Below are 45998 nucleotides of genomic sequence, written 5' to 3' on the forward strand. Positions count from 1 at the left end.
CGTTCGGGTTTCATAAAACAAAGGTAAGCAAAGATAGCTAATTTTAAAACTTACCAACCAGAAATTTCCGCTGAGCCGAAATTTACAGTTCGAATGCCGGATGGAAGTGAAAAGACAGTGCTTTATAAAGGGAAAAAAATAAATGTGAAATTTTAGTATGCCACATGATTTTTGAGAACTAGTTTCTTCTAGTAAAGAAAGCCCTCGAAATCGGATAATTTCGAGGGCTTTTGTCTGTTTCTATACGGAAACTTGTGCGCGTGATAGGACTCGAACCTACACGTCTCACGACACCAGATCCTAAGTCTGGCGCGGCTACCAATTACGCCACACGCGCGACATTGCTTTTGGTAAGCGGGTGCAAAGATAAGCAATATTTCTTAAGTACCAAAGATTTTTAGAAAATTATTCTTTGTGGCTATGTAAATATTCACGTGCAGCCTCAATAATGGTATCTACATTGCGTTGCATATCCTCTGAACTCATATTGACTTTGATGTCCGGATCTATACCGAATTCCAGATGTTGCATATCCGCATCGTACATGGGGCTGGCCGAGAAGCGGACAGACCAGCCGTTGGGCAGTTCGGAGGAGAAGGGCAGGCCGGAACCGCCACCTGTTTTGTCACCGATGATGGTCACTTTGGGAAGTATTTTCATTCTGTTCACAAAATCATTAGTGGCGCTGAAAGAGCGGCGGTTAGTCAGCACTACCGCCTGTTTTTGCCAGCGTACACGGTCTAGTGACGGTTCCAGCCAAACTGCTTTGGGAGTGGAGAAGTCATTGTGCCCCGGTCCGGTTTTATGGGACATATAGCCTACCAGCACTTTTTCATTCGTGAAACGTGCGGCTAATTTCTCGGCTGTGGTAAGATTACCACCCGAATTATTTCGCACATCAATAATCAACCCATCACAAATAGCCAGTTTGTTTAGAACCTCGTCCAGATTTCCTTCACCGATGCCCGATTGGAAACTGCCACAATAAATATAGGCTATATTGTCCTCGAATATCTGATACTTCATACCCGAGGATTGGGCATAATCCTTACCTAGATAAACACGTTGGATGCTGTCGCTGAAATTGGCCGGATAGCTGTCAAACCATTCACGATATTGGGAGTACTCCAGTTTGGAAGACAGATTTACGTGTCCGTCACGCAACTCGTTCAGCATATCTGCCAGAACTTCGAATAACTGTTCATTATTCATGCCTTTGGATATTCTCTGTTTATACTGGCTGTATATTTCATTCCAGTCCAATCCGTATTCCTGCTTTTTATAGTCAAGGAAACAATACTGGCGGTCGATAGTCTGCCATAATGCTTCGAAGTTGCCTTCGGGGGAGTTGTCGTATTCGTCCTCCGTGATGCACGAAGTAAATAATACAACAGACAATAACAGACTGATAAAAATATAACTATTTCTTTTCATCCTCTATATTAATAAGGGCTGACCCGGCTGGGCATCGCCACTTTGTTCTTACCTTTTAATAAATAAAAGTTTTTCACGAAACCTATCATAAAGGCGTGTGACCATATATGACTTTTCAGATTATTGACTTTCGCCTGCTGGATATCACATAGGTATCCGAAACGCATATTGACCGACCGGATAGGAAAATCCAATGTAACCAGCTGTCGCAAGGAAGGTTGGTTATGCAGGGAAGTGAACAGCACATTCTTGCCGCCATTCTTTAAACTGAATATCTCATAATAAGATTGTCCGTATTCCGGGGAAAACATAACCCCCATGACAGGCAGATTGGCTTGATAACGGGCTATCAGCGGATAGTTACCGATATGAAACCGATAGATGACCATACCCGATGCCGCCAGATTGACATATGCTTTAGCTTGGGCGGGATTATTGGAATTTCGCATGTTATAGATGAACCCGCCGTTCAAGTCCAGCATGGGACCCGCCAGTATCTTCAAGTTTTCTGTCAGCCGGAACTGGTAATGCAGTGCATAATTCCAATTGACCATACCTGCCATTTCATTACTTGTTTCTGCTTTATTCTCTGTCAGGGACAGATTGGCTTGGAACAGACTTTGAACAGACACGTTGCCATTCATCAGTTTGGTCATGCGCATACTTTCACGCAGGATACGAATTTCGGGTCCGGTATATTCCATCGGTGAAAGATAGGTGTCCAATATATTTGTAAAACCGGCACCGTAAAGAGTAGCTCTCATAACGTAGCGGTTTGCTTGTAAGCTGTCTTCCTGCGCCTGCGAAGACAGCCCCAAAAACAGGGACAGTAATAACAGGAGAATTTTCTTCATTTTTTAAAACAGTTTCATCTGGCCGGTAATTTCATCAATGATATCTGTTTCACTCTTACCATGATCCGGATCTTCAATTTCGGCAGTTTCTTCGTTTTCATCAGTCCCCTCTTCCGCACCGTCCTCTTCTTTGGAAGGTTCGGGGAAGCGTAAAGGTTCCAGTTCATTTATTTGTTCAATGTTGTAAGTACTGATTCGTTTTCCTTTCGCTTTGAAACTCTTGATTCCGATGAATTCGTCCACATCTATTTCCAATGGATCACGGAAACTGTCATGTCCTCCGAATATGACTTGTATGCGTGGATAAGCCACACAAGTAAGCAATATAGAACGACTTTCCTTATTCTCGCCCAAATAATTGAGACGGCGTGAAGTGGATTCAAAAGTGAATCGTTTCAGATAAGGATATCCCTGGTCGGCATCAAATAAAGCGGCGGACCATACCTTGTTGGCATCGAACTTCTCGATGATGTGGATCCCCGGATCATAATGATTGTTCAAATCAAAGTTACTGGTATAGAATTCTCCATTTTCATGGACTATTAAAATCAATTCGTCACTTTGGAATTCTCCCAGATATTCACCGCGTCCGTCATAGTTCAAGCGGAGTACATCCCGGTCAAACCATACTTTTCTTCCACCCAGGGTAGAGCCGCCACGTTGTTTCAAGGCTATTTTATGTACTTCGTATTTAGACAGGATATTGCCCATGGACTGGCGTCCCTTTATATTGATGTCACTGAAATCTTTTTCATATATGATTTTTTTGATACGCGGATTCGGCTTTAAGGTAATCTTGATAACCTCCGCTTCCCCATTGGGATTGGCTGTAAAGTAAACGATACGTGAGCCGGGCGTACCTTGCGTTACATCATATTCACGGTCGCGGGTGATGGAGGTAATGTTGAATCGTTTGATATAGTGAAACCCTTCTTTTCCATCCCGATAGACCACATTGTATATGGTACGTTTGTCGTTTTTCTTGAAGATATTGACATAGAGAACATTCTTGCCGACAAACATTTTGTCTGTTACACGAACCACTTTGTATTTGCCGTCTTTATAGAAGATAATCACATCGTCAATATCTGAACAGTTGGCTATAAATTCATCTTTTTTCAAGGCGGTGCCGATAAAGCCTTCTTCGCGGTTGATATAGAGTTTTTCGTTAGCTTCCACTACCTTCGCCGCCTCAATGGTATCGAAGTTACGTAACTCTGTACGGCGGGGGTATTGTTTGCCATATTTATCTTTCAACATCTGATACCAGTCAATGGTATATTCTACGATATGTGCCAGATGATTGTTTATTTCTTCAATCTGTTCCTTGATACGGGCTATGTTCTCATCTGCTTTATCCTTGTTGAACTTCAGAATCCGGGCCATCTTGATATCCAATAACTTCAGAATATCCTCTTTGGTCACTTCACGGATAAATTGCGGATAGAAAGGAGTCAGCCGTTCATCAATGAATTCGCAGGCGGCATCTGTATTTTCGGATTGCTCGAACTTTACTTCCTTATAAATCCGTTCTTCGATAAAGATTTTTTCCAATGATGCGAAATGAAGGTTTTCAAGCAATTCTCCTTTGTGTATTTCCAACTCTTGACGAAGCAGGGACAACGTGTTGTCCGTGGCTTTTTTAAGGACGGCACTGACTGTAAGGAAGTGGGGTTTCTTTTCATCAATTACACAGCAATTGGGAGATATGCTTACTTCACAATCAGTAAATGCATAGAGCGCGTCCAAGGTTTTGTCCGAGGATACTCCCGGAGCAAGGTGCACTAGGATTTCCACTTTTTCAGAAGTAAGATCTTCCACTTTCCGGATCTTGATTTTTCCCTTTTCACTGGCTTTGACAATAGAGTCGCATACCCCCGGGACAGTCTTTCCGAAAGGTACTTCGGCTATGGACAATGTTTTGTTGTCTATTTTATTGATTTTAGCACGTACTTTCACCATTCCGCCGCGTTCTCCATCGTTGTAGCGTGATACATCAATAGAGCCTCCTGTCTGGAAATCGGGATAGAGTTTGAATTCCTCACCACGCAAATAGGCAATGGAGGCATCACACAGTTCGTTAAAATTGTGTGGCAGGATTTTGGAAGAAAGGCCCACAGCAATACCTTCTACTCCCTGAGCGAGCAAGAGCGGGAATTTGACAGGTAGGGTGATCGGCTCTTTGTTTCGTCCGTCGTATGATGCTTGCCATTCGGTGGTTTTGGGATTGAAAACCACATCCAATGCGAATTTGGACAGACGTGCTTCGATATAACGGGGGGCAGCGGCACCGTCGCCTGTCAGTATGTTACCCCAGTTTCCCTGACAGTCTATCAACAGATCCTTTTGGCCTAGCTGCACCAACGCATCGCCTATGGAAGCATCGCCGTGCGGGTGAAACTGCATGGTATGTCCTACAATGTTTGCAACTTTGTTATATCGGCCGTCATCCAATCTTTTCATAGAGTGGAGGATACGTCTTTGGACAGGTTTCAAACCATCATTGATGTGCGGTACGGCACGTTCCAGTATTACGTAAGAGGCATAGTCCAAAAACCAGTTCTGATACATTCCGCTCAGCTGGTGCTTCACCCCTGTGTTTTTGGTATCGGCAGGTTTATAGTCCAAGTGTCCGTTCTCCGGCGTGGGGATATTTTCTTCGTTTTGTTCCTCTTTATCAATAAAATCGTCGCTCATATATATTTAAATTCCTTAATGTTCTGATGATATGCACGCAAAAATACGACTTTTATTGAAAAAAATCATTTACTTTGCATATTATTTCGCCCTTATTAAAGGTTGAAAACAGGAAAAAACAACAAAAGTGTAAGAATAAACAGATAAGAAAATGGCACAAGAAGATGTTTTTAAGAAATTAGTATCGCACTGTAAAGAGTATGGTTTTGTATTTCCGTCCAGTGATATCTATGACGGACTGGGCGCTGTATACGATTACGGTCAGATGGGAGTGGAGTTGAAGAATAATATCAAGCAATATTGGTGGCAGAGTATGGTGCTGCTGCACGAGAACATCGTAGGTATTGATTCTGCTATTTTTATGCATCCTACTATTTGGAAGGCTTCCGGACATGTGGACGCATTCAATGATCCTCTGATTGACAACCGCGATTCTAAAAAACGTTATCGTGCCGATGTGCTGATTGAAGACCAGCTTGCCAAATATGACGAGAAGATAAACAAAGAAGTGGCCAAGGCTGCCAAGAGATTTGGTGATGCTTTTGATGAGGCTCAGTTTCGTAGCACCAACGGTCGTGTTCTGGAGCATCAGGCCAAGCGCGACGCTTTACATGAACGGTTCTCAAAAGCTTTGAACGACAATGATTTGGATGAACTTCGTCAGATTATCATTGATGAAGAGATTGTTTGTCCTATTTCGGGAACCAAGAACTGGACTGAAGTACGTCAGTTCAATTTGATGTTCTCTACCGAAATGGGTTCTACTGCCGATGGTGCCATGAAGATTTATCTTCGTCCGGAAACAGCGCAGGGTATTTTTGTCAATTACCTGAATGTACAGAAGACCGGTCGTATGAAGATTCCTTTCGGTATCGCTCAGATTGGTAAGGCTTTCCGCAACGAGATCGTAGCCCGCCAGTTCATTTTCCGTATGCGTGAGTTTGAACAGATGGAGATGCAGTTCTTCGTAAAACCGGGTACTGAGCTGGAGTGGTTCCCCAAATGGAAAGAAACTCGTTTGAAATGGCATAAGGCATTAGGTTTCGGTGATGATCATTACCGTTTCCATGATCACGATAAACTGGCACATTATGCCAATGCAGCTACAGACATTGAATTCCTGATGCCGTTTGGATTCAAGGAAGTGGAAGGTATTCATAGCCGTACGAACTTTGACTTGAGTCAGCACGAGAAGTTCAGTGGCAAGAGCATCAAGTATTTCGATCCGGAATTGAACGAAAGCTATACTCCGTATGTTATTGAAACATCTATCGGTGTGGACCGTATGTTCCTTAGCATTATGAGTGCTGCTTATACAGAAGAGACATTGGAGAATGGTGAAACTCGTGTGGTATTGAAATTGCCTGCTGCTCTGGCTCCGGTGAAACTGGCCGTGATGCCGTTGGTGAAGAAAGACGGCCTGCCCGAGAAGGCGCGTGAGATTATGAATGACTTGAAGTTCCATTTCCACTGCCAGTATGATGAGAAAGACAGCATCGGCAAGCGTTACCGTCGTCAGGATGCCATCGGTACTCCGTATTGTATCACAGTAGACCACCAGACTTTGGAGGATAATTGTGTAACTTTGCGTAATCGTGATACCATGCAGCAGGAGCGTGTAGCTATTTCGGAACTGAACAATATCATTGCCGATAAAGTAAGTATAACAAGTCTGCTGAAGACTTTGCAATAATAAATGTATTATGAATAAAAGTATTCTTTGGCTGATTGGTCTGCTGTTTGTTACTTCCCTGTCCATTGTTTCATGTAGTGAGACGGATGGGACAGAAGATCCATATGCAAACTGGGAAGAGCGTAATCAGCGGTATATTGACTCCATTGCTACAGTGGCGGAAGCCAATCGAGGCAATGGAGAAGGGCAATGGAAAATCATCCGTTCCTATAAACTTCCATCTTTGGGATTGAATGAAACAGGAAAGATCATTGATAATGTTTACTGTAAGATTCAGAAAGTGGGAGATGGTACTGAGAGTCCTATTGCTACGGATACGGTAGCGGTGAATTATCGTGGTCAATTGATTAACGGTACGGTTTTTGACCAAAGTTATCAGGGTGAGCTTGATCCGGAAACTGCCACTCCTAGAAAATTTCTGGTAGGTGCGGTGATAGCAGGGTGGAGTACGGCCTTGATGAAAGGATTTGGTGGTATGAAAGCCGGTGACCAATGGAAGCTTTATATTCCTTATCCATTGGCTTACGGAAAAGATGGTACAGAAGGTATTCCCGGATATTCAACGTTGATATTTGATGTGAATTTGGTTGATATATTCCCGTTGAAGGGTACGGGAAAAAGCATTGATGATACCTTGGATGCTAAAAAATAGCTATCATAGAATATTGGAAAGAAGAGAGTATTGCAGTTTGTTGCAATGCTCTTTTTTTTATGGTGTTTTGATTCATGTCGGTTGGACGAGACGGGGGCCTGTCAGGTGAATTGTTTGGGGATTTGCTGAAATGATTTTGGGAGGTATGGCGTTTTCCTTGGTATGGTTAATGGTTCTTTTATCCGCTTGCTACGCGTTCCATTGTCTGTAAGGAATGGTTTAAAGGTTGGGGTAAAACGGTTTAATTATATTATATTAAGAAGAACTCTTGACGGAAACAAGAAGATTGTTTTATCGGGGATATAAATAAAACACTTCGTTTTTTCGGTATCCGCCGAAGTGTTTTTCCTTTCAGCATAATGTTGTGGGATAGTTTGACGGGCGAATAACTGTAAGAAACAATATAATCTTTATCTTGGTCAATTCATTAAACCAATGATTGACGCAAAGATAAAGATTATGACAAATTATTTAATAAATTATTTCACGTTTCCTACTTTGATCAAGTATTCGGCAATCTGAACAGCGTTCAATGCCGCACCTTTCTTAATCTGATCGCCTACAATCCAGAAAGTCAGTCCGTTTTCGTTTGCCAGATCTTTGCGGATACGACCTACGTAAACCGGATCTTTACCTGCCAGGAACAAAGGCATCGGATATTCTTTCTTTTCGGGATTGTCCATCAGTACCAGGCCTTCCCCTTTGGCAAAGGCTTCACGGGCTTCTTCAGGAGAAATGGGGCGTTCAGTTTCTACCCAGATACTTTCCGAGTGAGAACGGAGGGCGGGAACACGTACACACATGGCGCTAACCTGAATGTCGGAGTGCATAATCTTGCGTGTTTCGTTGAACATCTTCATTTCTTCTTTGGTATATCCATTGTCGGTAAATACATCAATCTGGGGAATCAGGTTGAATGCCAACTGGTAAGCGAATTTCTCTACGGTCACGGGCTCGTTAGCCAATACTTGACGATATTGTTCATACAATTCATCCATAGCTGCTGCACCTGCACCGCTGGCAGCTTGATAAGTAGCCACATGCACACGTTTTATGTGTGAAAGATTTTCGATGGCTTTCAGCGCAACTACCATCTGGATAGTTGTACAGTTGGGGTTAGCTATCACGTTACGGGGACGATTCAAAGCATCTTCCGGATTCACTTCGGGCACTACCAAAGGCACGTCGGCATCCATACGGTAAGCGCTGGAGTTGTCAATCAGTACGGCACCATGTTTGGTAATGGTTTCACAAAACTCTTTTGTGGTACCTGCGCCGGCTGATGTGAAAGCGATATCTACACCTTTAAAGTCATCGTTGTGCTGAAGGAGTTTCACTTCAATCTGTTTACCGCGGAATGTGTATTTTCGTCCTGCACTGCGTGAAGAACCGAATAACACTAACTCATCCAACGGGAAGTTCCTTTCATCGAGCACACGCAGGAACTCTTGTCCTACAGCTCCGCTCGCACCAACAATTGCTACTTTCATTTTGTTTTTTGTTTTATAAGATAAAATTTAGTAATACTTTAGAACTATCTCTCAGCATGTAAGTACGTTCTGCGTGCAAAATTAGAACATTTTAGAATATAAATCAGTAAAAAAGAAAGTTTTTTCGTAATTTTGTCGATATTATGGTATAAAACTTAAAAAAAGATGGAACTATTCGACCTTAACATACATTTTCCGGTCACAGATCCTACCTGGATATTCTTCCTGGTACTCATTATCATTCTGTTTGCCCCTATGATTTTGGGGCGTTTACGCATTCCGCATATTATTGGTATGATACTTGCCGGGGTAGTGGTAGGCAAGTATGGCTTTAACATTCTGGAGCGTGACAGCAGTTTTGAATTGTTTGGAAAGGTAGGACTTTACTACATTATGTTTTTGGCCGGTCTTGAGATGGATATGGACGATTTCAAGAAAAACAGGACAAAAGGATTGGTCTTTGGTATGTTTACTTTCCTCATCCCGATGGGGCTGGGCATATGGAGTAGCATGAGTATGCTGAACTATGGATTCCTGACTTCTGTGCTGCTGGCCAGTATGTATGCCAGTCACACCTTGATTGCTTATCCTATTATCAGCCGGTATGGCTTGTCGCGGCAACGGACGGTCAGTATCACTATTGGTGGTACGGCGGTGACTGTGGTGCTGGCTTTGATGGTGCTGGCTGTTATTGGTGGTATGTATAAAGGTGAGGACGTAGGCGGACTGTTTTGGGTGCTGTTGGTTGCCAAGGTGGTTTTGCTGTTCGGACTTATCATATTTTTAATGCCTCGCATCAGCCGGTGGTTTTTCCGTACATATGAGGATGCGGTGATGCAATTTATATTTGTGCTGGCTATGGTGTTCCTGGGCGGAGGCTTGATGGAACTGGTGGGGATGGAAGGTATTTTGGGAGCTTTCCTTGCCGGGCTGGTATTGAATCGTTTTGTTCCTCATGTTTCTCCTTTGATGAACCGGCTGGAGTTTGTGGGTAATGCGCTGTTTATTCCCTATTTCTTGATTGGGGTGGGAATGATTATTGATGTACGTTGCCTTTTTACGGAAGGTGAAGCGCTGAAAGTGGCGGTTGTAATGACCGTAGTGGCGACATTCAGTAAGTGGCTGGCTGCATGGATAACCCAGAAGATATATGGCATGAAAAAAGTGGAGGGCAGCCTGATATTCGGATTAAGCAATGCACAGGCTGCTGCGACTTTGGCCGCTGTGTTGATAGGTCACGGTATTATTATGGAAAATGGAGAGCGGTTGTTGAATGATGATGTTTTGAATGGTACGGTGGTCATGATTTTGTTCACTTGTATTATAAGTTCTGTTGTGACAGAGCGTGCCGCACGCAAAATGGTGACCCAGGAAAATCTGATGGAGGGCAGCGAAGGTAAGGAACAGGAACGCATCTTGATTCCGGTAGCTAATCCTGAAACCATAGAAGGATTGGTAGGCATGGCTTTGATGATGAGACATCCTAAACAAAAAGAGTCATTGGTGGCACTGAGTGTGATCAATGATAATAATACTTCAGAAACCAAGGAACTCATAGGCAAGCGTAACTTGGAGCGTACGGCGATGATTGCTGCTGCTGCCGATGCGTCTGTAAAGACTGTGTTGCGTTATGATTTGAATATTGCGCAAGGTATTATTCATACGCAGAAAGAATATGCGGTAACGGATATTGTAATAGGTTTGCATCGTAAGACGAATTTGATGGATTCTTTCTTTGGTACAATGACGGAAAACTTGTTGAAGGGCACGAACCGCCAGATTATGATCGCTAAATTATTGATGCCTGTCAATACGTTGCGCCGGATTGTGGTGGCGGTTCCCGATAAGGCGGAATATGAAAAAGGTTTCTTGAAATGGATGACACAGCTCTGCCGTATGGGTAAACAATTGGGATGCCGCGTGCATTTCTTTGCTACGGAAGATACATTGAAGCATTTGCGTGCCCTGACAGAAAAACAGGAGGCGAATACTTTTACGGAGTTTTCTTTATTGGAAGAGTGGGATGATCTGCTTTTATTGACCGGACAGGTGAATTATGACCATCTGTTTGTGGTTGTGTCTTCGCGTAAAGGTTCCATCTCTTATCAGACTTCTTTTGAACGTCTGCCGTCACAAATCAGCAAGTACTTTGCCAATAACAGTTTGTTGATTGTGTATCCGGATCAGTTAGGGGACGATCCGCAAGAGATTGTTTCGTTTTCTGACCCTCGCGGGCAATCGGAAACACGAGTATATGATAATGTAGGAAAATGGTTCTACAAATGGTTTAAGAAAGGTGATGAACGAAATTAATATAGAGTGGCAGCAACGTACGGAGTTGTTGCTGGGAAAAGATAAGATGAAACGCCTGCGTCACGCTCATGTGCTGGTGGTAGGTTTAGGTGGAGTTGGGGCGTATGCTGCCGAGATGATTTGTCGTGCAGGAGTAGGCCGTATGACAATAGTGGATGCAGACATTGTGCAGCCCAGTAATATTAATCGTCAGCTTCCGGCCCTTCACTCTGCTGTGGGACGTCCCAAAGCGGAAATTTTGGCGGAACGTTTCCGTGATATTAATCCCGATTTGGAATTGACTGTATTGGTGGAGTATCTGAAAGATGAGCGTATTCCGGAATTGCTGGACAGTGCAAAATTTGATTTTGTGGTGGATGCCATTGATACGGTAGCTCCTAAATGTTACCTTATATATAATGTGCTTCAACGCCGTCTGCCCATTGTGAGTAGTATGGGGGCCGGTGCTAAATGGGATATTACTCAGGTTCGTTTTGCCGATTTATGGGATACTTACCATTGCGGATTAAGCAAAGCCGTGCGGAAGCGTTTGCAGAAAATGGGGATGAAACGAAAACTTCCGGTTGTATTTAGTACAGAGCAGGCCGATCAGGATGCGGTGATATTGGTAGATGATGAGAAAAATAAGAAATCTACTGCCGGAACCGTGAGTTATATGCCGGCAGTCTTTGGCTGTTATCTGGCGGAGTATGTGATAAGAAGAATTTGATTATGATAGAATTACAGGGAATAACGAAGAGTTTCGGGACATTGCAGGTACTGAAAGGTATTGACTTGATGATAGAAAAAGGAGAAGTGGTAAGTATTGTGGGGCCCAGCGGTGCGGGGAAAACTACATTATTGCAGATTATGGGAACGCTGGATAAGGCGGATACGGGTACTATTTTACTGAATGGTACAGAAGTGAGTTGTTTGAAGGAAAAAGAGTTGTCGGCTTTTCGTAACCGGCAGATTGGCTTTGTGTTCCAGTTCCACCAGTTACTTCCTGAGTTTACAGCTTTAGAGAATGTGATGATGCCTGCGTTGATAGCAGGTACGTCTTCTTCCGAAGCTATGCGGAAAGCCAAAGAAACGCTAGCTTTTTTGGGCTTGTCCGAACGTGCTTCGCACAAACCGGCTGAATTGTCGGGAGGGGAGAAGCAACGGGTGGCGGTAGCGCGTGCATTAATAAACAACCCGGCGGTTATCCTTGCGGATGAGCCGTCGGGCAGTCTGGATACTCGCAATAAAGAGGAACTTCATCAGTTGTTCTTTGATTTACGTGATAAGTTAGGTCAAACTTTTGTTATTGTTACTCATGATGAAAATCTGGCTCGTTTGACAGACCGTACTATTCACATGGTAGATGGCAGGATCTCTTTGAAAATTTAATAGAGCAAAGATCAGTTTAATGATATGTGAATACTGTCATGCTGTTCTTTCCATTTGTCTATCTGGAATTCTCCGGTATCTCCCTCTTCCAGTAGTACACCGTCCATACTCAGGTTGACTGTTGTTCTTGTCCCGGCATTAAGTTGTGTAGTTAGTTTTTGTTGGTAATGCTTTATTGTTCCGTTACTTAACTGTACAAAGATTTGAAACATAGGATTAGGCTGAGAGGGGAACACCGATACAAAATTATTGTTGAATTCTGTACGGTTAGTGCTGGGTTTCAACCCGAAGCTGATTGTTTTGAAAGTGCCTTCGGGCCGGGCTGAAAAATAATTCAGGTTGCTATGGATATTACTGATGTATATCCACATTGAATCAATGGCATCACTGAAAGCATCACCGTTTGTTTCAGACACTATGACGCTTAAGGCTGCTGAAGCATGTTTAAGATGTGCTTGCAGGTCATCTTTCCCTATATTTATATTTTGTGTTCCGTATACAAGGCTATGTATCGGGTAGTATACCGTATCTCCCGGTATTTTCCTTAGTCCTAAACTGGTTGTATTCAGTTTTTTGCCTATAATTAGCGTGGGATCTGCCAGATAGGCATCACCTGCTGTACCAAAGTAATCGGGATATCCCCAATATATCACATTGTATGTACCTACAGGAAGCCTTAAAGGATATTTTTGGGATTTTCCTATTCCATTCGTGATTAAGTAATATGCTGGAAAAGGAACTTGTTTTCCCTTGGCTGTATAATTGCCTATATAAAAACTTCCATTCGTTTCACAAGGTAGTACTTCTAATGGACCATTGTAAGGATCTGTGCTACTTTGGCTCAGAGTGGCATATAGTGCCGGAGATACCAGATCTTCTGGTTGGGGAGTGACAATGTCACAATCCTCGTTTTTACCGCACGAAGCTAGCAGTGCCAGTAAAGGTAAAAATAAAAACTTTCTCATGTACATCTTTAGTTTAGGTTTGAATACTCCCTATAACAAGATATGGATGAGAAAGTTTGAATGGTATAGGAGAAAGTTATGCTTATACTTTCTCGGGAAAACTGGCTTTCAGGATCTCAAATGCCCGGGCATAATCTTTTTCGAAGACTAGAACCTTTATTTCCATTCCCGGAATATAAGCCAAAACTTGGGCTGTATATTCTCCCTGCAACATGGATTCTATACCTTCATTTTTTAGAAGATCCTGTAACATGTGTGCGCGGACATCACTTTTGAAAGAAGTAAGAATAACTGTTTTCATACTCGTTCCTTCTGTATCAGTTGTTTCTTTTTTCGATTTACAGTTTTGCAGAATCCGGCGTGCCACTTCTCCCGTTACATCACCGTCCTCTCCGTATGCTGCGCCTCTCTCATTGAACCGGCGTACTATTTCTTCAATGGTATCATCGCCTATTCCTGCTTCATCCAAGCGAGTCTTAAGTCCTAAATTTCTAAAGAATTCTTCAGTTTTTTCTATGGTTAGCGATACCCGTACACTGGGAACTCCTGAAGTAACCCCCCAGATACGTTCGCCATATTGTAGTATTTTGTCACGTTTTTTATCGGCGAGTGTCCGTAGAGTTCCGGGAAATACGATCGCCAGGGTTTGGCCGTGTGTCATGCCATGTAGTGCGGTCAGCTCATGCCCTATCATGTGGGTGGCCCAGTCTTCGGATACTCCCATAGCAATAAAACCGTTCAAAGCCATAGTGGCGGACATCATAAATTCACTCATCAAGTGATAGTCCTGTTTGTTTTCTTTGATTTGCGGAGCGATTTGTACCAATGTACGAAGGATGCTTTCGCTCCAGCGGTCCATTAGATAAGATTCGTTTGTTTTGGTCATGTATTGTTCCATGACGTGTACAAAAGTGTCTGCCAGTCCGCAAGCTATCTGATAGTCGGGCAGTGAGAAAGTTACTGTCGGATCTAGGATAGAAAATACAGGATGGGAGGAGAAAAATGGATATTTTTCATGAGTTTCACGGCATGAAATTACAGCTCCGTTATTCATTTCTGAACCTGTGGCGGGAATGGTTAGCACAGTTCCTAAAGGAATCGTGTTTTGTGCACTGCCTTTTTTAACCAGTTCCCAGGCATCTCCGTCGTAGGGAATACCAGCGGAAATCAACTTGGTGCCGTCTATAACTGAGCCGCCACCTACTGCCAGCAGGAAGTCAATGTTTTTTTCTTTGCCTGATTCTATCGCCTTTTTCAAGGTAGATATATCGGGATTTGATTCTATTCCCCAAAACTCCGTGTAATCACGTCCTTCAAGGGCTTGGATTACTTGTTCATAGACTCCATTGGTTTTTACACTGCCACCTCCGAAAGTGATCATGATTCTCTTGTCGGCCGGTATCTGTTGGGACAATTGGGCAATCATGCCTTTGCCAAAGATGAGGCGTGTAGGATTGTGAAAGATAAAATTATCCATAACTAATTGGGGTTTTCTTGGTTAATACTGAGTAAAGATAATGCTTTTTTCCTATCTTTGAGAAAAAATTTAGCTAATGAACGTAAAACTGGGAAAATACAACCAGCTGGAGGTTGTAAAAGAAGTAGATTTTGGTGTTTATTTAGATGGAGGCGATGACGGAGAGATTTTATTGCCTACGCGTTATGTACCCGAAGGCTGTAAGCCTGGCGATGTGCTGAATGTCTTTCTTTATCTTGACAATGAGGAAAGGCTGATAGCTACCACTTTGCAGCCGTTGGTGCAGGTGGACGAGTTTGCCTGTTTGGAAGTGGCATGGATTAATGAGTTTGGTGCGTTTTTGAATTGGGGATTGATGAAAGACCTTTTTGTACCTTTCCGTGAACAAAAGATGAAAATGCAGAAAGGGAGAAAGTATATAATACACGCACATATAGACGAAGATAGTTACCGCATTATGGCATCTGCTAAAGTGGAGCATTATCTTTCTAAAGAACATCCCGACTATCGGCTGGGACAGGAAGTGGATATCCTGATATGGCAGAAAACAGATTTGGGATTTAAGGCTATTGTGGAAAATAAGTTCAGTGGTTTGCTTTACGATAATGAGATTTTCCAACCTTTAGAAACCGGTATGAGGCTGAAGGCTTATGTAAAGCAGGTGCGTGAGGATGGTAAGATCGATTTGGTTCTGCAAAAGTTGGGCGCAAAGAAGGTGGATGATTTTTCGGAAGTGTTATTACAATATATTAAAGATCATGAAGGCTTCACTCCATTGAATGATAAAAGTGCTGCTGAGGATATCTATGATGCTTTTGGTGTCAGTAAGAAAACTTTCAAGAAAGCGGTGGGGGATTTATATAAAAAACGCCTGGTTGTTTTGGAAGCTGAGGGGATACGCCTCACTTAGTGGAGCTTTTCCCTACCGGATATAGGAAAAGCCCTATGAACTTATGGGGAAAATCAATTGTGGGGGAAAGCGATTTCCCCTATTTTTGTGCCATAGAACTAACAAACTAAAAACGGAACAGCTATGAAAAGATGGACTACATTACTGATAGTGATTTGTATGCTAGGTATAACTATTCCCGCAATGGGGGCCATGAGTATCAGCAAAATGAGACAGAACACTCGTTTCCTTACCGACCGTATGGCATATGAACTGAAACTCACTCCGCGGCAATACAATGATGTATATGAGGTGAATTATGATTTTATCAATAATGTCCGTTATCTGATGGATGATGTGGTAAGAGGCTATGATTATGCGTTGGAACGTTACTATGATTTTCTGGATGTGCGTAATGATGATCTTCGTTGGATACTTTCCAGTGCGCAATATCGTCGTTTTATGAGGACTGAGCATTTCTACCGTCCCATTTATGCGCATGAGAACAAATGGCATTTCCGTATTTATCTGGTATATAATAATGTGAATTTTTTCTACTATGGCAAACCGCATCACTATGCTAGTTATTGTGGAGGGCATTATCGTACTCATTTTAATAATGTCAGTTATTATAAGACCCATTATCGTGACCATTACCGCCATGATGTGTACGATGGACATTATCGTATCCGCCATGACAGAATGACGTATGATATGCACCGTCGTCGTGATTTCAATATAGCTGTTCGTCCTCCACAAAAGGAGCATCATCGCCCGGCCACTCCTCCTCAGACTCGTCCAAACAGACCTCAAATCCATCCTGACAGGCCGTCGGGTGATCATCGTCGTCCGTCTGTTCCACAGGCAAGGCCGGACAGACCGAAGAAGGATCAGAATAACAAGCATGATGGGCGCCCTTCACGACGTGGACAGAACTCACAGGTTGATAAAGACCGTCATGAAAATAGGCGTATTACTCCATCCGGCAGGGATGTGAGAAGAGGAAATGGTAAGAAAGAAAAGGAATCGAATCGGTCAAGAGAAAGAAATAAGAGCAATTCCGGTGAAAGAAGTGCTGTACGTATGCGCATTGTATAGTCATGGAAAGTTCCTTCTGCCCTTAGTGCTAAAAAAGCTTAAGAGAAGGCATAACGGAAAGGAAAAAGGAGTAATATTACCCCGTAAAACAACAAAACACAATAAGTTATGAAAAACGTTATTCTAATGGCCTTACTTTGCATGGGCTTCTTTTCAGCACAAGCACAAAATGAATTTACGATTCAAGGAAAAGTTAAAGGATTGAAAGACGGTACGGTGGTAACACTCTTTCGTACGGAAGGGAATGTGGGGAGTAGCATTGCCAATGACACCGTGAAAAATGAATCATTCTTTTTTAAGGAGAAAGCAGAGGATCAAGAGATCGGAAAATATTCTATCAGCTGCTATGGTGCGGAGGGTTTTCCTCCTATGGGGCTGGACATATGGGCTGCTCCGGGAGCAAAAATCAACATTAGTGGCAATAATACCTATATTTATACTTGGAAGGTGAAAAGTCCTGTCGAACAACAAAAGGTGAGAAGCGGTTTCGTTGATAGTTCACGGGAATTGTGGAATGAGTTTCAAAAGACTGTTCTTGAATATTATAAGTCAATGGACGCCATGTATGCCGGAAATTTAAATGAGGAACAGAAAAAATCACTCCGCACTCGGTGTGACAGTCTTCGCTATGTGCAGGATGAAATAAATTTGAAGATAGACGCTCGTACTATCGAACGCTTGAAAGCAACTCCGGTATCCGAGGTTTGGTTGGAGGAGTTGAAACGGCTTGCTCAGGAGAGCGTATATATGAAAGGCTTTCCATATAAAGACGAAGTGGTTTCCATTTATAATGGTTTGTCTGAAACCGACAAAAAAACGGATTCCGGTAAAACCATTCACACTTGTCTTTTTCCTCCGGTGGTCGTGAATGAAGGGGATGAGATGGTGGATGCCGATTTGTTCGATTTGGAAGGGAAAATACACCATCTGGCAGATTATAAAGGGAAATATATGTTGGTAGATATTTGGAGTTCGGGATGTGGACCTTGCATCATGGCATTACCCGAAATGAAGGAAATATCCAATCAATATAAAGATAAGCTGACTGTGATCAGCCTTAGCAGTGATCCTGAGAAAACGTGGAAAAGAGCTTCCGGACAACATGAAATGATATGGGAGAATTTGAATGATTTGCAGGGAATGAATGGATTATATGCTAAATACGGTGTACGTGGAATCCCTAGTTACATTTTGATATCACCACAAGGTAAAGTCTTAAAGAAGTGGACTGGGTATGGCAAGGGCAGCCTTAAACAAAAAATACGTCGTTGGGTGGATACCCCTTCCTATGCTATGAGTATGGTAGCTTCCGAAACTACCACCATAGTCAATTATCCCACTGTACGTACAAGTAATACGGATATTCATGAAATAAGACAGGTGGAGTTAAGTGATACGGCTGCCATTGTGCGTGTGCATGGATACTATATTCCTAAATATTGGATACAGGTGAGCAGCAGCATTGCTCTGATTGCCGATAATGGTACGGTCTGTCCTTTGAAACGTGCCGAGGGAATCACTCTTGACCAGCATTTCTTTATGCCCGAAAGCGGAGAGGCTGATTATACTTTCTTTTTCGAGCCTTTGCCCAAAGGTACGAAGACATTCGATATGGTAGAGCGAAATGTGGCGACTCCTGATAAACTGGAAGGTATTGCATTGACTATGCCGCATACTTATACTATCACTGGTCATTTGGAAGGAGTGGAGGATGGAACTTCCATCGGACTTTGGCTGAGTGAAGGGAGTATGTTCAAGCGATTGGTTAATATGCCTTTGAAGAATGGAATGTTCTTTTTTACCGGAAGTTGTACGAAAAATGAATGTTCGGAAGTTCTGGTTAGGGGAGAGGGCTCTGGTTTTCCGGGTACTTCTTTATCTGTTTGGGTGGAACCGGATGCACGAATTGTAATTAAAGGGAAAGATAGATTGTATACCGATTGGCGGATAGAGAGTAATGTGGAAGAACAGAAAGTGATGGAACATTTTAGAGGAGCGGTGAAGAAATGGGAAGAACAGGATCAGAAATTGATGATTCAAACTGCACAATTGTTTGAAACGATGTCTTCTGTAAAACAGCAAGAGAAAGAAGAAAAAAAGATTTGGGATAAAGTGAAAAAAGTATATGCCCAACAAGATGTTTTGCGATTGAAAAGCGCACCTGTCATTATAAAGATAATGCAGGAAACAGAAGTCACGCTTGTATGGATAAAGAAACTGAACGAATTAAGTTACTTGTATAAATTCAATGCCGGTTTTAAGCAGAAAGCAGAGGTGGTTGCTCTGTATAATCGTCTAAGTGAGAAAGACAAAGAATTGGATTGCGTGAAGGATTTGACTGTCCGACTGTTTCCTCCTACGGTAGTAGAAGTGGGGGATGATATGGCTGATGCCGATTTATATGATGTGAATGGAAAGATTCATCATTTATCTGATTTCAAAGGTAAATATATTCTGATAGATTTTTGGAGTCAGGGATGTGCTCCTTGTTTGCAATCGCTTCCTGAATTGAAAGAGATAACGGAACATTATAAAGAACGGTTGACTGTGGTAAGTCTTTCAGAAGATACTGAGAAAAACTGGAAAAGCTTTTCCTCTGCCAAGCAGCTGAGTGGCAATAATTTTAATGATTTGCAAGGAAGACATGGACTGTATGCCAGATATGGCGTGAGAGGTATCCCTTATTATGTATTCATTTCCCCAGAAGGTAAAATCATGACTACTTGGGGAGGCTACGGTGAAGGCAGTTTGAAGGCTAAAATGAAAGAATTGCTGGGGGAGTGAAGTCGTATCACAGTATTATATAGCCAAACAGAATTGATTTGCTACCGGAGATTCATCTATCCTATTTTTCGCAAATCAATTCTGTTTGGCTATACTTATTCTCCTTGATGGAAATCTGAAGCCATTTGTACGCTATCCGTTTGTTATTATCTGGCAGCAGGAGGGGGAGTGCTGTCCGTCTATGGGATCAATTTCATTTTTTATCCCGAACTCGCGTACCTTTAGTTTATCGGGCTGCAAAGCTAATTGAGTTTAATGATAATCTGTGATGAATGATAGAAAATCATTCCAAAGTAAGAGGAACTCCTTTGTAGAAATCCAGAATCTTGGTACGGAACAGATAGTCATATTTTGCTTGAAGCATATCCGAAACGGCTTTCATCCAATTGGTACGTGCCTCATTGTATTCAGTAGCGTTGGCTTTACCATTGGCATATTTTTCGCTCATCAGACGGAAGGAAGCTTCAGAAGCATCCGTAGCTGTATTACTGCTTTTGTATTTGCTTTCGGCAGCTACTGCATTATAGTATGCTTGCTGTATTTCTTTGAAAAGAGCCTTTTTGCTTTCTTCCAACTTCCATGATAAAGCAGTGCGCTGGATGCGTGCGTTCTTTACTTTATTTCGTGTGTCAAAACGGTTGAACAACGGAATGCTGAGTGAGAATTGCAGGTATTTATTAAAATTTTGATGCCACTGGCTGCTGAATGAAGCATTTTCTACTCCTGAAATATTATAGTAGTTTGTTCCTATACCTGCACTGAAGTTTAATTGCGGATACCAGGAACTTTGGGCAATACGGATATTTTTGGCCGCACCTTCCAGACGAAATTGGGCTGCTTTAATACTTGGTTTGTTCAGAACAGCTTGTGCATAGATATCTTCGGGAAGTGAAAGCAGAGTAAAATCATCCTCTACACGGGGAGATACTACTCCAAATCCGTCAGGAGTAGGAAGTTCCAACAGCTGGCTCAGTTCTAACAAAGCTAACTGATAGTTATTGTCAGCCTGTACTGCTGACATTTCGTCTTGTGCGACGCGTGCGCGGGCTTCATAGACTTCGGCTTCAGATGCTTTCCCATTTTTGAAATAGGCTTCTTTCAATTCCAGCTGTTCCCGGCTTAACTCTACTTGGTTGTGAGCTACTTTTGCCAATTCTTCATTAAAAAGAATTTGTAGATAGGCAGAGGTGACAGAAATGCTGATATCTTCTTTGGCCTTGTTCAAGTCTTCTGTAGCTGCTTTCAGGTTCAGTTTGCTGAGAGCGATGTTGTTCGGTATCCGCAATCCTGTAAATAAAGGAATACTGGTACTGAGTGAGAAGTTGGTGTTTTTGGTATTACGGTCGCCGTACGTATTGTCTGCCTGCAAGGCACGGCCGAAGTTAAATGACTGGCCCACATTACCGTTCAGATTAGGCAGCCGGCTGTATTTAGCAGTATTCAAATCCACTGCATTCTGATCTCTTGCAGCTTCCTGTTGCTTGATACTCAGGTTGTGTTCTATAGCATAATCAATGCATTTACGTAAATCCCATTTTTCTTGGGAAACGGCCGGTAATGCAGTCAGGGTGGCCAAGGCTATAATGATTTGTTTCTTCATAATGATATTCTGTTATTTCTTTTCTGCTCCGCGTACTTTTTCATTGACATTCAGACCGTTCTTTATTTCAATCTGGATACCGTCACTCATACCTGTAATAACGGCACGACGGCTGAATTTCTGTGAAGGTACACTATCTGTCAATACGTATATAAAAGTAGAGTCGTTTTTAAACTCAACAGTACTTTCGGGTACTGCCAGTACCTTGCTGGCACGTGCCAGAACGATTTCCGCATTTGCGCTATATCCGGAACGGATGGTAATACTGTCGGGGACTGTGATGGCTGCTTTGATCTCAAATTGGTTGGCACCATTTTCTTCTACACCTTTAGGAGAGATATATTCTAGTTGTGCATCAAATTCCATGTTTTGTAAGGCTCCTAAAGTTATTTTTACCGGCATGCCTTCGTGTATGCGTCCTACTTCCGTTTCATCAATATTGCCTCGGAAAATCAGATCATTCATGTTGGCTACGGTGGCGATAGTGGTTCCGTCATTGAATGTGTTGCTCATTATGACGGAGTTACCGGCTTTTACGGGCACATCCAAAATCAATCCGTCAATAGTAGATCGGATAAGGGTACTACTGAATGAAGCCTTGTTTTTAGTGATACCTTCTTTGACTATTTCCAGGTTATCTTTGGCTGTTTGTAATTCTTCACGTGCCTGTTTTACGGCTACTTCACTCTTTTCATATTCTTCACTGCTGATAAGTTTGCTTTCGAACAGTTTTTTCATACGGGCAAAGTCCGTTTCTCCTTGTCTGGCATTGATTTCTGCCAGTCTTACACGGCTTTCTGCCGAGTTTAGTTGTCCCAGTTCGGGGATCACCTTTACTTTGGCAATCACTTCTCCTTTCTTTATTTTTTGTCCGGCTTCCTTATATACCTCGTCAATGATACCTGAAATCTGCGGCTTAATCAGAATCTCGTCACGCGGTTCTATTTTTCCGGTAGCTACAGTGGTCTTTTTCAGATCGGTGATTTCTGCGTTTAATATAGTATACACGCTGGCTTTGGGTTGTGATTTTTGATAGAGAAATACAAATGTTCCGATGAATATCAGTGCAACGATGACTAATAGTGCAATTTTTACATACTTTTTCATATCTGTTTGTTTTATTATTTTTTTATTCTTGTTTGTTCTTGCATGGAAACTTTATCCGTTACGTCGGACGGCTTTATTCGTCTCTTATAGCCTCAATGGGTTTGATGGCCATAGCGCGATAAGCCGGTGCCAATCCGGCCAGCATACCTAGGACCATCAATAAGATGCAGGCCCCGACGGCCATCCAGAAGCTGATTTGGAAATGAGCCTCTGTACCCGAAGCTGCCGTTCCTATTTCCAGCCCTTGTAAGATCAAGACTCCGAAACTAATTCCCATCAATCCTGCAAAAGTTGTCAATACCATGCTTTCAGAAAGAATTTGGTTTAGAATATCTTTAGGGCGTGCGCCAATGGCTCGGCGGATGCCGATTTCGGTTGTACGTTCTTTCACGGTAACCATCATAATATTGCTTACTCCGATAGCTCCTGCCAGCAATGTTCCCAAACCTACCATCCATGCCAAAATTTTGATTCCTGTGAACAGATTGTCAATCATGCTGAACATTGCTTCTGCATTGACCATGATCACCGCTTGTTTGTCGTCCGGGTGGATATAGTGCGCTTTCTTGATTACTTGTTCTATTTTGTCGGCTATACTGGTAACGGTCACACCCGGTTTTACGGTAATACAGACTAAATCAATGCGCTTTCCAAAATTGTATGCTTTTTGCATGGTAGTAAATGGAAGAGTTACACTATCCTCTGTTCCTGCATTGATATTCATGTTACTGGTTGATAAGCTAACACCTACAATCTGATAGTAAATACCATCCACACGCAAATATTGTCCGCATGGGTTTCCTCCTTGGGGAAACAGTTCGTCGTATACTCGTTTTCCTATGGTGCATACTTTCCGGCTTTCCAGTATGTCTACGTCATTGATAAAGCGCCCCATTGTAATATTTTGAGCTTCTATCTTTTCATAATCAGGCTGTAATCCTCTGACGGCACAGGAGCTTTTCTTGTCTCCGAAAATAGCAGTAGAGCCCCATCGGCTGATATTGGGAGTGATAACTTCTACTTCCGGTACGGCTTGGCGGATACGTTCCACATCGTTAAATTCCATATCCCAATAACGTCCTTTTCTAAATCCTTTATAGGCTTCACTGGTTTTATTACTTCCGAAAAAAACGGAATTGGTGGCGAATCCTTTAAAGTTGGCCGACATCATATCTTGTAGTCCCTGGCCACCCCCCATAAGGGCAACCAGCATGAATATGCCCCAAAAAACACCAAAAGCGGTCAATAGGCTACGTGTCTTGTTTCTGGTAATGGTGATGAATATTTCTTCCCACCTGTCTAAATCTATTCTCATAATTTTAATCTGCTCTAAGTGCTTCGATTGGTCGGATCATGACGGCCTTGCGGGCAGGAAAGAAACCTGCCAGTGTACCGGCTATCACCAATGTCATGGTTGCTTGTATGGCTATACTGATATCTACTGTGGGATTGAGGAAAACTGTTTCGGTGAAAACGCCTGCGTCTACAGTTTGGTTTCCTGCCACTGTGTTCATGTATTCCGTGGCAGCAATGCCTGCCACCATTCCTATATACCCGAAAAAGGTGGTAATTGTTACGCTTTCGGCTATGATTAGCCATAAGATAGATATAGGTTTGGCACCCAACGCTTTGCGGATACCAAATTCACGGGTCCGTTCTTTTACTGTGATCAGCATGATATTACTTACACCTACGATGCCACTCAGCAAAGTGAATATGCCTATTACCCAAATGGCTATAGTCAGAATGCGCATACCTTTTTCTTGTTGCAGGAATTGGGTGAAACGGTTCCACATCCAGATAGCGCCTTTGTCATCAGCTGTAAACCGGTGGTGTACGCCGATAGCTTTGCGGTACTCCTTTTCAAAGATTTCATTTTTTTCTTCTGTATCGAGTCCTTGTGTCATAAATATCAAATTGTTCAGCTTGTCACCTTTATTATATATGAGTTGTAAGGTGGTGAATGGGATGAAGGCGTTAGGTTGGAAACTTCCCTTGTCGGTAAAAAGGCCTACCACTTGATATACTACTCCATTGGCGTTGACAAATTTTCCGATAGCTTTGTCTGCGTCTTTTTTAAAGAGCATTTCTGCGGTTTTTGTATGAAGAATGATTACTTTTCGCCGTTGACGGATATCGATGTCATTGATAAATCGCCCCCCTGCAGGTTTTACTCTTTCTACATCCTTATGATTAGGGTATACTCCTTCCAATGTGGTGGATACATAGTCTTGTCCATATGTTAAAGTCACATTACTCTGACGTACGGTAGCTCCTACACTGATGACATTTTTGGGAAAATCGGTTTCGGTTATCCGATAGTCTTTATTGTCCAGTTCAATGCGGCGTCCTTCTTTTAATCCGTCGTATGCTTTGGAAGTCCAGCCGGGAAATACTTTGATGGAATTCATAGCCATATCTGCAGATGAGCTTTCGAAAGCATGGATTAGTCCGTTGCCTGCCCCCAGCAGTACGATCAGCATGAAGATACCCCAAGCTACGGCAAAGCCGGTGAGGAACGTGCGTAATTTATTGCGCTTTATTGTTCCGAATATTTCTTGAATAAGATCAATCATGTGTGTCAGTTATTTCATGAATCCGTTCTTGCCGAAAGGAGAGGCATTATGGTCTATGTTTTCTTCAATCCGTTCAATCAGTCCGTCCTTGATATGGATGATTTTGTCCGTTTGGTTCGCTACTCCACTTTCATGAGTGACGACAACAATTGTCAGCCCCTCGTTTTTATGCAGTTCTTTCAGAATATTCATCACTTCCACGGATGTTTTGCTGTCCAGGGCTCCGGTAGGTTCATCGGCAAGGATGATTTGCGGTTTGGATATCAAGGCACGTGCTATGGCTACACGTTGTTTTTGTCCGCCGGACAATTCATTGGGCATATGATGCGCCCATTCTTTAAGACCTAGTTTGTCAAGGTATTCTAATGCCATTTGATTCCTTTTTTTTCGGCTCACTCCCTGATAGAAGAGGGGAAGAGCTACATTTTCTACCGCATTTTTAAAAGAAATCAGGTTGAAAGACTGAAAGATGAATCCTATCATCCGGTTTCTGTATTCGGCAGAGCGGGTTTCACTCAGATTCTTGATTAATACATCGTTCAAATAATATTCTCCCGAATCGTAATTGTCCAAGATGCCTAAAATATTCAATAAAGTGGACTTTCCGGAACCTGAAGCCCCCATAATGGAAACAAACTCACCTCGTTCTATGTCGAGGTTGATACCTTTCAAAACATGTAGCGGAGCTCCGTTATGATAGGTTTTGTTGATATTCTCTAAATGTATCATTACCGATGAATTTAACTTGTGTTTGTCTGGTTAGACGTGCCGAAGATACAAAAAGTTGCAATGCTATATGAAATAATTGAAAAAAAATTTGCTCTCTTTTTTCTCATTGTGTACATTTGCTCAAAATAACTAACCCTAAATAATAATATATCATGGTAACAGGCATGGAAAAACCCTACGTAGTAGGTATGGACATTGGCGGAACTAATACAGTTTTTGGCATCGTAGATTCGCGTGGTAACGTATTGGCTACCGATTCAGTTAAGACACAATCATTTTCTAAGATAGAGGATTATGTAGAGGCTGTCAGTTCAAAATTGCGTCCGTTGATTGAATCGTTCGGTGGCGTAGAAAAAATTAAAGGTATGGGTGTAGGTGCTCCTAATGGAAACTACTATAACGGAACCATTGAATTTGCTCCGAATCTTCCTTGGAAAGGGGTGATTCCCTTGGCTACTTTGTTTGAAGAAGCAATAGGTGTTCCTACTGCCTTGACAAATGATGCTAATGCTGCCGCTATCGGTGAAATGACTTATGGTGCGGCTCGTGGCATGAAAGACTTTATTATGATTACTCTTGGAACCGGTGTTGGTAGTGGTATCGTAATAAATGGACAACTGGTTTACGGACACGATGGTTTTGCCGGAGAATTGGGACATGTGATCGTTCGTCGTGACGGACGTCAGTGTGGTTGTGGTCGTAAGGGCTGTTTGGAAACTTATTGTTCGGCTACAGGTGTGGCACGCACGGCACGTGAATTTCTGGTTGCCCGTCCCGAACCTAGTTTGTTAAGAGATATCCCGGCTGAAGATATTGTATCTAAAGATGTTTTTGACGCGGCTGTAAGAGGGGATAAATTAGCACAAGATATCTTTGAATATACAGGACGTATTTTGGGTGAGGCTTTGGCGGATTTCATTGCTTTCTCCAGCCCGGAAGCGATTATCCTGTTTGGTGGATTGGCAAAATCAGGTGATTATATCATGAAGCCGATCCGTAAAGCTATAGATGATAATATCTTGAAGATTTACGAAGGTAAGACTAAATTGTTGATTTCTGAATTGAAGGATGCTGATGCCGCCGTGTTGGGAGCTAGTGCATTAGGCTGGGAAGTAAGAGAATAATGGAAAACAAAAAGCAAGGATATAAAGTTCGGAAATATCAGGGACCGGTAAAACGTTATTGCCAGATGTTGAATCTGAAAAACGATGCGGCCTTGATAGCCGAGTATAGAAAGCGTCATTCGGAAGGCAAGGTTTGGCCGGAAACATTGGCAGCTATTCGTGAAGTCGGTATTTTGGAAATGGAAATTTATATCCTGGGAACTAATTTGTTTATGATAGTGGAAACTCCTCTCGATTTTGATTGGGATACGGCCATGGCCAGAATGGCTACGTTGCCTCGTCAGGCAGAATGGGAAGAGTATATGTCTGTCTTTCAACAGGCAGAGCCGGGAGCGTCTTCGGCTGAAAAATGGCAGTTGATGGATAGAATGTTTTATCTATATGAATAACTTTCATTCTAGATAATAATAAGAAAAGGATATGATAAAAATCATATCCTTTTTCTTATATTATAAAATTATAAACTTGTGTTCTTTATGGTAGAGCTCATCAGGCATTAGCCTGTTGGCTCATTAATTTCTGAAGCTTGTATTGCAAAGATTGGCAAGCAGCTCCCTTTCTCATTGCTTTGTATCTTCTTAACTGATACTGCAACATCTCGATTGTGTCATTTGTTCTTTTCATAATTACATCTTTTTTATGTTCTCCCGTTTGGAGAACTGGTTATTCCTAAAAACCTTTTGTTTTCTCTTTTACTACTGCAAAGATAACACCAAAATTCCTATTTATGTTTTAAAACATAGTATCAATCCGCTTTATTTAACTTTTAATGTGTATTTTGTCTTATGGTTTAGTATACGTTAAGAAATATAACTGTAAAAATGTCACTTATAATCTGACAGGGAAATGTTCATTAACAAATGTGGCGGATCTCCTTAAATCATGTTAGAGAACATAATTTTCTTTTTGTCGAATTTGCAAATTTCAATAATGTTCGTACCTTTGCATTGTGTTTTTCATAGTATTAGATTTAAGGTTAACAAAGGTTGGAGCAAGGCGTTGCTCCTTTTTTTATGTCTATATCTCTGCATAAAGTTTCCTTTTTACAAATTGTTTTGTTACATTCGCACCATACTATTGATATTAAACTACTATTATGAAACACTTATTTATCACAATTCTGCTCTTATTACCATTGTGCCGCATGCTGGCACAGGAGAGAGAATACGTAATTGTTGTTCATGGAGGTGCCGGTGCTATGGAAAACCTCGAGGACGATAAGGAGAAATCAACCTTGTATTATGCGGCTTTAGATTCAGCTTTGAGCATTGGAAATGCTATACTGTCTGCCGGAGGCGAAGGGCCTGAAGCGGTAATGGCAGTTGTCAACTACTTTGAGAATAACCCCTTGTTCAATGCAGGTAAAGGGGCTACTTGTACCAGTGCCGGTACTTTTGAGCTGGATGCTTCTATTATGGAAGGTAAGGATTTGACAGCAGGAGCTGTCGCCGGGTTGAAAACGGTGAAGAATCCGATTAATGCAGCTTATGCGGTAAAAACTAAAACACCTCACGTGATGCTGGCAGGTGAGGGTGCTGACCGGTTTGCAAAGTCACAAGGACTGGAAATTGTGGATAATATGTATTTTGCTACTCCTAAGACGTTGAAGTGGATAGAGGATTTGAAGAAGGAGAGCAAGAAGAATGGAACTGTGGGCTGTGTGGTACTGGACAAGCAAGGTAACCTGACAGCGGGAACAAGTACCGGTGGTATGTTCAAGAAGCAATGGGGCCGTGTGGGAGATTCTCCGGTGATTGGTGCAGGTACTTATGCGGATAATGAAGGTTGTGCTGTGTCGTGCACCGGGCATGGGGAGTATTTTATCCGTCACGTCGTAGCTTATAATCTTTCTACTCGTGTGAAGTTGCTGCATCAGCCTGTCGGGGAGGCTGCCGATTATATTATCCATCAGGAACTGAATACCAAGGAGGGAAATGGTGGATTGATTGCAGTGGACAAGAAAGGTAATTTTGCCATGCCGTTTAATAGCGGAGGCATGTTCCGTGGCTACTTGTATAAGGAAAAAGGAACAGGCAAAATTTCTAAAGCAGTGGGCATAGGGAAGAAGATGAAAACTTTATAATTTTAGTTCCTGTTTGAATTTTCCTCCCACCTGCAACAGAGTTTTGCAAAACTGCTACCACTACTACCATCCTCTTTCGTAAACACCCATGAACAGGGCGTTTCAAAGGTGGTGGTAGTAGCATGAAAAACACCTGCTACCACCACTTTTTATCTGTTATCACTTCCCTTTCCTCTGATAGCTTGGGAATTCCTGTCACATTTTGTCTTAGCTTCGTTACCCCTTGGAATAGACACATCTGTTTGAAAGCTGTAGGCTGTATGTAACGATACGGACGGTTGGTATGCTTATCGGGAACCGGTACGGATGGCATCTCGACTATTCACTGACGGAAAAGTTTTGGAACTGTAGAATGTTAGCGGGACTTTCATTCGAAAAAGGCATCTGCAAAAAAGACTTTGGCATCCGATTCGTCCTTAAAGGATCTTATCCGTATCCCTAACCCTTTCCTGACGTATGGTTAAGGCTTTTCTTCCTGCCTGTTTTATCTCCGCAAGCCTTTGGAGTTAACTCCATAGCCTTGGGAGATAACTCCAAAGCTTATGGAGATAACTCCAAAGGCTATGGAGATAGAACATATCCGTATAAAAAGGTTTAACCTGGAGAAAGAAAAGGCTTATGCTATAGGGTAGGGAGTGATATACATTCAATTGAGGCTTGACTACTCCTACAGCCATGATGTTTGAAGCGATGCTGGATATCCTGCCGGTTCGCTGATGCGGCTGTAACCGGAATATAATATGCAGCAGGCTGGTAATGATCAGACGCTTAGGGAACATTTGGATACTATCCGTAAATACGCCGTTTTGCTATAAAATGCTGTTTCGCTGCGGCTTGATCGGTTGCAGGTGCACTCACTGAGCATGAGGTAAAAAACATTGGCGGAATTAATTCAGTCTTTCAAATACAGTCTGGATTAACTCCGCCAATAGGCTGCCACTATCGGATATCTTATTTATAAGTAACCGGTATCAACCTTACACTACCATTCAATCCCGATGGCAATGGTTGCCAATCAGTATAAGGTACCGGTTTGTATTGCAGATTCACCACATTGATTTCATTGAAGATACGCCATTTCTCACCCCGACGATCCATATCCGCAATGCGGTTGGCAGGCAGATTGGTCACTTCTATTTCTATCTTGTTATCTCCCGGTTTCAGCCATTTGCCTACTTTCAACTGATAAGGTACGGCCCATGCCGTTCCGGCATCTTGTCCGTTGATGCGCACACGGGCACTTTCCCGCACATCGCCCAAATCCAGTATCCAGTCATCGGCGGGAATATGGGGAACAGTGATGATATTGGTATATACTCCCGCCGCCATGGTAATCGGAGCGTTGGGGTGAGCAATTTCAGTCCACGAAGACGGAGTGTCGATATCAAATGTACCTTCTATCCGGGGAGTGCTTTTTGTAAAATGAAGTTTCCAGCCGTGATCAAGGCTGAGGCTGACAGGTTGTTCTTGAACGTATTTCCATTCGGCAACGTCTGTCAGGGCATGGTTGAAAGTTTGCAGGATCACGCTTTCGCCGGAATGCAGTTGGAGGTGTACTTGGGTTTTGCCTTCTTGCTTGCGGGTTTGTGCTTTCCCTTTTTCTCCCGTCATCGGATTGAACAGCATGACACTTTCTGCGGGAACGGCTAAGGTTATCCAGTCGTTTACTCCTTTTTCCTGCAATGAGGAGATGAAATAATGATGTCCATCGGCATGGGAGCGGCGGATACATTGTAAGCCATACCGCGTTTTCATCTCTTCGGGAACAACACCGCTTTTTTCCAAGGCAGATTGATAGTTGTTTCCTGTAATGATGATCCCTTTTTGATAAGGAGTTGCCACCGTCTCATCGAAAGAAGCAATTTCCGGAAATTGCTTTTGTAATTGCGCAAAGCCTTTCCGGCGTGCTTCCAGTTTTCCATAACCGGGTACATCCTGCGGATAGTTTTCGGTAAAGATGATAGTAGCTCCGGCTTGTGCCAGCTTTAGTAAATGGCCGAGTACCTCGGACGGCATTAGTTTTACAGCAGGAATGATGATGGCCTTATAGGAAGTTCCTCCTTTGGTCAGTAATTTGCCATTTACGCAACGGGTGCTTTTCACAAAGTTGTCAGAGATATAATCCATGTCATAGCCGCAATTGCTGATGGTATGAACGGTTTCTATAAACTTGGGAGCACGTTTTGCCATATCATGGATGCTGAACAGCAAAAGACGGCCCGGCTGTTCCTGCCACATATCATATACAGGCAGATAAACAAGAAAATCATTGTCCGGTTTCCCCATTTGCAGGAAAGACTGGCAACGGGTGATATATTTAAAGAAAGCAGGAGCATCCTGCCAAATGTTATTGGTAGGAGACATGTCAATAGAGGCATAGAACTTCCATCCCGGCCATTTGGCTTCTTTGGAACTGTAGGGAGTTCCGTGGAAAAACATGTGGTTTACACCTGATACGAACATCAAATCCATATCCGGTTTGCACTGGGAAAGTGAGGTACGGAAATGTTCTGTCAGCCAGGTGAATGTTTCGGATGAGGTGTAGGGCTTTCCGGCGATATGAGCGGCGGAAGAAGCATATTTCAGCATGGAAAGGTCGGAGTCATTCTTACGTGTCAGGGAATCTTGACGCAATCCTTTAATATGGAATTGCGACAGGCCGAACCCTTCGCATTCGGGAATGTCCACGGAGGCATAGGTATCTATCAGATTGGCAGGGGAACCGTGTGCCTGGTTACGGGTGATGCTGCCGTGACCGTGTGCCCAGTTAGTCCATTGGGTACTGAAATTCTCAATCAATAAATCGGAGATGGTTTCGCGATAGTCACTGACTATGCGGGCGGTGGTTTCATTACGGTCCTGAGCTATAAATTCAGGGAAGTGTTCTTCCAGTTTATAGCCGCGACGGCGGGCGAATTGTTCCAGAAAATCAGGAGTCCAGTCAGCACCATATACTTCGTAAGAGTCATTGAAAAAAGTATGTGGAAAATTGGTCTTGTTTTCTTTAAAGGCTTTGTCAAAGTTGGCAAAATAGCGTTTTACGGCTCCTTTATCCAGGTGGTTCATCACATAGCCTTCTCCACCGGGAGCAGCACGTTTCACTTTTTGGAAAGTCTTGCCTATATATAAGGTGATGATATTCCAATGTCCTGCCGGAGCTTTCCATTGTAATTGTCCGTTCTTCGCTTTGGAAGTGAGGTTAAGACATTGCTTATTGTCCGCATTATAGGCCATAACCCGGCTTAAAGTGGCTACAGGGCGTTGTTTTTCTTCTTCTACTTTCAAATCTAGCGTAATTTCTTTTCCACCCTCTACTTGATAGGATTGAAAAATAGCTTTGGTAGCAGCATCTGTCATACTCACGTGAGGACCGCCGAAGGGCCATCCGGTACCGGTGTTCATATCTACTTCAATACCGATACGTTTTCCTTCAGCTTCAGTATGTTGCAACATATTCATCCATTGCGGGCTGAGGAAAGGAAGGTTATTCTTATCGTTGCCTTGAACACCATAAATAGGAGTGATTTCAACACCTCCCAGTCCGGCTTTGGCATATTCTTCCAGATTGTAGGTCAGATTGGTTGCATCGACAGCACTTCCCAGCCACCACCAGCGGGTGGCGGGGCGAGCTTCGGGTCGCACTGCCGGCCATTCTTGTGCGTAAAGGCTACTTCCGGCCAGCAACAGGCTGAAAAATAAATATTTTCTCTTCATTCTATTTTGTTTTTTATTAGTTGGCTGTATTGAACTCTTTTCCATCCACTGTGATGTTCCTGTATCTGATATCACTGGCATCATCCGTGACAAACAAGGGACGTCCGTCCGCTTTCTCGTAATGGTAATTTACATTGTCCAAGGTGATGTTGCGTGCGTGGCGGATGTAGAAACCTTTGGCGGGAATCGTTCCGAACATCCACGGTTCAGGATATACTTTCTCTTGTTCGGGAGGAGTCAGAAGTCCGTCGGCTTCTGTATATCCTCCTTGGTGATAGATATGAATATCGCTCAGTGTCACATCTTCAATAAGGGCTCCCGGTATTCCGCTGATAATGGAGGAGTAGCGCGAGTCGGCATTAAATACATTGACGTGGCTGATGAGGATGCGTTTCATTGTGCCCACGGGTGTTCCTTGCGGGCTGCGCATCCGGGCTCCTAACCGCAGGAAGATGGGGGCGTTGACAATATCGCGCATCGTGATGTTACTGATGACGATATCTTCCAGTTTGCCACCGTCCACTGTTTCCAGGGCAAGTCCGCGACAACGCTCGAAGATGCAGTTGGTGATGGCTATGTTTTTGAAACCGCCGCTGGATTCCGTTCCTAATTTAATGCGTCCCGTTACAAATCCGTGATCCGGCGCTTGGGGCTCGTCCCTTTGCCAAGTGCAATCCAATACACTGCCACGGTCGTATCCGCTGACAAAACAATCGGAGATGGTTACATTTTCCGTATCCTTGAAATAGCCTAATCCGTAGGACGCTTTAAGCACGATAGCGTCATCCCAGGGAGCGTTGACGGTGCAATGACTGATGCGGACATTTTTGCAGCAGTCTATGTCAAAACCGTCCCGGTTGGTATCTACTTTCACGTTCAGAATGCTCAGATTGTCTACTCCTGTAGCCAGCAGGCCGAAATGACCGCAATGCAACAAAGAGAAGTCTTTCAATGTCACGTTCTTGCAGAGTTTCAAGCTGATGGCTTTATTGCCTACACCGGGCAGACGGCTTTCCTCACGGGTGAGTCCTTTGCCATAAATCAGTCCCGGTCCGCTGATGGTGATGTCTTCCAGACCGATTCCCCAGATAAGTGAGTTCTTCCAATGACTGTGTCCGAAATCCTGGAATTGGGTGTGTTCATTCGGTTCTGCCGGGTCATAGCCTTCCGTTGCTGATGGAAAGGCGCCGACAATCCGTGCTCCTTGTTCTATATACAGATGTATATGGCTGGCCAAACGTATGGAATAGCAGGCGTATTCTCCCGCAGGGAAATAAACGGTTCCTCCCCCCTGGGAGGCAGCTTCCTCAATGGCCCGGTTTATGGCGGGGCTATCAATGGTAGTACCGTCGGCTTTCGCTCCGTAATCTTTTACATTATAGATCTTTGCCTGTGCTGTCCATGTGCTGAGGCATAAAAGGAAGAGTATGAGTTGTTTCATGGTCTGTCTTTGCTTTTACTGAATGGGCATTAGTTTGAATTTGCGTAAATAAGATGCATTGCCATACATGGTATGCTCATCGGATAAATTCCAGAATCCGTCTTTAGAGGCAGGGTGGGCATCCCAGTCAATCACCGCCCAGCATAGTCCGATTTCATTTCCTTCCTTTAATAAAGTAGGGCGAGATAGTTCGGGACCGTCGGCATCCGCATGGTCAAAGGGGGTGATATAGAATTCCAATACCAGCTTACCCGCTTCTCCCTCCTTGAAAGAGTACTGATAGGCATAATCAGCGTATGGCTTTTGTTTCAGCCATACCTGAGGACCCCATAACATACACCAGTCATTGCCGTGAGCCGGGGTGAAGATGTGATAGTTCTGGGCATGGCATCCGTGAAATTTGAACCAGGCTTGCCACACATCTTTGGGAGCTGTGGGATGAAAACGGTCGATGAACGGCCCCCCTGAACAATCGCCATCCACCACTACTTCAAAAATATCCGTGTTCAAGGAGTTCTCACTGAACCGCCAATAATTATCGTATGCTTCATATAGAAAATACAACTTCTGAGTTTCTGCACACCAACCTACTTTGACACTGACTTTCAATGTGGTAGTGTCCGGCTGTGCATGTTTTCCCTCGTCTTCCTTTAAAGCTGCTTCCGTTATCTTATAATCAGCCGGAACGCAATCCCAGTCGTGGGTATTGCCATCTATGGCAGGAACCTTATCTGCCGGAAATTGGTACACCTTGAATTCCTGTGCCTGGGCAGACAGGCATAGGAAAAGGAAGAACAGGTATGGATACAATCGTTTCATTTTGATCGGGTTTTATGTTCTTTCCCGAATAATCCGGGTAGCATGAAATAATTATAATCGCCTCGTTGGTAGAAACAAAAGTAGAGCTTTTCTTGCGGTTTCCACGGGCATAGGGCAGAGATGACGGGGGCATCTGTCTTTTTACCGGAGTTGAATAAAGCAAGCGGGGATGCTTGTTTATGTCCGTCGGACAGACGAATTTCGGAACCGATGGGAGATACCCCATGAACCGTTCTCAGTTTCATGCTTTCACCATAATAGGTGGTAAAAGCGTTTCCTTCTATACTGAATACATTATGGAAGCAGGAGGCTACCGGAATACTGTTGTCTGTTACGGCAGAGTCGTCTGCACCGTCGCATGCACCGAAAGCCCAGCAAAGTTTGAACTCTTCGGGTAATCGCTCACCCGAAACCTCCATGATAAAACCATTACTATCCGTCAATGGACATACAATCAGCTTTATTTCACCTTCTTTCCATAATTTATCTTTAATGGTATAAGCCTGTCCCTTTTTCTTGACACTGCATTGGTCCAGCCAGCAACTTTCATTGCCGCAAACCACTCCCAGACGGAAAGTTCCCGCACCTTTGGATAAACGGAAGGGAAGAGTCTGGGCGTTGTTGCCAAAGACAGACAACAGCATACAGAGAAAGAACGGAAGTAGCCGCCGGCTATAATTCCATGTTGTTTTCATAGCTGATATCGATTTGTGCGTTCTTATTGTTTTTTTCTTCCACACGACTGCCGTCTTCTACTTGTAACCGGACATCTTCCAGGTGGAAGTCTTCGGTAAAGATAATGCTTCCTGCTTTATTTACCTTGGCTTTTATGCCGGAAATATGGAAATTCTGCAAAGGCAGTTCCTCATTCCAGCCGGCAGCAGTGATAAAGATTTGCACATTAGTAGCTTTTACATCGCTGAGCCATACATTACGGAAATGCGGATACCCTTTTTCTTTAGGTGTGACAGGAGTCAGCATAACCTTCCAATGTTCGGGAATTTCCTTACCTTCATATTCAGCCGGCAAAGTAGAATAACTATAGCTGGGGTTCCAGTTCAGGTCCGCTGCCAGTACATGGCGGACATGGTCTGCTGTCACTTGGGTCATGTAGATATTTTCTACGGTTCCGCCGCGGTTCATGGCAGATTTCAGACGGAGGGTGGAAGAGGTTCCGTATGCTTGGAGGTTATATCCCAATACATTTCGGATGCAGCCTGAAGTTTCGCTGCCGCAGGTAATCAGTCCCGCACCTTTACGTGCAATGCATCCACGAACAATGATATTTTCTGTGGGGCGGTTTACGCGCAGGCCGTCGGCATCCCTTCCGGCTTTCAGGCAGATATTGTCATCGTTGCAATCTACTTCGCAGTTTTCAATCAGGATATTGGTGCTGGAATCAATGTCAATACCATCCGTACTGGGACCATGCCCCCCTACGTTATTATTGATTTTCAGTCCGTTCAAGGTACATTGGTCGGAATACAGCACTTGGCAACCCCAAAATCCGGTACGCATCAAGGTAAAGTCTTTCAGTGTTATATGGCGGCTGTTCGAGATGAGCATACCTCTTACACGTTTGCAGTCGTAGTCCACAATCCACCGCAGTTTGCGTTTCTCGTAATCCTTCCGCATGGTCCAATATTTATCCCAGAATATTTTTCCACGACAATCCAACGTACCTGCTCCGCTGATAGCTGCGTTTTCCGCATCCAGAATATTGATGACTGCCGAGGGCCATACCATTTCGATACCTGCCACGCGGGAGCGCATTTCGGGGTATAAATCAATATTCTCACTGGCTATCAGCGTCGTACCTTGGTTGAGGTGGAGGTTTACATTACTTTTCAGGTAGATGGCACCAATCCGGTAGTATCCCGGGGCTACTTCCACTGTTCCCCCTCCGGAACGGTGGCATTCGTCAATGGCTTTCTGCAGGGCGGCAGTGCTTAACCGGGTGCTGTCATTTTTCAATCCGTAATCGGCTGCTTGGAATATTTTTCCCTTCGGATAGGTTTTGGCTCCTACTTGGGCAGTCCACGAAAGGTCAGGAGTTCCCATCCCTTCTCCCCATTGGAATCCGGGGAGGGATTGGGCATTGGTAAAGAGGGTACCTAAGGTAAATGATAGGGTTAATAATAATGTTTTGTTGTTCATTTGTTCCTACTTTTAAATTAATTGCCGTCCGGCTTTTCAATTTCTGTAAACGGGCTGTCATTCCATTTGAAACTGTCCAAAGCATCCGGATGTGCAGGATTGTAACCGGAATAGTCGCTGCGCAAATAGTTAGCGATAGGTAATCCCGCTTTCTTTATCCCTTCAATGATACATTTGGAGATTTGATAAGCTCCGTAAGGATTGAAGTGGGTATTATCTGCCAATACCCTGTTTTGTCCCGGATAGGTTCCGGCAGGATAATGTACGAATGCCTTTTTGGAAGGTTCCACCCCCATTGCTTCATAGAGGGTACGGGTCATTTCGTTGAGATCGATCAAAGGAACGTTTTCTTTGGCAGCCAACCAGCGCATTGCTTCGGGATAATCTTCGTGAGTATCTCTGATTTTCCCGTTTTCATCGAAACTGCGGCGTTGTGTCGGGGTTACCAGTACAGGATAGGCTCCTCGTGCCCTTGCCTCATCAATGAATGTTTTCAAGCTGGTCATAAATGAATAATAAGCTCCTTTACCGGGACCTTTTTGCTTTTGGTCGTTGTGACCGAATTCCATAAAAATATAATCTCCGGGTTTCATTTGTGTCAATGCCTTTTTCAGTCGTCCTGCACCGATAAAAGTATTGGCGCTTTCGCCGGATTCTGCATAATTGGCAAAACAAATGCTGTCATTGAAGAAGCGGGGAATCATTTGTCCCCAGCTTGCCCAAGGTTCATTGTCCTGGTCTACTACCGTGGAGTTACCGCATAGGAATACGGTGGGTACATTATTTACTTTCTCAATAATCAGTTCGGACAATTGGGGTGCATCCCCGTTGAATTCCAAAGTTAGTTTGTCATCCCAGTTCAATTTTTGGCGTTCACGCGGTTTGATGCGCACATTTTCTTTTTCCGAAATATGTGTGTTGCGCTTGTTGATCACGAATGTACAAGATTTTAACTCCCCTTTTTTTGTCTTCACATTTTCGAAGAAAAGGCGGCGTGATTCTCCTCGCACTGTTGTTTCTCCGGCAGCGCGTTTGTTTCCTATCACGGCTGTGACATGGTAGTTTCCATCGGGAACCGTAACAGAGAAAAAGAATGGAGCTGTACTTTTACCTTCCGGAGAGGGCTGTCTGTCATATCCGTATCCCTTTTCCTCCGAGTATCTGTCGGCGGGAGTTATTTTGGTATAACCGTCTTTCGTCTTTTTACCTGTGGTAAAATCGAATTTGTAAGTTTGTGCTTCGACTCCTAATGTCGCTAAAAGTCCAAGAGCTAATAGGGCTATCTGTTTCATGATTGATATAGATTGTTATTAATTGATTTTCGGTTTTAGTTCATCCGGAGAGTCATTGGTATAAGATTTTATGTCACCGGCTGTTTTTGTGAACAACTCACTGATTTGTTGAGGCGTTACAGTAAATTGCGGACGGAACTGGTCCGAATTCATATAATCCAAAATGGCTTTATGCATCTGACGGGCTACAATGCGTTTCTCTGGCTGGGAGGTAATGTCCATGCTTGTCATGAGCACTTTCCCATTTAATACATTGGCTTCGAATAACATACCTATCTTGCGGCTTATAAACCAAGTGTCGATACTTTGAACCGTAGGTTGGAAAGCGGGTGGAAAGTGGGTGAATTGCATCACTTGAGTACGATTCAGCAGTTCCCACCATTGCAAATTGCTGTGATATTCTGTCGGAAACTGACGGAATAACGGGTGTTTGGGGTTCACTAAGATACCTGTGGTATGAGGAGGACGCATTTTGAACCAGGAGGTGTTCCAGAATACAGGAGTGAATTGCTGGACCACTTCTTTACCATAACTCACTTTGCTTGCAGCTGTAATAAGCACATTTCCACCATGCTGAAGAATTTCCAGGGCTTTCGAATCCAAGGTGTCGGTAGTGTATACTTTTCCTTCGGCTATTGTCACTTGGGCGGGATAAACCCAGAAATTCCAGTCATTTACAGCTTCTGTTCCCGTAATGCGTATTTCCAGATTCAGCTTTTTAGCCTCTTGGATGTCAGTGAGCGGAAACTCAAGGCTACCCGTGCGATTTAAATTTCCGATAGGAATGTCTTGTGTTGCCAATGTGCCTTGCGCATATACTTTGCCATATTCGTCTTTTAACGTATATACAATTTCTGCTTGTTTTAATGCCTCGGCACCAAAATGAGCGACTTCAATATCCGCCTTTAAAATCTCCTTGTTATTATATACAAATTTATCTGTACGCATCAGTGGAACTGTAGGTGAGCAGAAACGTCTCCATTCTGCGGAGTTGATATATCCTTTTTCTTCAAAGAAAACATCGAGAACACCTACCAGTGCAGTTCCCTGACCCGAATAATCGTTCAGTGCCAATAATTGGAAACCGGCATAATCGGGCGTGCGGAGTGTCTTTTCTATTTCATATTTGTAACAAAGGGCTTGCAACTTTCCGCTGGCCATCATAAATAGATGGGCTTGGTCGCTCATGTGGTTGTCAGCCAGAATGTCTTTGAAAATCTCGAAGTTCTTGGCTTTATTGACGCCTGTATATTTACGTATTTCATTGAAATTGGGGAAAGCGCACCATTGACCTGTTTCATGGGATACGTAGGGCTGTCTCACGGTGTCAAGATGATTTTGGAAACGATAGTCGTCTTGAGTGGACGGTTGTTTCTTGGACCAGGTCAGGCCACGTGCCCCAGCCTTTACATGATATTGGTTGCGAGGTTGCCATTGCCATCCGTTGCCTACCGATGCTCCGGTATATACATGTCTGGGATCCTTCTTTTCCCAATATTCTACGAACTTGGTCACCCATTCTACCCAGCGTCCGCTAGGTTCGTTTCCGCATGCCAACATGCAATAAGAGGCATAGTTGCCATATTCTTTGGTTAATGCGATGGTTTCGTCCATCAGATATTTGTCAATAGGTTGTCCCAAACCTAATTTGGGACCATGATTGGGCCAGCTCGGACCTTCGGGTTGCAGATAGAATCCTACCCGGTCGGCAGCCATAAAAGCGGCTTCGGGAGGACAGAATGAATGGAAACGCATGTGATTCAGTCCATAACTGCGACAGATACGGAATACCCGTTCCCAACTTTCTACATCCATCGGAGCGTAACCGGTCAACGGGAAGTCACAGTTTTCAACTGTTCCGCGAAGCTGGGTTTTGCGCCCGTTTACATAAAACCATTTACCTTTGATTTCAAATCGGCGCATACCGAATTGTATTTCTTTTATCTCAGTTTTTTTCCCATTGGTGACTTCTGCTTTCAGTTTGTACAGGGCCGGATGAAATTCATCCCATAGCAGCATATCATTCCCCATAGGTAATACCATTTCTGTTTCCGTCACTCCTTTGTTAAGTTTGATTTCTTGTTGTATGGCGGGAACTATATGCTTTTTATCCGTATTGAAGCTCTCTGCTGATAATTTTACTTTTGCAGTGCCTGTACCTTTGATGACGACTTTGACACGTGCCAGTTTTTGTTCCGGTTCCGGATATATTTGAATATCATCGAAATATGTTTTCGGAGTCGTTTGCAGACAGATGCGTCCTACAATGCCGTTCCAGTTTCCTTGGGTCTGGTCGGTTATGCTGTGCGAATCCGGTCCGACATTGATTTCTTTGATACGATTATCCACCCGGATGGTGATAGTACATTTTCCGGGACGGACATAATGGGTTATATCATATTGATGGGGAACACAAAGACTATTCTGCATTCCTGTCTTTTGTCCGTTCACCCATACGGTTGTTTCTATATGGGGACGTTCCAGGAACAACAAAATACGTTCACCTTTCCAGTCGGCAGGTATATTCACCTCTTTCTGATACCAAGCAGCTCCTACATAATGTTTGTCGGGAGTCAGAAAGAATGGAAATTTAATATTACCTTCTTTACGGTATTTTTCCATGTATGGATTATAATAGTAGGAACTGTCATAGAGACTGCCTGTCCATTGGGTCTTTGCGGTAACCTCATCACCTTTCTGTTTCTCGGGCATGGAACCGGGCAGGTTGATGAAGTCATTCAAAGTGTGGCTGAACCATTTTTCCTTTTCTCCATTATCCTGACGGTCTATACTGAATGACCATTTTCCGGATAAGTCAATAATTTTTTGTGCGCTTAACGAGAAGCACATCCATACTAGGCAGATTGTCAATAACGTTTTTTTCATAGTATCTTTTTACTTTGAATTTGATGTTGCTAAATTAAGGTCTTTTCATCTGCATGTAAATAGAAAGAAGTACATATAGATGGAAATTCGTATAAAATAGGGGTAATGTGCGATATATTTGTACGATTTTACATGGATATGCCTTGTATGTGCAGAAAAAAGTCCAAATCTCTTTTTATCTTTGTATACTCACAATTAAATCATTGTATACATGAAAAAACGATTATTCAGTTTGTTCTGCTTGTTAGGAACGGTTGCCGGATTATTTGCCGGTGATACGGCTTATTTGTTCTCTTATTTCATTAATGATAGTCGGGACGGTCTTCATTTGGCTTATAGTTTGGATGGGCTGACATGGACTCCTCTGAATCATGGAAAATCTTTCTTGATACCTACGGTCGGGAAGGATCGTCTGATGCGTGACCCTAGTATTTGTCAGGCGCCGGACGGAACCTTTCACATGGTGTGGACTTCCAGTTGGACAGACCGGATTATAGGTTACGCCTCTTCTCCCGATTTAATCCATTGGAGTGAGCAGCGTTCTATTCCGGTAATGATGCATGAGCCTGCTGCACATAATTGCTGGGCACCTGAATTGTTTTATGATGAACCTTCGCAAACTTATTATATTTTTTGGGCAACGACCATTCCCGGACGTCACAAGGAAGTGCCGGTCATTGAGAGTGAGAAAGGGCTGAACCATCGTATTTACTATGTTACGACGAAGGATTTTAATACATTTTCTGAAACCAAACTGTTCTTTAATCCCGATTTCAGTGTGATTGATGCAGCTATTGTACGCGATCCGGTGATGAAAGACTTGATTATGGTGGTGAAGAATGAAAACTCGTTGCCGGCAGAGAAGAATTTGAGAATAACACGGACAACACGGATAGAGGATGGATTTCCTACTACCGTTTCTCCTTCCATTACAGGAAATTATTGGTGTGAGGGACCTGCGCCACTTTTTGTAGATGATGCTCTTTATGTCTATTTTGATAAATACCGTAATCATCAATATGGAGCTGTTTGCAGTCGTGATCATGGAAAGACATGGGAAGATGTGTCCGACCGTGTATCTTTTCCAAAAGGAACCCGTCACGGAACTGCTTTTACCGTAGAGAAGGCTGTACTTGATAAATTGCTTCGTATCCATCACTTCAATCCTCTTATTCCGGATAATATCGCTGATCCTTCTTTATCCAAATTTGGTGATACTTATTATCTTTATGGTACTACTGATATTGATAAAGGATTGTCACAAGCAGGGACTCCTGTGGTATGGAAATCTAAAGATTTTGTAAACTGGAGTTTTGACGGATCACATATTGTGGGATTCGATTGGCATAAAGGACATGAATATGTCAATGCCAAAGGAGAGAAAAAGACGGGATATTTTCGTTATTGGGCACCCGGCAGAGTAGTGGAGAAGAATGGTGAATATTATCTTTATACCACTTTTGTAAAACCGGATGAGAATGCACGTACCTATGTGCTGAAGTCCGACCGTCCCGAAGGTCCTTTCCTTTTTGCCGGACGTAATTCTATATCTTCTCATTCTTTGGATGGGTTTGATCAATCTTGTATTGCTCCGGATATAGATGGGGAACCTTTTGTGGATGATGATGGAACTGCTTATTTATTCTGGCGCCGCCGGATGGCTGCCCGTATGACTGACGATTGGCAGCATTTAACCGGTGATACTGTTGTGATGAGTACGGCTCGTCAAGGGTATTCGGAAGGGCCGGTTATGTTTAAACGTAAAGGTATTTATTATTACATCTATACTTTGAGAGGGAATCAGAATTATGTAAATGCTTACATGATGAGCCGGCAGTCCCCTTTGTCGGGCTTTGAAAAGCCCGAAGGCAATGATATTTTTCTTTTTTCATCCATTGCCGATAATGTTTGGGGGCCGGGACATGGGAATGTATTTTATAATGAAGAAACAGACGATTATATTTTCGTATATCTGGAGTACGGTGACGGAGGAACTACCCGCCAAGTATATGCCAATCGGATGGAATTTAATGAGGATGGCACTATAAAGACACTTGTTCCTGATGAAAAGGGAGTTGGTTACTTGGCTGTCAGCCAGGAACAGCGCGAAAATAAGGCGCTGAAAGCTTCTTTCAGTGCATCCAGCGTACGTTCTCCCCGTACTTCTAAGGTTGAAATAGAAACTCAGCCTAATTGTCCTTTGGCTGATAAAACTTCGCTTGTCAAGGTGGAACGCACACATATATATCACCCTGGAAATGCAGGCGACCGGTCTAATGGAACACGCTGGATGGCAGAAACAAATGATGATCATCCTTGGCTGATGGTGGATTTGGGTGAAGCCATGCAGGTAACGGAGTGTCAATTTGCCTTTGTACACCCTGCTGAAGGCCATGCCTGGCATCTCGAAAAATCCAATGATGGTACTAATTGGCAACCTTGTGCCGGAGTAAAAGAGGTGAAGGCATGTTCACCTCATGTGGTAACGGTGGGAGATAAAGTACGTTATTTGCGTTTGCACATAGATAAAGGTGCAGCCGGATTATGGGAATGGAAAATCTATTAAATTACTATTTTATCATGAAAAAACGATTTGTGACCGTTCTTTTGGCTTGTTCTTTGGCCGGAGGACTTTTTGCACAACAGCCTTGGTTTAAAGACAAGGATTTGACCTTGACCGGTGCTTATTATTATCCTGAGCATTGGGATGAGAGTCAATGGGAGAGAGATTTTAAACAGATGCACGATTTGGGTTTTGAATTCACCCATTTCGCGGAATTTGCTTGGGCGCAATTGGAACCGGAAGAGGGAAAATATGATTTTGCCTGGTTGGATAAAGCGGTGGCTTTGGCTGCCAAATATGATTTGAAAGTCATTATGTGTACTTCTACGGCAACTCCACCGGTATGGCTGAGCCGTAAATACCCTGAAATTTTGATTAAAAATGAAAATGGTACCGTGCTTGATCACGGAGCACGTCAACATGCTTCTTTTGCTTCTCCCGTTTATAGAGAACTGGCTTATAAAATGATAGAGAAGTTAGCTCAGCATTATGGAAATGATTCCAGAATAATCGGCTGGCAGCTCGATAATGAGCCGGCCGTACAATTTGATTATAATCCGAAAGCCGAACTGGCTTTCCGGGATTTTTTACGTGAAAAATATCATCATGACATTAAAGCATTGAATGATGCCTGGGGAACGGCTTTTTGGAGTGAGGTTTATTCTTCTTTTGATGAAATAACTCTTCCTAAAACTGCCCAGATGTTTATGAATCATCATCAGATTTTGGATTACCGCCGTTTTGCTGCCAGTCAGACAAACGACTTTTTGAATGAACAATGTTTGTTGATTAAAAAATATGCAAAGAACCAATGGGTGACTACTAACTATATTCCTAATTATGAGGAAGGACATATAGGTGGCAGCCCTGCACTTGATTTTCAAAGTTATACTCGCTATATGGTGTATGGAGACAATGAAGGGATCGGCCGTCGCGGATATCGAGTGGGAAATCCGTTGCGTATTGCTTTTGCCAATGACTTTTTCAGACCCATACAAGGTACTTATGGAGTAATGGAACTTCAGCCAGGGCAGGTGAATTGGGGGAGTATCAATCCTCAACCGCTGCCCGGAGCTATCCGTTTATGGATGTGGAGCGTATTTGCCGGTGGAGGCGACTTTATCTGTACTTATCGTTATCGCCAGCCTCTGTATGGCACGGAACAATATCACTACGGCATTGTAGGTACAGACGGAACAACGGTAACTCCCGGTGGACGTGAATATGAGCAGTTCATGAAAGAAATCAGACAGCTGCGGGGACAGGTTGCAGCTCGTGAGGTGAAACCGGCCGATTATTTGGCGCGTCGTACTGCCATTCTTTTTAATCATGAAAATTCATGGAGCATTGAGCGCCAGAAGCAAAATCGTACATGGAATACATTAGGGCATATTGAGAAATATTATCGCACGTTGAAATCTTTTGGCGCGCCCGTAGATTTTATCAGTGAAAGCAAGGAGTTCTCCTCTTATCCTGTGATCATAGCTCCGGCTTATCAATTGGCTGACAAGGCATTGGTAGACAGATGGACTGATTATGTAAAGAAGGGTGGTAATTTGGTCTTAACTTGTCGTACAGCCCAAAAAGACCGCCATGGACGTTTACCCGAAGCTCCTTTCGGTTCCATGATAAATGAACTGACCGGTAATGAAATGGAGTTTTATGATTTATTACTTCCTGAAGAACTGGGCAAATTACGGATGGATGGAAAAGAATATACGTGGAATACTTGGGGAGAGATATTGAAACCGGGTAAGGATTCACAAGTATGGGCTACTTATACACAGGAATTTTATGAAGGAAAACCGGCAGTCACTACTCGTAAGTTGGGAAAAGGTACTGTTACTTACGTGGGAGTGGATAGTACGGACGGATTATTGGAGAAAGATATTTTGAAGAAACTATATGCGCAATTGAATATTCCTGTGATGGATTTACCATACGGTGTTACTTTAGAGTACCGCAATGGTATGGGGATTGTACTGAATTATACAGATAAACCTTATAAGTTCGTACTTCCTTCGGGAGCCAAAGTGCTGATAGGAGAGCCGGTAATTCCTACAGCAGGAGTATTGGTATTTTCTATTACTGATTGAAAACGTATGATTGATAGAACAAAAAGAGGCTGTCTCAAAATAGAGTTGAGATGGCCTCTTTTGTTTCATCTCCAATTGAAGTCATTTGGATTTT

At 43.2% G+C, this 45998-nt stretch carries 33 protein-coding genes and 1 tRNA gene; 14 read left to right on the forward strand and 20 right to left on the reverse strand.

Annotated elements, in window-relative coordinates:
- Nucleotides 1-255: 255 nt before the first annotated feature.
- The 4 genes from AB5062_RS17855 to AB5062_RS17870 form a co-directional block, all read right to left on the reverse strand.
- Nucleotides 256-337 (reverse strand) — tRNA-Leu (locus AB5062_RS17855).
- Nucleotides 338-405: 68 nt separating this feature from the next.
- Nucleotides 406-1434 carry a S41 family peptidase gene (locus AB5062_RS17860; protein ID WP_005843596.1) on the reverse strand — a complete coding sequence of 343 codons (1029 nt, stop codon included), beginning with the start codon at nt 1432-1434 and terminating at the stop codon, nt 406-408.
- Nucleotides 1435-1442: 8 nt separating this feature from the next.
- On the reverse strand, nt 1443-2288 hold the full coding sequence (locus AB5062_RS17865) for a DUF3316 domain-containing protein (RefSeq protein WP_032953119.1): 846 nt from the start codon (nt 2286-2288) through the stop codon (nt 1443-1445).
- A 3-nt stretch (nt 2289-2291) separates the two neighbouring features.
- The gene (locus AB5062_RS17870; protein WP_005843601.1) at nt 2292-4985 is read right to left on the reverse strand and encodes a DNA gyrase/topoisomerase IV subunit A; all 2694 of its coding nucleotides are present in this window, start codon (nt 4983-4985) and stop codon (nt 2292-2294) included.
- 151 nt (nt 4986-5136) lie between these two features.
- Between AB5062_RS17870 and AB5062_RS17875 the strand changes: the two genes are divergently transcribed.
- Entirely contained in the window at nt 5137-6678 is a 1542-nt protein-coding gene (locus tag AB5062_RS17875; RefSeq protein WP_005843603.1) for a glycine--tRNA ligase, read from the forward strand.
- A gap of 10 nt (nt 6679-6688) precedes the next feature.
- Nucleotides 6689-7330, forward strand: a complete 642-nt coding sequence (locus tag AB5062_RS17880; RefSeq protein WP_008670377.1) for an FKBP-type peptidyl-prolyl cis-trans isomerase — start codon at nt 6689-6691, stop codon at nt 7328-7330.
- Nucleotides 7331-7809: 479 nt separating this feature from the next.
- On the opposite strand, the gene AB5062_RS17885 is transcribed toward AB5062_RS17880, so the two are convergent.
- Complete coding sequence (locus AB5062_RS17885) at nt 7810-8820, reverse strand: aspartate-semialdehyde dehydrogenase (RefSeq protein WP_005853694.1); 1011 nt, start codon at nt 8818-8820, stop codon at nt 7810-7812.
- Between the two features lie 165 nt (nt 8821-8985).
- Between AB5062_RS17885 and AB5062_RS17890 the strand changes: the two genes are divergently transcribed.
- Genes AB5062_RS17890 through AB5062_RS17900 form a run of 3 tightly spaced genes read left to right on the forward strand, consistent with a single transcriptional unit; the run spans nt 8986 to nt 12504 of the window.
- A complete protein-coding gene (locus tag AB5062_RS17890) occupies nt 8986-11133 on the forward strand; it encodes a cation:proton antiporter (RefSeq protein ID WP_005843610.1) in 2148 nt (715 codons plus the stop codon).
- Nucleotides 11120-11842 (forward strand): ThiF family adenylyltransferase, encoded by a 723-nt coding sequence (locus AB5062_RS17895; RefSeq protein WP_005843612.1) that lies wholly within the window; start codon nt 11120-11122, stop codon nt 11840-11842. The genes AB5062_RS17890 and AB5062_RS17895 overlap by 14 nt, the downstream gene beginning before the upstream one ends.
- A gap of 2 nt (nt 11843-11844) precedes the next feature.
- Complete coding sequence (locus tag AB5062_RS17900; protein WP_005843614.1) at nt 11845-12504, forward strand: ABC transporter ATP-binding protein; 660 nt, start codon at nt 11845-11847, stop codon at nt 12502-12504.
- 11 nt (nt 12505-12515) lie between these two features.
- Here AB5062_RS17900 and AB5062_RS17905 read toward each other — a convergent pair whose 3' ends face one another.
- On the reverse strand, nt 12516-13469 hold the full coding sequence (locus tag AB5062_RS17905; protein ID WP_005843617.1) for a FimB/Mfa2 family fimbrial subunit: 954 nt from the start codon (nt 13467-13469) through the stop codon (nt 12516-12518).
- Between the two features lie 82 nt (nt 13470-13551).
- Nucleotides 13552-14946: an iron-containing alcohol dehydrogenase gene (locus tag AB5062_RS17910; RefSeq protein WP_005853699.1), complete on the reverse strand. Its 1395-nt coding sequence runs from the start codon at nt 14944-14946 to the stop codon at nt 13552-13554.
- Nucleotides 14947-15022: 76 nt separating this feature from the next.
- Between AB5062_RS17910 and AB5062_RS17915 the strand changes: the two genes are divergently transcribed.
- The 3 genes from AB5062_RS17915 to AB5062_RS17925 all read left to right on the forward strand — a co-directional run bounded on the left by AB5062_RS17915 (nt 15023) and on the right by AB5062_RS17925 (nt 19717).
- Nucleotides 15023-15856 (forward strand): S1 RNA-binding domain-containing protein, encoded by an 834-nt coding sequence (locus tag AB5062_RS17915; RefSeq protein WP_005843620.1) that lies wholly within the window; start codon nt 15023-15025, stop codon nt 15854-15856.
- Between the two features lie 123 nt (nt 15857-15979).
- Nucleotides 15980-16933, forward strand: a complete 954-nt coding sequence (locus AB5062_RS17920; RefSeq protein WP_117597227.1) for a hypothetical protein — start codon at nt 15980-15982, stop codon at nt 16931-16933.
- A 108-nt stretch (nt 16934-17041) separates the two neighbouring features.
- A complete protein-coding gene (locus tag AB5062_RS17925; RefSeq protein ID WP_080705356.1) occupies nt 17042-19717 on the forward strand; it encodes a TlpA disulfide reductase family protein in 2676 nt (891 codons plus the stop codon).
- A gap of 283 nt (nt 19718-20000) precedes the next feature.
- On the opposite strand, the gene AB5062_RS17930 is transcribed toward AB5062_RS17925, so the two are convergent.
- From AB5062_RS17930 to AB5062_RS17950, 5 genes are all read right to left on the reverse strand, one after another.
- A complete protein-coding gene (locus AB5062_RS17930) occupies nt 20001-21317 on the reverse strand; it encodes a TolC family protein (RefSeq protein WP_005843625.1) in 1317 nt (438 codons plus the stop codon).
- A 12-nt stretch (nt 21318-21329) separates the two neighbouring features.
- Nucleotides 21330-22424 carry an efflux RND transporter periplasmic adaptor subunit gene (locus tag AB5062_RS17935; RefSeq protein ID WP_005843627.1) on the reverse strand — a complete coding sequence of 365 codons (1095 nt, stop codon included), beginning with the start codon at nt 22422-22424 and terminating at the stop codon, nt 21330-21332.
- 73 nt (nt 22425-22497) lie between these two features.
- Nucleotides 22498-23739, reverse strand: coding sequence for an ABC transporter permease (locus tag AB5062_RS17940; protein WP_005853705.1), 1242 nt, complete (start codon nt 23737-23739; stop codon nt 22498-22500).
- A 4-nt stretch (nt 23740-23743) separates the two neighbouring features.
- Complete coding sequence (locus AB5062_RS17945) at nt 23744-25000, reverse strand: ABC transporter permease (RefSeq protein ID WP_005853707.1); 1257 nt, start codon at nt 24998-25000, stop codon at nt 23744-23746.
- A gap of 9 nt (nt 25001-25009) precedes the next feature.
- Nucleotides 25010-25729 carry an ABC transporter ATP-binding protein gene (locus AB5062_RS17950; protein WP_005843634.1) on the reverse strand — a complete coding sequence of 240 codons (720 nt, stop codon included), beginning with the start codon at nt 25727-25729 and terminating at the stop codon, nt 25010-25012.
- Between the two features lie 152 nt (nt 25730-25881).
- Here AB5062_RS17950 and AB5062_RS17955 point away from each other — a divergent pair, with 152 nt between their 5' ends.
- Both AB5062_RS17955 and AB5062_RS17960 read left to right on the forward strand, forming a co-directional pair.
- The gene (locus tag AB5062_RS17955; RefSeq protein WP_005843636.1) at nt 25882-26853 is read left to right on the forward strand and encodes an ROK family protein; all 972 of its coding nucleotides are present in this window, start codon (nt 25882-25884) and stop codon (nt 26851-26853) included.
- Nucleotides 26853-27242: an L-rhamnose mutarotase gene (locus tag AB5062_RS17960; protein WP_005843638.1), complete on the forward strand. Its 390-nt coding sequence runs from the start codon at nt 26853-26855 to the stop codon at nt 27240-27242. The genes AB5062_RS17955 and AB5062_RS17960 overlap by 1 nt, the downstream gene beginning before the upstream one ends.
- A 100-nt stretch (nt 27243-27342) precedes the next feature.
- Here the strand turns inward: AB5062_RS17960 and AB5062_RS17965 are convergent, their stop codons facing one another.
- On the reverse strand, nt 27343-27477 hold the full coding sequence (locus AB5062_RS17965) for a hypothetical protein (RefSeq protein WP_005843640.1): 135 nt from the start codon (nt 27475-27477) through the stop codon (nt 27343-27345).
- A 472-nt stretch (nt 27478-27949) separates the two neighbouring features.
- On the opposite strand from AB5062_RS17965, the gene AB5062_RS17970 reads away from it, so the two are divergent.
- The gene (locus AB5062_RS17970; RefSeq protein WP_008670369.1) at nt 27950-28936 is read left to right on the forward strand and encodes an isoaspartyl peptidase/L-asparaginase family protein; all 987 of its coding nucleotides are present in this window, start codon (nt 27950-27952) and stop codon (nt 28934-28936) included.
- Nucleotides 28937-29456: 520 nt separating this feature from the next.
- Nucleotides 29457-29534, forward strand: coding sequence for a hypothetical protein (locus AB5062_RS17975; RefSeq protein ID WP_185157326.1), 78 nt, complete (start codon nt 29457-29459; stop codon nt 29532-29534).
- Nucleotides 29535-29887: 353 nt separating this feature from the next.
- Here the strand turns inward: AB5062_RS17975 and AB5062_RS17980 are convergent, their stop codons facing one another.
- Genes AB5062_RS17980 through AB5062_RS18010 form a run of 7 tightly spaced genes read right to left on the reverse strand, consistent with a single transcriptional unit; the run spans nt 29888 to nt 41245 of the window.
- Complete coding sequence (locus tag AB5062_RS17980) at nt 29888-32650, reverse strand: glycosyl hydrolase (RefSeq protein ID WP_032953117.1); 2763 nt, start codon at nt 32648-32650, stop codon at nt 29888-29890.
- A gap of 16 nt (nt 32651-32666) precedes the next feature.
- On the reverse strand, nt 32667-34091 hold the full coding sequence (locus AB5062_RS17985; protein ID WP_032953116.1) for a glycoside hydrolase family 28 protein: 1425 nt from the start codon (nt 34089-34091) through the stop codon (nt 32667-32669).
- A gap of 15 nt (nt 34092-34106) precedes the next feature.
- Nucleotides 34107-34910, reverse strand: coding sequence for a hypothetical protein (locus AB5062_RS17990; protein WP_005843648.1), 804 nt, complete (start codon nt 34908-34910; stop codon nt 34107-34109).
- Entirely contained in the window at nt 34907-35605 is a 699-nt protein-coding gene (locus tag AB5062_RS17995) for a DUF4450 domain-containing protein (protein ID WP_011964661.1), read from the reverse strand. The genes AB5062_RS17990 and AB5062_RS17995 overlap by 4 nt, the downstream gene beginning before the upstream one ends.
- On the reverse strand, nt 35583-37067 hold the full coding sequence (locus AB5062_RS18000) for a glycoside hydrolase family 28 protein (protein ID WP_032953115.1): 1485 nt from the start codon (nt 37065-37067) through the stop codon (nt 35583-35585). The genes AB5062_RS17995 and AB5062_RS18000 overlap by 23 nt, the downstream gene beginning before the upstream one ends.
- Before the next feature lie 17 nt (nt 37068-37084).
- Complete coding sequence (locus AB5062_RS18005) at nt 37085-38359, reverse strand: rhamnogalacturonan acetylesterase (protein ID WP_005843654.1); 1275 nt, start codon at nt 38357-38359, stop codon at nt 37085-37087.
- A gap of 18 nt (nt 38360-38377) precedes the next feature.
- The gene (locus AB5062_RS18010; RefSeq protein WP_032953114.1) at nt 38378-41245 is read right to left on the reverse strand and encodes a sugar-binding domain-containing protein; all 2868 of its coding nucleotides are present in this window, start codon (nt 41243-41245) and stop codon (nt 38378-38380) included.
- Nucleotides 41246-41456: 211 nt separating this feature from the next.
- On the opposite strand from AB5062_RS18010, the gene AB5062_RS18015 reads away from it, so the two are divergent.
- Complete coding sequence (locus tag AB5062_RS18015) at nt 41457-43811, forward strand: family 43 glycosylhydrolase (RefSeq protein ID WP_032953113.1); 2355 nt, start codon at nt 41457-41459, stop codon at nt 43809-43811.
- Entirely contained in the window at nt 43790-45904 is a 2115-nt protein-coding gene (locus AB5062_RS18020; protein WP_032953112.1) for a beta-galactosidase, read from the forward strand. The genes AB5062_RS18015 and AB5062_RS18020 overlap by 22 nt, the downstream gene beginning before the upstream one ends.
- Nucleotides 45905-45998: the final 94 nt, after the last annotated feature.

Origin of the sequence: Phocaeicola sp. RTP21359st1_B8_RTP21360_211022 (genome assembly GCF_040911965.1) — a bacterium.
GTDB classification, from domain to species: Bacteria; Bacteroidota; Bacteroidia; order Bacteroidales; family Bacteroidaceae; genus Phocaeicola; species Phocaeicola vulgatus.

Excerpts from the sequence above, each read along its gene's own strand:
- AB5062_RS17860 (WP_005843596.1), bottom strand. The coding sequence starts at position 1,434 with ATGAAAAGAAATAGTTATATTTTTATCAGTCTGTTATTGTCTGTTGTA.
- AB5062_RS17865 (WP_032953119.1), bottom strand. The coding sequence starts at position 2,288 with ATGAAGAAAATTCTCCTGTTATTACTGTCCCTGTTTTTGGGGCTGTCT.
- AB5062_RS17870 (WP_005843601.1), bottom strand. The coding sequence starts at position 4,985 with ATGAGCGACGATTTTATTGATAAAGAGGAACAAAACGAAGAAAATATC.
- AB5062_RS17875 (WP_005843603.1), top strand. The coding sequence starts at position 5,137 with ATGGCACAAGAAGATGTTTTTAAGAAATTAGTATCGCACTGTAAAGAG.
- AB5062_RS17880 (WP_008670377.1), top strand. The coding sequence starts at position 6,689 with ATGAATAAAAGTATTCTTTGGCTGATTGGTCTGCTGTTTGTTACTTCC.
- AB5062_RS17885 (WP_005853694.1), bottom strand. The coding sequence starts at position 8,820 with ATGAAAGTAGCAATTGTTGGTGCGAGCGGAGCTGTAGGACAAGAGTTC.
- AB5062_RS17890 (WP_005843610.1), top strand. The coding sequence starts at position 8,986 with ATGGAACTATTCGACCTTAACATACATTTTCCGGTCACAGATCCTACC.
- AB5062_RS17895 (WP_005843612.1), top strand. The coding sequence starts at position 11,120 with ATGAACGAAATTAATATAGAGTGGCAGCAACGTACGGAGTTGTTGCTG.
- AB5062_RS17900 (WP_005843614.1), top strand. The coding sequence starts at position 11,845 with ATGATAGAATTACAGGGAATAACGAAGAGTTTCGGGACATTGCAGGTA.
- AB5062_RS17905 (WP_005843617.1), bottom strand. The coding sequence starts at position 13,469 with ATGAGAAAGTTTTTATTTTTACCTTTACTGGCACTGCTAGCTTCGTGC.
- AB5062_RS17910 (WP_005853699.1), bottom strand. The coding sequence starts at position 14,946 with ATGGATAATTTTATCTTTCACAATCCTACACGCCTCATCTTTGGCAAA.
- AB5062_RS17915 (WP_005843620.1), top strand. The coding sequence starts at position 15,023 with ATGAACGTAAAACTGGGAAAATACAACCAGCTGGAGGTTGTAAAAGAA.
- AB5062_RS17920 (WP_117597227.1), top strand. The coding sequence starts at position 15,980 with ATGAAAAGATGGACTACATTACTGATAGTGATTTGTATGCTAGGTATA.
- AB5062_RS17925 (WP_080705356.1), top strand. The coding sequence starts at position 17,042 with ATGAAAAACGTTATTCTAATGGCCTTACTTTGCATGGGCTTCTTTTCA.
- AB5062_RS17930 (WP_005843625.1), bottom strand. The coding sequence starts at position 21,317 with ATGAAGAAACAAATCATTATAGCCTTGGCCACCCTGACTGCATTACCG.
- AB5062_RS17935 (WP_005843627.1), bottom strand. The coding sequence starts at position 22,424 with ATGAAAAAGTATGTAAAAATTGCACTATTAGTCATCGTTGCACTGATA.
- AB5062_RS17940 (WP_005853705.1), bottom strand. The coding sequence starts at position 23,739 with ATGAGAATAGATTTAGACAGGTGGGAAGAAATATTCATCACCATTACC.
- AB5062_RS17945 (WP_005853707.1), bottom strand. The coding sequence starts at position 25,000 with ATGATTGATCTTATTCAAGAAATATTCGGAACAATAAAGCGCAATAAA.
- AB5062_RS17950 (WP_005843634.1), bottom strand. The coding sequence starts at position 25,729 with ATGATACATTTAGAGAATATCAACAAAACCTATCATAACGGAGCTCCG.
- AB5062_RS17955 (WP_005843636.1), top strand. The coding sequence starts at position 25,882 with ATGGTAACAGGCATGGAAAAACCCTACGTAGTAGGTATGGACATTGGC.
- AB5062_RS17960 (WP_005843638.1), top strand. The coding sequence starts at position 26,853 with ATGGAAAACAAAAAGCAAGGATATAAAGTTCGGAAATATCAGGGACCG.
- AB5062_RS17965 (WP_005843640.1), bottom strand. The coding sequence starts at position 27,477 with ATGAAAAGAACAAATGACACAATCGAGATGTTGCAGTATCAGTTAAGA.
- AB5062_RS17970 (WP_008670369.1), top strand. The coding sequence starts at position 27,950 with ATGAAACACTTATTTATCACAATTCTGCTCTTATTACCATTGTGCCGC.
- AB5062_RS17980 (WP_032953117.1), bottom strand. The coding sequence starts at position 32,650 with ATGAAGAGAAAATATTTATTTTTCAGCCTGTTGCTGGCCGGAAGTAGC.
- AB5062_RS17985 (WP_032953116.1), bottom strand. The coding sequence starts at position 34,091 with ATGAAACAACTCATACTCTTCCTTTTATGCCTCAGCACATGGACAGCA.
- AB5062_RS17990 (WP_005843648.1), bottom strand. The coding sequence starts at position 34,910 with ATGAAACGATTGTATCCATACCTGTTCTTCCTTTTCCTATGCCTGTCT.
- AB5062_RS17995 (WP_011964661.1), bottom strand. The coding sequence starts at position 35,605 with ATGAAAACAACATGGAATTATAGCCGGCGGCTACTTCCGTTCTTTCTC.
- AB5062_RS18000 (WP_032953115.1), bottom strand. The coding sequence starts at position 37,067 with ATGAACAACAAAACATTATTATTAACCCTATCATTTACCTTAGGTACC.
- AB5062_RS18005 (WP_005843654.1), bottom strand. The coding sequence starts at position 38,359 with ATGAAACAGATAGCCCTATTAGCTCTTGGACTTTTAGCGACATTAGGA.
- AB5062_RS18010 (WP_032953114.1), bottom strand. The coding sequence starts at position 41,245 with ATGAAAAAAACGTTATTGACAATCTGCCTAGTATGGATGTGCTTCTCG.
- AB5062_RS18015 (WP_032953113.1), top strand. The coding sequence starts at position 41,457 with ATGAAAAAACGATTATTCAGTTTGTTCTGCTTGTTAGGAACGGTTGCC.
- AB5062_RS18020 (WP_032953112.1), top strand. The coding sequence starts at position 43,790 with ATGGGAATGGAAAATCTATTAAATTACTATTTTATCATGAAAAAACGA.